At 33.5% G+C, this 57,671-nt stretch carries 51 protein-coding genes (1 of these 51 cut by a window edge); 24 read left to right on the forward strand and 27 right to left on the reverse strand.

Annotated elements, in window-relative coordinates:
* Positions 1–203: 203 nt before the first annotated feature.
* From bshA to KO515_RS17280, 12 genes are all read right to left on the reverse strand, one after another.
* Positions 204–1,340 carry an N-acetyl-alpha-D-glucosaminyl L-malate synthase BshA gene (gene bshA, locus KO515_RS17225; RefSeq protein ID WP_215937574.1) on the reverse strand — a complete coding sequence of 379 codons (1,137 nt, stop codon included), beginning with the start codon at positions 1,338–1,340 and terminating at the stop codon, positions 204–206.
* Positions 1,341–1,516: 176 nt separating this feature from the next.
* Positions 1,517–4,474: a glycoside hydrolase family 3 N-terminal domain-containing protein gene (locus KO515_RS17230; RefSeq protein ID WP_215937575.1), complete on the reverse strand. Its 2,958-nt coding sequence runs from the start codon at positions 4,472–4,474 to the stop codon at positions 1,517–1,519.
* A gap of 135 nt (positions 4,475–4,609) precedes the next feature.
* Positions 4,610–5,833 (reverse strand): phosphoserine phosphatase SerB, encoded by a 1,224-nt coding sequence (serB, locus tag KO515_RS17235; RefSeq protein WP_215937576.1) that lies wholly within the window; start codon positions 5,831–5,833, stop codon positions 4,610–4,612.
* A gap of 69 nt (positions 5,834–5,902) precedes the next feature.
* Complete coding sequence (locus KO515_RS17240) at positions 5,903–6,388, reverse strand: ABC transporter ATPase (RefSeq protein ID WP_215937577.1); 486 nt, start codon at positions 6,386–6,388, stop codon at positions 5,903–5,905.
* Between the two features lie 35 nt (positions 6,389–6,423).
* Positions 6,424–7,929, reverse strand: coding sequence for a PH domain-containing protein (locus KO515_RS17245; protein ID WP_215937578.1), 1,506 nt, complete (start codon positions 7,927–7,929; stop codon positions 6,424–6,426).
* The gene (locus KO515_RS17250; RefSeq protein WP_215937579.1) at positions 7,916–8,434 is read right to left on the reverse strand and encodes a PH domain-containing protein; all 519 of its coding nucleotides are present in this window, start codon (positions 8,432–8,434) and stop codon (positions 7,916–7,918) included. Before KO515_RS17250 ends, KO515_RS17245 begins: the two co-directional genes overlap by 14 nt.
* Positions 8,435–8,549: 115 nt before the next feature.
* The gene (locus tag KO515_RS17255) at positions 8,550–8,756 is read right to left on the reverse strand and encodes a hypothetical protein (RefSeq protein WP_215937580.1); all 207 of its coding nucleotides are present in this window, start codon (positions 8,754–8,756) and stop codon (positions 8,550–8,552) included.
* Positions 8,757–8,768: 12 nt separating this feature from the next.
* On the reverse strand, positions 8,769–9,551 hold the full coding sequence (locus tag KO515_RS17260) for a (Fe-S)-binding protein (RefSeq protein ID WP_215937581.1): 783 nt from the start codon (positions 9,549–9,551) through the stop codon (positions 8,769–8,771).
* A 65-nt stretch (positions 9,552–9,616) separates the two neighbouring features.
* On the reverse strand, positions 9,617–9,811 hold the full coding sequence (locus tag KO515_RS17265) for a hypothetical protein (protein ID WP_215937582.1): 195 nt from the start codon (positions 9,809–9,811) through the stop codon (positions 9,617–9,619).
* Positions 9,804–11,117, reverse strand: coding sequence for a (Fe-S)-binding protein (locus tag KO515_RS17270; RefSeq protein WP_215937583.1), 1,314 nt, complete (start codon positions 11,115–11,117; stop codon positions 9,804–9,806). The genes KO515_RS17265 and KO515_RS17270 overlap by 8 nt, the downstream gene beginning before the upstream one ends.
* Positions 11,118–11,129: 12 nt before the next feature.
* Complete coding sequence (locus KO515_RS17275; RefSeq protein ID WP_215937584.1) at positions 11,130–12,077, reverse strand: MlaD family protein; 948 nt, start codon at positions 12,075–12,077, stop codon at positions 11,130–11,132.
* A gap of 55 nt (positions 12,078–12,132) precedes the next feature.
* Complete coding sequence (locus KO515_RS17280; RefSeq protein WP_215937585.1) at positions 12,133–13,248, reverse strand: N-acetylmuramoyl-L-alanine amidase; 1,116 nt, start codon at positions 13,246–13,248, stop codon at positions 12,133–12,135.
* A gap of 112 nt (positions 13,249–13,360) precedes the next feature.
* Between KO515_RS17280 and KO515_RS17285 the strand changes: the two genes are divergently transcribed.
* Both KO515_RS17285 and KO515_RS17290 read left to right on the forward strand, forming a co-directional pair.
* A complete protein-coding gene (locus tag KO515_RS17285; RefSeq protein WP_215937586.1) occupies positions 13,361–16,123 on the forward strand; it encodes a putative LPS assembly protein LptD in 2,763 nt (920 codons plus the stop codon).
* Between the two features lie 205 nt (positions 16,124–16,328).
* A complete protein-coding gene (locus tag KO515_RS17290) occupies positions 16,329–16,736 on the forward strand; it encodes a Rid family detoxifying hydrolase (protein ID WP_215937587.1) in 408 nt (135 codons plus the stop codon).
* A gap of 80 nt (positions 16,737–16,816) precedes the next feature.
* Here KO515_RS17290 and KO515_RS17295 read toward each other — a convergent pair whose 3' ends face one another.
* Positions 16,817–17,275, reverse strand: coding sequence for a hypothetical protein (locus KO515_RS17295; RefSeq protein ID WP_215937588.1), 459 nt, complete (start codon positions 17,273–17,275; stop codon positions 16,817–16,819).
* A gap of 137 nt (positions 17,276–17,412) precedes the next feature.
* Positions 17,413–17,964, reverse strand: a complete 552-nt coding sequence (locus tag KO515_RS17300) for a hypothetical protein (RefSeq protein ID WP_215937589.1) — start codon at positions 17,962–17,964, stop codon at positions 17,413–17,415.
* Positions 17,965–18,088: 124 nt separating this feature from the next.
* On the opposite strand from KO515_RS17300, the gene KO515_RS17305 reads away from it, so the two are divergent.
* The 3 genes from KO515_RS17305 (at position 18,089) to KO515_RS17315 (ending at position 21,629) form a co-directional block, all read left to right on the forward strand.
* On the forward strand, positions 18,089–18,865 hold the full coding sequence (locus tag KO515_RS17305; RefSeq protein ID WP_215937680.1) for a TIGR02757 family protein: 777 nt from the start codon (positions 18,089–18,091) through the stop codon (positions 18,863–18,865).
* A gap of 117 nt (positions 18,866–18,982) precedes the next feature.
* Positions 18,983–20,023 carry a GMP reductase gene (locus KO515_RS17310; protein ID WP_215937590.1) on the forward strand — a complete coding sequence of 347 codons (1,041 nt, stop codon included), beginning with the start codon at positions 18,983–18,985 and terminating at the stop codon, positions 20,021–20,023.
* A 118-nt stretch (positions 20,024–20,141) separates the two neighbouring features.
* Positions 20,142–21,629: a S10 family peptidase gene (locus tag KO515_RS17315; protein ID WP_215937591.1), complete on the forward strand. Its 1,488-nt coding sequence runs from the start codon at positions 20,142–20,144 to the stop codon at positions 21,627–21,629.
* An 82-nt stretch (positions 21,630–21,711) separates the two neighbouring features.
* Here the strand turns inward: KO515_RS17315 and KO515_RS17320 are convergent, their stop codons facing one another.
* Positions 21,712–22,179 (reverse strand): hypothetical protein, encoded by a 468-nt coding sequence (locus KO515_RS17320; protein ID WP_215937592.1) that lies wholly within the window; start codon positions 22,177–22,179, stop codon positions 21,712–21,714.
* A 94-nt stretch (positions 22,180–22,273) separates the two neighbouring features.
* Entirely contained in the window at positions 22,274–24,103 is a 1,830-nt protein-coding gene (gene rpsA, locus KO515_RS17325) for a 30S ribosomal protein S1 (RefSeq protein ID WP_215937593.1), read from the reverse strand.
* Between the two features lie 286 nt (positions 24,104–24,389).
* Here rpsA and KO515_RS17330 point away from each other — a divergent pair, with 286 nt between their 5' ends.
* Positions 24,390–24,767 carry a LysM peptidoglycan-binding domain-containing protein gene (locus tag KO515_RS17330; protein WP_215937594.1) on the forward strand — a complete coding sequence of 126 codons (378 nt, stop codon included), beginning with the start codon at positions 24,390–24,392 and terminating at the stop codon, positions 24,765–24,767.
* Positions 24,768–24,846: 79 nt separating this feature from the next.
* On the opposite strand, the gene cmk is transcribed toward KO515_RS17330, so the two are convergent.
* The 4 genes from cmk to lon form a co-directional block, all read right to left on the reverse strand.
* Entirely contained in the window at positions 24,847–25,536 is a 690-nt protein-coding gene (gene cmk, locus KO515_RS17335) for a (d)CMP kinase (protein WP_215937595.1), read from the reverse strand.
* A gap of 16 nt (positions 25,537–25,552) precedes the next feature.
* Positions 25,553–26,584: a type IX secretion system protein PorQ gene (gene porQ / locus KO515_RS17340; RefSeq protein ID WP_215937596.1), complete on the reverse strand. Its 1,032-nt coding sequence runs from the start codon at positions 26,582–26,584 to the stop codon at positions 25,553–25,555.
* A 73-nt stretch (positions 26,585–26,657) separates the two neighbouring features.
* The gene (locus KO515_RS17345) at positions 26,658–27,242 is read right to left on the reverse strand and encodes a LysM peptidoglycan-binding domain-containing protein (RefSeq protein WP_215937597.1); all 585 of its coding nucleotides are present in this window, start codon (positions 27,240–27,242) and stop codon (positions 26,658–26,660) included.
* Positions 27,226–29,679 carry an endopeptidase La gene (gene lon, locus KO515_RS17350; RefSeq protein WP_215937598.1) on the reverse strand — a complete coding sequence of 818 codons (2,454 nt, stop codon included), beginning with the start codon at positions 29,677–29,679 and terminating at the stop codon, positions 27,226–27,228. Before lon ends, KO515_RS17345 begins: the two co-directional genes overlap by 17 nt.
* 229 nt (positions 29,680–29,908) lie before the next feature.
* Between lon and KO515_RS17355 the strand changes: the two genes are divergently transcribed.
* From KO515_RS17355 to KO515_RS17370, 4 genes are read left to right on the forward strand one after another with little or no spacing between them, the layout of a single operon-like run.
* Positions 29,909–30,460: an RNA polymerase sigma factor gene (locus KO515_RS17355; protein WP_215937599.1), complete on the forward strand. Its 552-nt coding sequence runs from the start codon at positions 29,909–29,911 to the stop codon at positions 30,458–30,460.
* A gap of 2 nt (positions 30,461–30,462) precedes the next feature.
* Positions 30,463–31,020 carry a hypothetical protein gene (locus KO515_RS17360; RefSeq protein WP_215937600.1) on the forward strand — a complete coding sequence of 186 codons (558 nt, stop codon included), beginning with the start codon at positions 30,463–30,465 and terminating at the stop codon, positions 31,018–31,020.
* Positions 31,004–32,095: a hypothetical protein gene (locus KO515_RS17365; RefSeq protein WP_215937601.1), complete on the forward strand. Its 1,092-nt coding sequence runs from the start codon at positions 31,004–31,006 to the stop codon at positions 32,093–32,095. The genes KO515_RS17360 and KO515_RS17365 overlap by 17 nt, the downstream gene beginning before the upstream one ends.
* Positions 32,096–32,138: 43 nt before the next feature.
* Positions 32,139–32,864, forward strand: coding sequence for a head GIN domain-containing protein (locus KO515_RS17370; protein WP_215937602.1), 726 nt, complete (start codon positions 32,139–32,141; stop codon positions 32,862–32,864).
* Between the two features lie 211 nt (positions 32,865–33,075).
* On the opposite strand, the gene KO515_RS17375 is transcribed toward KO515_RS17370, so the two are convergent.
* The 6 genes from KO515_RS17375 to KO515_RS17400 form a co-directional block, all read right to left on the reverse strand.
* Positions 33,076–34,365 (reverse strand): MFS transporter, encoded by a 1,290-nt coding sequence (locus KO515_RS17375; RefSeq protein ID WP_215937603.1) that lies wholly within the window; start codon positions 34,363–34,365, stop codon positions 33,076–33,078.
* Positions 34,366–34,463: 98 nt separating this feature from the next.
* Positions 34,464–35,291, reverse strand: a complete 828-nt coding sequence (locus KO515_RS17380; protein ID WP_215937604.1) for a M48 family metallopeptidase — start codon at positions 35,289–35,291, stop codon at positions 34,464–34,466.
* A gap of 73 nt (positions 35,292–35,364) precedes the next feature.
* The gene (locus KO515_RS17385) at positions 35,365–37,782 is read right to left on the reverse strand and encodes a glycoside hydrolase family 31 protein (RefSeq protein WP_215937605.1); all 2,418 of its coding nucleotides are present in this window, start codon (positions 37,780–37,782) and stop codon (positions 35,365–35,367) included.
* A gap of 228 nt (positions 37,783–38,010) precedes the next feature.
* Positions 38,011–39,984 (reverse strand): 1,4-alpha-glucan branching protein GlgB, encoded by a 1,974-nt coding sequence (gene glgB / locus KO515_RS17390; RefSeq protein WP_215937606.1) that lies wholly within the window; start codon positions 39,982–39,984, stop codon positions 38,011–38,013.
* Positions 39,985–39,987: 3 nt separating this feature from the next.
* Positions 39,988–41,253 (reverse strand): glucose-1-phosphate adenylyltransferase, encoded by a 1,266-nt coding sequence (locus KO515_RS17395; RefSeq protein ID WP_215937607.1) that lies wholly within the window; start codon positions 41,251–41,253, stop codon positions 39,988–39,990.
* A gap of 42 nt (positions 41,254–41,295) precedes the next feature.
* Positions 41,296–42,699 carry a glycogen synthase gene (locus KO515_RS17400; protein ID WP_215937608.1) on the reverse strand — a complete coding sequence of 468 codons (1,404 nt, stop codon included), beginning with the start codon at positions 42,697–42,699 and terminating at the stop codon, positions 41,296–41,298.
* Between the two features lie 158 nt (positions 42,700–42,857).
* Here KO515_RS17400 and msrB point away from each other — a divergent pair, with 158 nt between their 5' ends.
* The 11 genes from msrB to KO515_RS17455 all read left to right on the forward strand — a co-directional run bounded on the left by msrB (position 42,858) and on the right by KO515_RS17455 (position 54,122).
* Positions 42,858–43,349, forward strand: coding sequence for a peptide-methionine (R)-S-oxide reductase MsrB (gene msrB, locus KO515_RS17405; RefSeq protein WP_215937681.1), 492 nt, complete (start codon positions 42,858–42,860; stop codon positions 43,347–43,349).
* Between the two features lie 185 nt (positions 43,350–43,534).
* Positions 43,535–43,993, forward strand: a complete 459-nt coding sequence (gene smpB, locus KO515_RS17410; RefSeq protein WP_215937609.1) for an SsrA-binding protein SmpB — start codon at positions 43,535–43,537, stop codon at positions 43,991–43,993.
* 12 nt (positions 43,994–44,005) lie between these two features.
* On the forward strand, positions 44,006–44,842 hold the full coding sequence (locus KO515_RS17415; protein ID WP_215937610.1) for an SH3 domain-containing protein: 837 nt from the start codon (positions 44,006–44,008) through the stop codon (positions 44,840–44,842).
* A 241-nt stretch (positions 44,843–45,083) separates the two neighbouring features.
* Entirely contained in the window at positions 45,084–47,549 is a 2,466-nt protein-coding gene (locus KO515_RS17420; RefSeq protein ID WP_215937611.1) for a DUF5686 and carboxypeptidase regulatory-like domain-containing protein, read from the forward strand.
* Positions 47,550–47,570: 21 nt separating this feature from the next.
* Positions 47,571–48,095, forward strand: coding sequence for a DUF4348 domain-containing protein (locus KO515_RS17425; RefSeq protein ID WP_215937612.1), 525 nt, complete (start codon positions 47,571–47,573; stop codon positions 48,093–48,095).
* Positions 48,096–48,126: 31 nt separating this feature from the next.
* The gene (locus KO515_RS17430) at positions 48,127–48,645 is read left to right on the forward strand and encodes a hypothetical protein (protein WP_215937613.1); all 519 of its coding nucleotides are present in this window, start codon (positions 48,127–48,129) and stop codon (positions 48,643–48,645) included.
* Positions 48,646–48,843: 198 nt separating this feature from the next.
* Positions 48,844–49,167, forward strand: coding sequence for a hypothetical protein (locus KO515_RS17435; RefSeq protein ID WP_215937614.1), 324 nt, complete (start codon positions 48,844–48,846; stop codon positions 49,165–49,167).
* Positions 49,168–49,239: 72 nt separating this feature from the next.
* The gene (locus tag KO515_RS17440; protein ID WP_215937615.1) at positions 49,240–50,253 is read left to right on the forward strand and encodes a TQO small subunit DoxD; all 1,014 of its coding nucleotides are present in this window, start codon (positions 49,240–49,242) and stop codon (positions 50,251–50,253) included.
* A 146-nt stretch (positions 50,254–50,399) separates the two neighbouring features.
* Positions 50,400–51,674, forward strand: a complete 1,275-nt coding sequence (locus KO515_RS17445; RefSeq protein ID WP_215937616.1) for an alpha/beta hydrolase-fold protein — start codon at positions 50,400–50,402, stop codon at positions 51,672–51,674.
* Positions 51,675–51,688: 14 nt separating this feature from the next.
* Positions 51,689–53,530: a Xaa-Pro dipeptidyl-peptidase gene (locus KO515_RS17450; protein WP_215937617.1), complete on the forward strand. Its 1,842-nt coding sequence runs from the start codon at positions 51,689–51,691 to the stop codon at positions 53,528–53,530.
* Between the two features lie 55 nt (positions 53,531–53,585).
* On the forward strand, positions 53,586–54,122 hold the full coding sequence (locus KO515_RS17455; protein ID WP_215937618.1) for a hypothetical protein: 537 nt from the start codon (positions 53,586–53,588) through the stop codon (positions 54,120–54,122).
* A 136-nt stretch (positions 54,123–54,258) separates the two neighbouring features.
* On the opposite strand, the gene KO515_RS17460 is transcribed toward KO515_RS17455, so the two are convergent.
* Positions 54,259–54,900 carry a protein-L-isoaspartate(D-aspartate) O-methyltransferase gene (locus tag KO515_RS17460; protein ID WP_215937619.1) on the reverse strand — a complete coding sequence of 214 codons (642 nt, stop codon included), beginning with the start codon at positions 54,898–54,900 and terminating at the stop codon, positions 54,259–54,261.
* Positions 54,901–55,133: 233 nt separating this feature from the next.
* On the opposite strand from KO515_RS17460, the gene KO515_RS17465 reads away from it, so the two are divergent.
* The 3 genes from KO515_RS17465 to KO515_RS17475 form a co-directional block, all read left to right on the forward strand.
* On the forward strand, positions 55,134–56,093 hold the full coding sequence (locus KO515_RS17465) for a Gfo/Idh/MocA family protein (protein WP_215937620.1): 960 nt from the start codon (positions 55,134–55,136) through the stop codon (positions 56,091–56,093).
* A gap of 236 nt (positions 56,094–56,329) precedes the next feature.
* The gene (locus tag KO515_RS17470) at positions 56,330–57,220 is read left to right on the forward strand and encodes a 3-hydroxyacyl-CoA dehydrogenase family protein (RefSeq protein WP_215937621.1); all 891 of its coding nucleotides are present in this window, start codon (positions 56,330–56,332) and stop codon (positions 57,218–57,220) included.
* An 81-nt stretch (positions 57,221–57,301) separates the two neighbouring features.
* On the forward strand, positions 57,302–57,671 hold the 5' portion of the coding sequence (locus tag KO515_RS17475; RefSeq protein WP_215937622.1) for a four helix bundle protein. The gene runs 2 nt beyond the window's last position; 370 of the gene's 372 nt are visible here — the first part of the coding sequence; the start codon lies at positions 57,302–57,304; the stop codon is cut by the window's right edge — 1 of its three bases falls inside, at position 57,671.

The following is a 57,671-nucleotide window of genomic DNA, read 5'->3' on the forward strand; positions in this document are numbered from 1 at the left end:
AGATAGATAGATAGATAGAAGTTATAAAAAAATACGCAGAAATGCTTAAATTATGGTTAACAACCCAACCTAAATTACCGAACACTGAACACTGAACACTGAACACTGAACACTGAACACTGAATACTGAATACTGAACACTGAACACTGAATACTGAATACTGAATACTGAAGAAAATAAAAAAACTAGGTCTTAAAAAAACTTAATGCACTAAAAATTCTTTAAGGGTTTCCTCATATATAGCCTCGTACATTGGAACAATATTGTGCAAGTCAAATTTTTGAGACTGAACTTTTGCGTTGGCTTTAAACTGATTTAAAGTGTCAATATCTGATAGAATTTTTATAGCATTTTTAGACATATCGTTAATAGAAGCTACATCACTCAAGTATCCAGAAAAACCATCTTCGTTAACTTCCGATAATCCACCTGTATTTGTTGAAATAACGGGTACTCCACTAGCCATAGCTTCTAATGCTGCCAAACCAAAACTTTCGGTTTGGGATGGTAATAAAAACAAATCACTAAAGCATAGAATTCGGTCTATTTCATTACTATTCCCTAAGAATATCACACGATCAGAAATCCCTAATTCTTCAACCAATACCTCTGCCCCTTCTTTTTCTGGACCTTCGCCGACCAACATTAATTTTGCTGGTAATTCTTTTTGGATATTATAAAAAATCTTAATCACATCAGGAATACGTTTCACTTCCCTAAAATTACTAATGTGCGTTACAATTCGTTCTTCATCATCTGCCATCATAGCACGTTGACAATCCGTAAAACTGTACTCATGTTTTTCTAAATCTATAAAATTTGGAACCACATGAATATCTCTTTTTATATCAAACAACCGCATGGTATCTTTTTTTAAACTTTCTGATACAGAAGTAACGGCATCAGATTTATTAATACTAAATGTTACGGCAGGTTTATAAAACGGATGACTTCCCACTAAAGTAATATCTGTACCATGTAATGTTGTTACGATAGGAACAAAAATTCCTTCATCTTTAAGCATTTGCTGTGCCATGTAAGCGGCATAAGCATGTGGAATGGCGTAATGCACGTGCAACAACTCAATTCCATGCAATTTTACCATATCTACCAATTTACTCGATAGCGCTAATTCATAAGGTTGGTAATGAAATAAAGGGTATTCTGGCACATGGACTTCGTGAAAATGAACATTGCTACTCAACAATTCTAAACGTACAGGCTGACTGTATGTTATAAAATGAATCTCATGACCACGTTTTGAAAGCTCTAAGCCTAATTCTGTAGCTACGACTCCACTTCCTCCAAATGTTGGGTAACAAACGATTCCTATTTTCATGTATTTTATAAATTATAAGTGTCTAAAGTTAAAAAAAATCTGAAATTCAACTCTTGGATATAGTCGTTATTCAAACAAAGTCCTTTCTAAATTAGTTGTTTTAAATATTATCTTTAGTTCAACCGCTCAAATTCGGTCTATATAAAAATCTCTTAATTTATAACCAACCAAGCTATTTATTCAATTATAGCTTCGTAAATAAGACGTTGAATTTCTGTTCTAATATTTTCTCTTAGCAATAAATTCTTTCCAGCTTCTGGGTACGTTCTATTCGCTAAAAACACATAAACAATTTCTTCCTCTGGATCTGCCCAAGCGTAAGTCCCAGTAAAACCTGAATGTCCAAAACTTGTCATAGACAAACAACCACATGTTGGACCTTCTTCACCCAACTGAGGTTTATCAAAACCTATGCCTCGTCTATTATTATTAGCACAGTAATAACAGTAATTAAATTTATCTATGGTGTCGCTCTTAAGGTAACGCTTACCACCATAAAATCCTTTTTGTAAATACATCTGCATAATCTTAGCAACATCATTAGCATTACTAAAAACACCTGCATGTCCACCTACTCCATTTTGCATGGCAGCTCCCATATCGTGGACGTAACCATGAACTTCCTTAAAACGGTAATAATTATCTATTTCTGTAGGAACGATTTTTTTTAAGCTGAATTTTTCACGAGGATTATACGTCGTATAATTAGCCCCTAACGATTTATAAAAACGATCTTCTGTGATCTCGTTTAACGGTTTATCATAAAAGTCTTCTAAATATTTTTTAAGAATATAGTAAGGTAAATCACTGTAACGGTACCTTAAACTAGACAGCAAATCACTATCACGAATTACCTTTTGAATAGAATCTTGGTAATCATCACGCATATACAGTGTATTGGTAACCTCTACTGTAAAGCCTTCTGTAGGTTTATGCCTATAATATTTTGGACTTGGCTTTTTAGTTACTGAATCTAACGTTGCGTAATAAAATGGAATCCATGGCTTTAATCGAGCATAATGCGACAACATTTTTTTTAAGGTTACATTTCTCTTATTCGTGTTTTTATACTCAGGAATTAAGTCTCCTAATTTATCATTCAAGCCAATTGAACCTTGCTCTTCTAATTCCATTAGAACCGGAAGGGTGGCTAATATTTTTGTCAAAGACGCCACATCATAAATATCAGCAAAATCTACTTTTTGTTTTTTCGCATAGGTGTGATATCCAAAATTCTTATTGTAAATCACTTTCCCTTTTCGGGCGACTATCAATTGAATTCCAGGTGTCATTTTACCATCAACAGCGTAATTTGCAACAGAATCAATACGACTTAAAAGATGAGAATCCATACCCACACGTTCCGGCAAACCATAACTTAAACTCATTAATGAATTATAAGTTTCACCAGTACCAACAGAAAAATATTGTCCTGTACTCACTGGCAATTTCCCTTTTGCTGCAATGGCACCAAAAATAAGCTGAGCCGATTTTTCTTGCGCAATCTTACTATTTTGGTAACTCATGACAATACCGTCAATATTTTCAACAGAAAGTAAATCATTAAGGGCATAAGGTCTCGCAAAAACATCGAGAATAATAGTATTGGTTCTAGCGATTTCATATAACCAAGCCATTTCCCGTTGTGAAAACTCGAAACTTTTCCACGGATTAGCATTAGATTTATGATAACCAACTACAACTGTATTGTAATTTTGAAGCTTTGAAATTATTTCATTAAGTGTAACCCCCTTAATTTCGTGTACTTTGGTATACTTTTTAAGTTCATCTAAAAATACAGAACCATCGTCGTCACCTAAGGACACATAAGCAATTTTCTTAGTTTCTAAATCTCGAAGTGGCAATAATTCATTAGAATTTTTCACGACCGTAATCGCATTTTCCATGAGCTCTTCATAAAGCGCATCATCTTTTATTCTATTGAGATCCTCCATTAAATTGTACATCCCAATTGGAGAATAATTATTAAGCCCTACTTTATATTTAGCCATCAATATTTTCTTAACGGAATGTGCTAAACGCTCTTCAGTTATGGTTCCGTTATTATAAGCCTCAACAAATTTAGCAATGCCTTTTTCTGGATCCTCAGACATCAGCATTACATCGTTTCCTGCCAAAAATGCCATCAAATCAATTTCTCCACCTTGAACTAAACTCTTTGCTCTATTACCATCAATGCCTTTTTCAACATAATCGGCCGCACCTTTCATGGTTAAGGCATCCGTAAAAATCAACCCTTTAAACCCTAAACTATCTTTTAAAATATCTGTAACAATGTGCTTTGATAAGGATGATGGAAAATCGCGTCGTGACTCTAAACTCGGTACATTTAAATGCGCAACCATCACACTAGATAAGCCTTGCTTAATGAGCTTTCTATAAGGGTAAAGTTCAATCGAATCGATTCGTTTTGCACTAAAATTAATCGTTGGTAGTTTTAAATGAGAATCCTCTTCTGTATCACCATGACCCGGAAAGTGTTTGGCGTTAGCTAAGGTCCCGGCGCTTTGCATACCTTTCATAAAAGCTAAGCCTTTTTCCGTAACGTTATCTCTATCCTCACCAAAAGAACGATTACCAATAATGGGGTTTTTTGGATTTGTATTTATATCTACTGCTGGAGCAAAATTAAAATGCACACCTAAACGTCTGCAATGTTCTCCGATTTGTCGTCCGGCTTGTTCTACCAATTTATTATCTGTAATCGCGCCAAGTGTCATATTCCACGGAAACGCATAAGTAGAGTCTAAGCGCATACTCAATCCCCATTCCGCATCCATACCAATTAACAACGGAATTTTAGAAGCCGCTTGTAATTCATTATTTAATTTTGCTTGACGAATTGGTCCACCTTTAGAATAAATTAAACCACCAATATGCTGATTAGTAATTAAATTAGCGATTTCATTTTCATGTGCCATCCCTTTATCAGAAAACACTTGCACCATAAATAATTGCCCTATTTTTTCTTCAATAGACATGGATGTATATAAACTATCAACCCATTGCTGCTGTTGCATGCGATCACTAGATTGAAGAGGATTATTAAAAAGGTCTTGCCCAAAATTAAATTGAAAACAAGAACATAATAAAATAAGGGCAAGGTAACGCATTAGCAATCTTTTTTCGTTTATAGGTTGAACACAAAAGTTATAACGAATATTGTGCCAAATTAGCATATTTAAAAGGAAGTAAAAAGACTTTATGATAGATTTATAACCTGTTTTGTCGAGACTCCAAGTCTAAGTTTACGATAATAAATCAATCTGACGATCATGATAACCCAATAAATACAGAACACCATCTAATCCTATACTAGAAATAGAACTTTGTGCATTATCTTTTACTTTAGGTTTGGCATGAAACGCTATACCTAAACCAGCGAGGTTAAGCATTTGTAAATCATTGGCTCCATCACCAACAGCAATGGTTTGACTAATATCAATTCCCATTTCGTCTGCTAATTGCTGTAAATATTCCGCTTTTTTATTACCATCAACTATTTCACCAAGATAACCACCTGTTAAAGCCCCATCTTTAATTTCAAGTTGATTAGCAAATACATAATCGATATCTAGTTTTTTCTGAAGATAATGTCCAAAATAGGTAAATCCACCAGATAAAATAGCAGTTTTAAAACCGTAATAATGAAGTGTATCTATTAAACGTTTCGCACCTTTAGTTATTGGTAGACGTTCAGCAACCTCTTGTAAAACCGATTCACTCAATCCTTCTAAAAGTTTCATTCTTCGTTTAAAACTTTCATTAAAATCAATTTCACCTTGCATTGCAGATTCTGTAATAGCTTTAACCTGGTCACCTACTCCTGCTAATTCTGCAAGCTCATCAATGACTTCAGTTTGGATTAAGGTTGAATCCATATCAAAACAAACTAAACGTCTGTTACGTCTAAAAATATTATCTTCTTGGAAAGCGATATCAGCATCTAATTCTCGCGATATCTCCATGAATTTTTGAGTAAAATCTGTCTTATCGCCTATTTTACCACGAATTGATAATTGAATTGACGCTCTTGGGTACTCTATTTTTTTAACCAATGATAAGCGACCTGTTAAACGTTTTATAGAATCTATATTTAAGTTCTTTTCTGAAATTATTTTAGTCACTTCAGAAATCTGTTCGGCGGCTAATTTTTCACCCAAAATAGTAACAATATAGCGATCTTTACCTTGTTGATTCACCCAATTCTCGTAATCTTCTAATGAAATCGGTTTGAATTTAGCCTTAATACCAAGTTCATAGGCTTTAAACAGTAAATCTTTGAGTACAGCAGATGATTTTTTACCCGATTTAATTTCAAACATAATACCTAACGACAGCGTATCATGAATATTCGCTTGTCCGATATCTAAAATCTTAGCACCATACTCTGCTAATACACTCGTTAAGCTCGATGTTAAACCTGGTCTATCTTGTCCTGAAATATTTAGTAAAAAAATGTCTGTAGCCACTGGAAATTTGATTGTTGGATGTAAAAATGCTTATTCTATTTGAAATATGAAAGGTTTTGACGTGATGTGTTATTTAATAAAACGACTATGCCAGCTTTCACTTGCAGGAACTTCCCAATTTTCATTGAATTCCGCGATATCTGTTACGAGATTATTAAAAACAATAGTGTTTTTAGACACCGCCTTTTGTTGTGCCATTTTTTTGAAATCAACTAACGGCTTATACGCAATGAATTCACCTTGCTTGTAAGACACGTTCATTTTATCCATGAGATCCACTCCGTATTGTTGTTCTAATTGCTGAATAAATGTCACAGATGAATCTATAGAGCAACCTGTTGCACTGTTCAAACTCTGATCCATTGCAATAACAATAAAGCGTTTGTAAACTAGCTTATAACCTGCTTTAAGATCTTTTCCATGAGCTGTCCAAGCTTCAATAAAGGTATCGAGTTGTGCTTTTAATTGTTCTATTTCTTCATCTGAAAATGAACGGTTAGCTTGGTATATCCAAACGCGAGATTCTTCTGGCAACGTATTAAAATCTACTAACATAAATTAATCTTTTTTCTGACTGTAAAAATAGGGATTTACATCCAATCTCTGTCTTGAGACTCGACCTTAAATAACAAGAAGTTGTAAATTAGTATGGCTTCAGATTTTGATATATACGGAATCGTTACCGATTTTGATGCTGTTGAAATAACAATTGAGGCAATATCTCGTGGCCTTTGAAAAATAGTCTGTTTTAGCTTTATACTTTGAATTTTGTGAATTTCGAGAATATTTGTTGTTGTGTCTATCACACCACTTCCAATAGTAACAAAATTTTCCGAAATTTTATAATAGGCTTTTTTATAAGCAAAATAAACGTACAACGCTGCCAGCGGTAAAAAAGCGGCATTAATCCACAACATTTCAATTCCAAATATACCCAACGACAAACCGTTTAGTACCACTCCAAAAACCAACATTTCTAATGTTGAAATTCGCATAAAATAAGGTCTTGGTTTGGCTTTTTCACTCTCCTCTTCATTATAATTAGATATAAGCTTATTTACTAAATGATTGAGCTGCTCTTTTTCTAATGCGACAATATTGAAGTTCTTTTGCTGCTTTACATTCACCATGGCTTGTTTAACAGCTAAGGTGTGCAAACCAAAGTACTGCTTCACCCGATTTGTGGTAATCACTAAATTCTGAATACGGCTTGGTGTTAAACTCAAGGATACCTTATTAAACAAACCTTTATTAATTTCTATTGTTTTTTGATGCTCTACAACTTCAAGATTAAAATTGATAATAAACGTTTTCACAATTGAAAACAGAAATGAAATTAACACCACTCCAATAACAATAATGACATTAGTGATTATTAAATTATAAAACGTCGCTTCATTAAATTCACCGATACCTTCTAAATGCTGTTCTAGTTCTAATTCTTCTAAAAAATCTTTCAGTTCATTATACAACCCAAAAGCAAACGAAATAATCAGCAAAAAACTCTTAAAATGATTTTGAGATAAGCCTTCTAACAATAACCGTTTTGTCGTGACTTTAAAAAACACTTCAGGTTCTTCAGACCTTCCAATCGCTTCTACATTTTCATTTACTTCGCTGGTTTTATGAAATAATTTTTGCTTTAACAACAACGCTGTTGGTCTATCTAAAGCACTGATTTCAATTTCAGACTTTTTATCTCCTGCCGTTTCAATTTTTACAGAAACCACATTGATAATTTGTTGTAAAAAATTTTGCTTGATATAAACATTCTGAATTTTAGACTTTGGAATTATCGTATTATCCTTATTAATAATTCCTGTGGCTAAATGAAAATCGTCTTCACTGAGATGAAACTTAAAATTGAGATATTTTAAAATGGCAATAATGAGAATAATTAGCAAAATGCCTATTACAGCCATAAGCATCATTGTTGGTGTCACATTTCCGATAGATTTACTTCTAAGCACGGAAACCCCAAATGCAATAAAAAGTATAAAAAACTTTTTGACAAACGTAATGACATTGAATGCAAAAATTACAATAATACCTTTAATCGATTGTCTTATGGGTTGTGAGAAATCAGCTATTTCCATTAACCTCTGCACTTATAAAATCATTAATACCTTTCGCTTCTATGTGAGGAAGACCTTTTATACTGAGATCACTACCAGCTTCACCAGCTGTGAATATTTTTAGGGTTGATAGGCCAAAATGTCTTGCTAACCAACTACGCGATTCCTCCACATGCTGAATTCTAGAAATGGGAACTGTGGTTACAGAATGTACAATTAATCCTTTTGCATAAATTACATCATGACCACGAACCGCATACTTTCGTTTTTTAAAAGCCAGAACAGAAATGATAAAATTGATGATACAGATTACTAAAACTCCTAGAAATACATACCAGAAATTATCTTGAAAACCATCTTCCTTAACGAGGTGTTTTAATCCATATAACGCACCTAAAATTAAACTATACAATGCCAAACTGTTTAGCGCAATAATTTTTAAATATGATTTTGCGATGGGTTTTAACGTCACGCCTTCGACATTAGGTAAGTCTTCTACTTGTATTTGAAGGTTAGTGAAGTTCATTGAATATGGTGCTTTATTTAATCATTTTTTATAGGAATTCCACTTGATAATAAATCATAATATATGCAGACATATATTAGTGATTTAATTACAACCCCAATTTTAATACAAAGGTTTATTCTTTATTTTTAGTCACTTTATACCTAAAAGCATAACTCATTACAAGTCCGAAAAAGACACTATGCAATATAAATTTTAGTATAGAGAAAGGAACATCGGTAAAATAATCATAACCAGCCATAAGCAACGCATATAGCAAGCCACTAGTAATACCTGAAATAATTCTCTTTTTTAGTGGTAATTTTTCGATATTATTTCCCATAACCTCACAGTTTTATGCTTCTGCAATCAACTCTGCAATATCCAACACTTTAATGTCAGCTTCTTTCTCTTTGAATTTTACACCATCGGTCATCATGGTATTACAGTATGGACAACCTGTAGCAATAATTTCGGGTTGTGTTTCTAAAGCGTCTTCTGTTCTTAGTTCGTTGATTTCTTTATTTCCAGGTTCAGCATCTTTAAACATTTGCGCTCCACCAGCACCACAACACAAGGCTGTTCCTTTGTGTCGTTTCATTTCAATAAGCGTGGCATTTGTTTTTTTAAGGACATCACGAGGCGCATCGTAAACACCATTACCTCTTCCTAAATAACAAGGATCGTGGAAGGTGATGCGTTTGCCTTTATAAGTATTTCCTTCTAAGGTTAATCGACCAGAACTCATCAGTTCTTTTATAAATTGTGTGTGGTGAATAACATCGTAATTACCTCCTAAACTAGGATATTCGTTTTTAATACAATTAAAAGAGTGTGGATCGCAAGTCACAATGCGTTTTACTTCGTAAGCGTTGAGCACTTCAATATTCATAACGGCTTGCATCTGAAATAAGAATTCATTACCTGCACGTTTGGCAACATCACCAGTGTTACTTTCTTCCGTTCCTAAAACCGCAAAATTGACGTTTGCTTTATTTAAAATCTTCACAAACGCTTTAGTGATTTTCTTTGCTCTATCATCATAACTACCAGCAGAACCTACCCAAAATAAAATTTCAGGTTGTTTGCCTTCTGCCATCATTTCTGCCATGGTTGGCACTATTAGTTCTTCACTCATAATTTTTCTGTCTTAAAATAAACCCTTTCAACATCACAAGGATTAAATAAAAATTTAAAAGCAATTTATCTGCGCTTAAAAAGTGTATTAGATTTGTAACTCACTAACATAACAAAAGAAAATGCTGAGCTAAACCCACATAAAAACGACACAAACCCGCCAGATTCGTATTTATCCATAATGTAATACACCCCCAAAGCAATAAGAGCTCCTAATATTAATCTTGTTCTAGAACTTAAACGTTCAAGTAAATTACTCATCTTTCCAATTTAAACGGTCCATTTGGTTATAAGGCCAAGGTGCTCCATTGTTTTCTATATTGGTCATCATGTTATTTAATTCCATTGGTGCAGCACTTTGCTCCATAACTAAATAACGACGCATTTCTATTATAATTGATAACGGATCTATACTCACAGGGCAAGCTTCTACACACGCATTACATGTTGTGCATGCCCAGAGTTCTTCGTTAGTGATATAATCGCCTAACAATTGTTTGCCATCATCTTTAAATTCTCCGTTGTTGGCATCAATGTTTTTGCCGACTTCTTCTAAACGATCTCTCGTATCCATCATAATTTTACGAGGCGATAATTTCTTACCCGTCAGGTTTGCAGGGCACTCACTTGTACAACGTCCGCATTCCGTACACGTATAGGCATTAAGTAATTGCACTTGACTCAAGTCCATAACGTCACTTGCACCAAATTTAGCAGGCACTTCATCTTCTGCAGTTTCAGGAGGTGCAGCATAAGGATCTGCATCCGGATCCATCATTAATTTGACTTCTGCCGTAACGGCTTCAAGATTATTTAATTTTCCTTTTGGCACCACTTTTCCAAAATATACATTAGGGAATGCTAAAAGAATATGTAAGTGTTTTGAAAAGTATAAATAATTCAAGAAAATAAGAATACCTACAATATGCAACCACCAAGCCACTCTCTCAATGGTATGTAGAGTCTGTATTTCAAATCCACTAAACCAAGGTGCCATAAATTGTGAAATTACATTTCCAGAATTAGCAGTTTGAAAAACCGTATCCGTAGCATTCATCACTAGGAATAATCCCATCAATACAACTTCAAAATAAAGAATAATATTACCATCACTTTTTGGCCAACCTTTCATTTCTGTGCTGAAGAAACGCTTCACTTTAATGACATTTCTTCTAATCCAAAATATAGTGACTGATACTAACACTAAAACCGCTAAAACTTCAAAAGAACCAATTAGAAAACCATATAATGATGTTGGCAGAAGTTCTTGTCCGATACGATGTGTTCCAAAAAGTCCATCGATTATAATTTCTAAGACCTCTATATTAATTATAATAAAACCAACATATACAATAGCATGCAAAAAACCAGAAACTGGTCGTTTTACTAATTTGCTTTGGCCTAAGGCTATATTAACAACGTTTTTCCAACGTTCTGGTTTATGGTCATTGGCATCAACCTTATGACCCAATTTTATATTACGGATTAGCTTTTTTACATTACTCGCAAAATAGCCAATACTTGCAATTAAGAGAATAGCAAAAATGATATTTGGTACGTATTCCATGATTGAATGGATCTAATTATTGTTTAACTGCTCTTGTGTTGGTTCCTCGTATGGAATCTCCCTTTTGGACAAAATACGTCTGTATCTCGCAGGATGCAACTTAATATCTAAGAGTAAGAGTTGGAGTTCTTTAGATGCATTATCTAAATTATCATAAAGCGAATCATCAGTCAACAATTTACCTAAAGAGCCTTCACCTGCAGAAAGTCCGGTTACTAATTGGTTAAGCTTAGACACCATCTCATCTAAATTCTTAACCGTATTAGAAAGTTTAGCGTCGTTTAAATCCTTTATTAATATGGCCAATTCAGCACTTGTTTTATCAAAGTTTTCTAAAACAGAAGCAATCTTTTCATCATTTTTACTGAGAAGATTATCTGCTCTTACACCTACCCCTTTAAATGTTTTTAATGTGGCGTTTAATTCTGCTATCGTTTGTTTTAAGCCATCATCAGAATCATCAACAACCAACTCATTTATATTTGTTAATAAGGTATCTGAAGAACGAAGCGTTGTTCCCAAATCTTCACTAATTCCGGCAAAATTCTTTTCTAAACTAGAAATCATTCCTGGTTTTACTTCTGATTTAATAAAATCTCCTGGTTTTGCGAATTCATTATCATTTGCTTCAACAATAGATAAAGCATTGCCCCCCATTAAACCTTCTTGGTATAAACGGATTGTACTATTTTTCGAAAATTTTAACTGTGGAGTTACTGTAAATGAAATACGTGTTTTACCAGAATCGAAATCGTATTTTATCTCTTCTACTTCACCAACCTTATTACCTTTTACAGTTACCGGGGATGACGTTTTTAAAGCATTATAATCGAATTCAGTATAATAGACGTTTGACTTATCAAACAAATCTTCACCTTTAAGAAATGTAAATAGGTATATACAAAAGGTGATGCCAGCTATGACTAATATGGCTGTTTTAACTTCTCTTGAAATTTTCAATGGGCTTTACTTTAGTTTGCTAACAAAATTAGGAATAAATATACTAATAATGATTCTAATTTGATTCTGTTTTTAACGCATCTGCGACGGCAATTTTATTATTTCCTTTGTACGCTACGATAAAAGCACCAGAATATCCCGATAATTTTGCTTCGTTTTGGAGCTCTCTTGCCTTATTATAATCTGAAGTATGACCACTGTAATATTTATAAACGGCACCCGATTGTTCCCTTGAAATATCAGCTAAACCTTTAAAATTATAAGATTTTGCTTCTAGTTCTCTAGAACTGGCTGCTATTTGAACTTTGAATATTACTCCCTCAATAATTCGCGGTTCAACTTTAGTTTCAACCATGGATTCGGCATCGACATGAAGAATATGACTCCCAACATTTAGGTCGAGTTCCTTTTTATAATCCAATATGGCCGTTTTTATAGCACTAGCCATTTTAGATTGACCAGCCTTAGTATTAAGATAACTACCTTCACTATTATTGGTTAAAAATCCAACTTCAACCAATACACTTGGCATATAGGTATTTCTAATAACTAATAAACTCGCTTGTTTTAATCCCCTACTCTTACGCTTAGCCTTATTAATAAAATTGTCTTCAATTTTTCTAGCTAAAACAATACTTTGTTCTACATATACTTCTTGTTCAATCCCTATAGCAATAGTAGATTCTGGTGAGCTTGGATCAAAACCAGCATAATTCTCTTTATAATTATCCTCTAAGAAGATCACTTCATTCTCTTTCTTAGCTACTTCAAAATTACGACCTGTATTTTTTTCACCTAAAACAAAAGTTTCTGTTCCACTCGCTTGTGAGCTGTGCGCATTACAATGTATAGACACAAATAAATCGGCATCGGCTCTATTTGCAATATTGGCACGCTCATGCAGTTCCACGAAAACATCAGTTTTACGGGTATAAATCACCTTTATGTCTGGGTTTCTCTCTAACTCTTTTCCAACTTCTAAAGTAACTTTTAACGCAATGTTTTTTTCACTGTGTCCATTACCAACGTTCCCAGAATCGTGTCCACCATGTCCAGCATCCAAGACCACAACGAATTTATCCTCTTGAGCAGATAAAGTTGTAAAAGATGTTAAAGTACTTATAAATAAAAAGCTTAAAAATACTATTGTAGGTTTTAGTGTCGTTTGCATATTTAAATTTAACGGTTTATAAAGTCGGTTTATTATTTAATGCCATATTAGTATAACAGTATTTTTTAATTTCTAATTTTATTGAATTAATCACAAAAAAATAGCTGTACTTTTGGCGTTTCAAAAACCGAGCCATACTTTTACAAAAATACATTTAAAAGCATTGCATACAAAAAGCTTATACATACTTTTTATCTTGAGTTTTACAGTGTTTATCAACACGTTTAGCTTCGCTCAAGAATTACCTAAGAAGACCGGAACAATTCCAGCAGAGCAACGCAAAGACTCCACTACTATTGTGGTTGATTCCATTATTACACCTCCAATAAACTTAAAGGAAACTGATTCTACAACAAAAGATTCCGTAAAACAAAAAAGTTTATTAGAAGGTACTGTAAAATATAGAGCTACTGATTATGTGTCCTTAAGCCAGAAAAAGAAAAAAATATATCTATATAACGAAGCCGAAGTGTTATACCAAGACATGGAAATTAAGGCCGGAGTTATAGTTATAGATTATAGCAAAAATTTAGTTTATGCCGGACGTATAAAAGACTCTACAGGGTATTCTCAACGCCCTGTTTTTACTCAAGGTGAAAATGTTATAGAACCCGATTCTATTGTTTTTAATACTGAAACTAAAAAAGCATTAGTTTTTAATTCTAGAACAGAGCAACAAGGATTTAAAGTTTATTCGCCAATAACTAAAAAAGAAAACGATTCGGTATATTTTATGAAATACGGTCGATTTACAACGGCTGAAGATGAAGAAGATCCTGAATATCAATTTATAACCTCTAAAATGAAAATGGTTCCCAACAAAAAGGTTGTTGTTGGCCCAACCTATATGGAAATTTACGGAGTTCCGACTCCTATAGCTTTACCATTTGCATTTTTCCCGATGACACAAACACAAACCTCTGGTATCATTTTCCCAACTTTTGGTGAAGACAGTAATAAAGGTTATAATTTACAGAATGGAGGTTACTATTTTGCCATAAGTGATTACTTAGATTTAGCTGTTCTTGGAGATTACTACACCAATGGTAGTTATGGTTTACGAATAGAAAACAATTATGCCGTTCGTTATAAATTTAGCGGTAATATAAGTTTTAGATATGAAAACTTATTAAATCAAGAACGTGGATTTCCAGATTTTACACAAAGTACAGTTTATAATCTTAGGTGGTCGCATAGCCAAGATACCAAGGCTAGTCCTAACTCACGATTTTCAGCCTCCGTTAACTTAGGTAGTAGTTCATATTACCAAGAATCAATTAACCAATTGAACCAGTCTAATTTTTTAAATAACACCTTATCGTCTTCGGTTTCTTATTCTAAAACATTTTCTGGCGAACCACAAGTTAATCTTAGCTTAACAGCAACACATAGCCAAAATACAAATACAGGTGATATTGATTTAACCTTACCAACAATGCAAGCGTCCATGGGTAGAATTTATCCTTTCGCTCCAAAAACGGGAACTAAACAAGGCGCTATTGATAATATAAACTTTCAGATTACATCTAGGGCAGAATATAGCATAGAAACCAATGATTCTATTTTTGGTAAACCTGAAATGTTTGACGACGCTATAACTGGAATGAAACACAGCATTCCATTAACGACCAACTTTAAAGTCTTTGATTATTTTAGTGTGAGCGCAAGTGCTAATTTAGAGGAGACTTGGACACTTGAAACCATTAAAAAATATTACGACCAATCCTTAGAAGAAGAAGTTTCTATAGACCAAAGTGGTTTTGACCGCTTTTTAACGTATAATGTTGGAGCAAGTATTGGTACAACTATTTATGGTATGTACGATTTTGAGAATGAAGACAAATCAGCAAAGTTAAAAGCTATAAGGCACGTTATGAGACCCTCATTGAGTTACTCTATTAGTCCTGCCTTTGATCAATATTATGAAACCTACGATGTTATTGATGCAGACGGAACAACTTCAGATCAAGTAGAATATACAAGGTTTGAAAATTCCTTATACGGAACTCCAGGCAATAGCTACTCTAGTAGTATAGGAATGACTTTAGGTAATAATCTTGAAGCTAAAATTCAACCTAAGGATTCTACAAGTACAGAAGCTGAAAAAATAACAATATTAAATAATCTAAATTTTTCTACAGCTTATGATATTGCTGCCGATTCATTAAGGTGGAGTCCTTTGCGCGTGACTGGTGGTACACAAATCTTGAATAATAAGATGAGTATCAACTTTGGTATGACGCTCAATCCTTATGCTTTAGATAGTAATAATAGTGTCATTAATACTTTTAATATCAATAACGGAGGAAGTCTTTTTAGGTTAACCTCTGCTAACGTAAGTATGAGTTACACGCTATCTAACGAGAGTTTTTCAGGTGAAGAATCTGCAGAAAAGGAAGCATCCGCAAAAGAATCTGCACGTTCAGGAGGGCGAACCGATGACCTATTTGGAAGGTCAGAAGACTACGCAGACAAACGGCTATCCGATAGAGAGGAAGGTGATGAGAAAGAAGAAAATAATGAATTTTATAACTACAAAATGCCGTGGAGTTTAAAATTAGCCTATTCTGCAAATTATACAAACACGAAACGTGATAATACCATATCTTCAAATTCGCTAATGTTTTCTGGTGATGTGGATATCTCACCAAAATGGAGTGTTGGAGCATCCTCTGGTTACGATTTCTTAAATCAAGGATTTACTTATACACAATTACGATTTGAACGCGACTTATTAAGTTGGCGTATGAATTTTTCTTGGATACCATTTAGCGATCGTTCATCTTGGAATTTCTTTATAGGTATAAAATCAAACTTACTTAAAGATTTAAAGTACGACAAGAGAAAACAAGCGGATCAAAGTGTCGGTAATTAAAGTAGCCTAAATGGCTTAAATTAAGCTAATAAAGCCCTTATTTGAAAGTATATTGACTTTGTCATTTTATTACATTCCCTATATAAATCAAGTTCTTTATTTTGTTAACAACGCATCTTTTAGAACTTGTTGAAGTGAAATTGTATTACTAAATTTGTCTTCTGTTTAACTAATTAACAACTTCCATTTTGATGGAAATATTAAGATGAAAAAAATAATAAACACAACCAATGCACCCGCTCCGATAGGACCATACAATCAAGCCGTTTTATCAGGAAATACATTATATACTTCAGGACAAATCGCGTTACATCCCGAAACTATGGAGCTCGTTATAGACGATATAAAAACGGAAACGAAACAAGTAATGGAAAATATGAAAGCGGTTTTAAAAGCTGCTGACATGACGTTTGAAAATGTTGTTAAATCATCTATTTTTATTAGTGACATGAATAATTTTAAGCAGATCAACGATGTTTACGGAACGTATTTTTACGAGTCTATTGCACCTGCTAGAGAAACTGTTGAAGTGGCAAACTTACCTAAATTTGTGAATGTTGAAATTAGTATGATTGCTGTAAAATCAGAACAAAAAACATTATATAAAAAATAGTATAGAGCTTATTTTTAATTAATTAGAATTGAGTAATCAGTTCTAATTAATTAGAAATAATACTTATCGTTTATCTCACTTCAGTATGATTTTTCTTTTTTCAAACGACCTGTAGGTAGGTAAAATTTCCAAACTCCAACTTTCTTCCCATTTGAATACTGACCTTCTTTTCTTAAATAATATTTACATAATTTAAAATCATAACTATAATTATTAAAGTAAACATCAAAGGTCATATGGTTTTTAGAATCCAAAAAAACGTCTAAGTTAGACGCATTCGTTTCTATTTTAGTAGTTAATTGTTCCATTACTAAATGTCCTTTTGCATCATAATAAGTATTCGATAAATTTGTTCCCCAATCATCATAAATTGATATCGTTTTTGAGCCACTTTTGTAAAAACGTGTATGTTTCCCTACATTCATTTCATAATAGAATTCCCCATGTTTATAAATTTTTGTAAGGCCACATAGTTTAGGTTTCCCATCTTTATAACATTCGTTTATCTGAATGGAATCTATCAAGATTAAATGATTCATTAATTTTAAATAGTTTTTACCGTGTTGACAAAAACCAATTTGAAATACGCAAATAAGGAAAGTTGTGAAAACTAATTTCATGCCGAATCTAATTTTATATTGTTATACTATTGGACTAGCCTGATTGTTTAAACATTTTATTCAAATTGAATATCTCCTTCTTCATTTAAAATTGGTTTAAACCACTTCATATAATAAAACACACGTTTCCTTATATAGACCATCAAGTATATTCCTAATGCAAGAATCAAACCATATATCATAACGAATATGAAAGCAGCCTTATAATCAACATCGGTATTAAAGACTGAATTTAATTCGCTAAACGATCGTATAATTGTTACAGAGAACCATAATATTCCTGGCAAAAAAAAGCGTCCATTAAATTTCCAAATATTTAGTGTGATATAAATAGAAAGTAAAAGTGAAATGAGTTGAATAACATTAAATGCATTCATTAATTCAAATATGCCGATTAATTCAAACAAGAGATAAAACCCCCAAATTAAAGACAATACTACATGACTATTTTTAAATTCTTTCCAAAGTTCATAAGAAGGGCGAGATGCTAAAATATTTCTAAGATTTTCATCATCTATTTTGTCTTTGTACTGATTATATAGCACTGACTTTACAGCTCCTTCGCTAATTTCTTTTGTGATTAGTTTCCTAATGTCTTTTTCGTTCATAAAGGTCTTAAAGGGTATTTTCCGACTTACTTAAAAACGAAGTTAACATTTTAATAGTAAACATCATTTACTCTTATTAATCCCGATTTATAAAGAAGCTGTATTTTTACATTCAAATTATTCCATAAAATTGAAACTTAAAACATCAGAACTTAAAAATTTCTTAGACGAAAAGGTTAACCTCTACAATAATCCAAAATTTATTGAAAGCGACCCTATTCAAATTCCACATCAATTCTCTAAAAAAGAGGATATTGAGATTGCTGCCTTTTTAGCGGCTACCATTGCATGGGGAAATAGAAAGAGTATTATTAAAAATGCCAATAGAATGATGGAGTTGTTAGACCACTCCCCTTTTGAGTTTATAATGCAGCACCAAGCATCTGATTTAGAAAAACTAAGCTCATTTGTACATCGTACGTTTAATGGAAATGATTTTATGCAGTTCGTTGAAAGTTTACAACACCTCTACAAAAACCATAATGGCTTAGAAGCTGTATTTTTTAAATATGCTGAAAAGGATTCTCTTCAAAAAAGTATTCACGAGTTTAAAAAGGTATTTTTTGAAATTCCGCATTTAGAGCGTACACAAAAGCACGTAAGTGATCCACTTAAAAATTCTGCTGCGAAGCGGATTAATATGTTTTTACGTTGGATGATACGAAACGATAATAATGGTGTCGATTTTGGCATATGGAAATCATTATCACCTGCCCAATTAAGTTGTCCTTTGGATGTGCATTCTGGAAATGTAGCCCGTAAATTAGGTTTACTAAACCGAAAACAAAATGACGGTAAAGCTTTAGCCGAATTAGATAAAGCCTTAAGAAAACTAGATCCTACTGATCCTGTTAAATATGACTTTGCTTTATTTGGGCTTGGAGTTTTTGAAGACTTCTAAATTACTATCAATCATGCTATAACCAATTGTTAATAAAACATGGTAATTCAAATACCATTGTAAACATCCTTTTTTAAAGAACTTGTATTTTTGGATAACACCAAACTCACTCCAAAGATGCATATAGAACACGAAATAAAATTAGGCTTTAAAGATGTCATGATTCGTCCAAAACGGTCGACACTAAAAAGCAGATCTCAAGTGACTTTAGAACGTAATTTTACGTTTTTAAATAGTACAGCAACTTGGACAGGTATTCCAATAATGGCTGCCAATATGGATACTGTTGGCACTTTTGAAATGGCGTTAGTTTTAGCTGAACAAAATCTATTTACAGCCATCCATAAGCATTATACAGCAGATCAATGGGACGCATTTTTAAATTCAGCTCCCAAAGACATTATAAACTATATAGCAATAAGTACAGGAACGGGTAAGGAAGATTCTAAAAAGCTTAAAACTGTTTTTAAAAGTCATCCTGAATTAAAATTCATTTGTATAGATGTTGCCAATGGATATTCTGAACATTTTGTAGAATTCTTACAACAAACACGAGCACAATATCCAGATAAGGTTATCATCGCCGGCAATGTGGTTACAGGCGAAATGGTTGAACAGTTACTACTTTCTGGAGCAGACATTGTCAAAGTTGGCATTGGTCCGGGTAGTGTTTGCACCACTCGCGTCAAAACTGGTGTTGGCTATCCGCAATTGTCGGCTATTATAGAATGTGCTGATGCGGCTCACGGCTTAGGTGGCCAAATTATAAGTGATGGTGGCTGCTCTACTCCTGGTGATGTTGCTAAAGCATTTGGTGCAGGTGCTGACTTTGTAATGCTTGGTGGTATGTTTGCTGGACATACTGAAAGTGGTGGAGAACTTATAACTCGAGACGGAGAACAATACAAACAATTTTACGGCATGAGTTCTACTACAGCTATGGATAAATATGTTGGTGGTGTTGCAGAATACAGAGCTAGTGAAGGCAAAACGGTTGAAGTGCCATACAAAGGTGACGTAAAAAACACGCTACAAGATATTTTAGGAGGTTTACGAAGTACATGTACCTATGTTGGAGCCGCTCGCCTGAAAGAATTAACTAAGCGCACCACATTTATTCGTGTGGCTGAACAAGAAAATCAGGTTTACAATCATTAATTATTTTTATCGAAATCATTATCACCGAAATAAACTAATGATTTACAGTGTTTTAAACGCAGTTGAATTAAATATTCATTTTAGTATCTTTAAGCTTTTCAAATAAAATCCAACGCTTATGAAATTTCGTCTTATTATCCTTTTGTGTATTAGTTCTACCTTTTGCTTTTCGCAAGATTTAAAAATTCCTGTGGATACAGCTTACGTTACCAATCATACTGTAACTATTAAAGGCAAACAAATCAATTACGAAGCGGAAACTGGATTTCAACCGGTTTGGGATACGGATGGTAAAATGATTGCCTCGCTTTATTATACCTATTACAAACGTACTAACGACACAAAAAACAGTAACAGGCCAATTGTATATTCTTTTAATGGTGGACCAGGTTCTGCATCGCTTTGGATGCATATTGCTTACACAGGGCCAAAGATTCTAAATATTGATGACGAAGGTTATCCCATTCAACCCTATGGTGTAGAGGACAATCCTAATTCTATTTTAGATGTAGCGGATATTGTATTTATAAATCCTGTAAATACAGGGTATTCTAGAAAAGTAGCTGATAAAGACGGAAAAATGCCAGATAATAAATTATTCTTTGGTATTAATGCAGATATAAAATATCTCGCAAGCTGGATGAACACCTTTACAACAAGACATAATAAATGGCAATCACCTAAATATATAATTGGAGAAAGTTATGGAGGCACACGCGTTATGGGTCTATCTCTAGAGCTTCAAAATAGCCAATGGATGTATCTTAATGGTGTTATTATGGTATCACCTGCAGACTATAAAGTTTTGCGCGTTGGTGGCCCATTATCTTCAAGTTTGAATTTACCATATTACACAGCTGCTGCTTGGTATCACAAAGCATTACCTCCTGCACTTCAAGACAAAGATTTATTAGACATCTTGCCAGAAGTAGAACACTTTGCAATAAACGATGTAATGCCTGCGATTGCTAAAGGTGGTTTTATTCTAGAGGCTGAAAAAAATGCAATTGCTAAGCAAATGAGTTATTACTCTGGTTTGTCTGAAAAAGTCATTTTACAACAAAACCTTGATGTGCCAACACGCTTTTTCTGGAAAGAATTATTACGTGATAAAACCGGAGAAACGATTGGACGATTAGATTCAAGATACATCGGTATAGACAAAGTTGAAACGGGAACAAGTCCTGATTATAGTGCAGAACTCACCTCTTGGTTACATTCCTTTACTCCGGCAATTAATTATTATATTCAAAATGAATTAGGCTTTAAAACAGATGTAAAATACAATGTTTTTGGCAACACTGGTCGTTGGGATGATTCTAATGATACAACCAGAGACGATTTACGTCAAGCAATGGCACAAAATCCGTATTTAAAAGTATTGACACAATCTGGTTATTACGATGGGGCAACCACTTACTTCGCTGCTAAATATTCGCAATGGCAAGTAGATCCTAGTGGAAAAATGAAAGATCGTTTTTCATTTAAAGGTTACCGCAGTGGACACATGATGTACCTAAGAAATGAAGACTTAATTAAAGCGAACGATGACTTACGTGAATTTATCGCGAATTCATTGTCTAATGGTAAATCCGCTAAGTATTAAATAAAGGCGTCTATACGTCACTTTTAAATGAATCGCTAATTAATTAGATTTAAATGGGCACTATCAATAATTTTGATAGGTGTTACGCTGTCTTCTTTTTTAGACAGAATATTAAAATACTTATCAAAGTACCGAATAGAAAACCGGAAAACAGATAATATTCAAAGTGAAACTTATTAATTGAGTAGTTCGGTTTTATACCATCTGAAACATCAAAATTAGATATAGACGCTAATGTATCAGAGATATAAAGCACCCTAAACCCCCAAAATAGCATTCCAAAACCAACTATAAAAAGTAATGTATAAATCCCTTCCGTTAATAGTGGAAGTTTTTTGATACGCTGAATAATTAAATAAAGAACAGGAATAAACCCAATAGCAAGTGCAAATATTAAATGAGAATTAAATTGCCCTGCACTACTACGGCTATATAATTGTATCGTTTCGTTATTGACCATAGACAATAACAGGCTCAAAAATGGTTTATAGATTACAAACCCAATCATTATACATATAATTATAGCTATAAAAGTATATACTGTTTTCATAAAATCAAATATATAAATAAAAAAGCCTCCCGAAAATCGAGAGGCTTTATAATATAGATTAATGAGATTCCTACTTTCGCAGGAATAAAGGAAATTATTTTTTCCCGTCCATTTTATCTTTAAGAGCTTGTAATGCATCATTGGCATCACCTAAAGTCGGCTTAGCTTCTGCCGCTTGAGCTTCCTGTTTTCTAACAGCTTGCTTAACGATTTTAGCTTCTTCTTCTCTAAATACTGCTGTATGAGATGCTACAACACGTTTGAATTCTTTATTAAATTCAATGATTTTGAATTCTACTTCTTCACCTTTAGCTACTTTAGAACCATCTTCTTTTTCTAAGTGACGTGCTGGTACAAAGGCAACGATATCTTCGTTAAAGTCAATTGTTGCTCCTTTATCTACCATTTCTGTAATAGCAGCTTTATGAACTGTATCTAAAGCGAATTCAGTTTCATATTTGTCCCAAGGATTTTCAGTAGTTTGTTTATGACCTAAAGATAATTTACGTCCTTCAACATCTAATTCTAATACTACAACATCTAAAGTATCACCTACGTTACAGAACTCAGATGGATGCTTAATTTTCTTAGTCCAAGATAAATCTGAGATATAAATTAATCCGTCGATTCCTTCTTCTAATTCAACAAAAACACCAAAGTTTGTAAAGTTACGTACAATACCTGAATGCTTAGAACCTACAGGATACTTCGTTGTAATATCTGTCCATGGATCTGGCGTTAATTGCTTAATACCAAGAGACATTTTACGATCTTCTCTATCTAAAGTTAAGATAACAGCATCGATTTCATCTCCTACAGATACGAAATCTTGAGCTGAACGTAAATGCGTTGACCAAGACATTTCACTTACGTGAACTAAGCCTTCTACACCTTCTTCTACTTCAACAAAAGCACCGTAATCAGCGATAACTACTACTTTACCTTTTACTTTATCTCCAACTTTTACGTTTTCACCTAAAGCTTCCCAAGGGTGCTTAGATAATTGCTTAAGACCTAATTGGATTCTTGATTTGTTTTCATCAAAATCAAGGATTACAACATTTAATTTCTGATCTAACTCAACAATCTCATTTGGATGGTTGATACGTGACCAAGATAAATCTGTAATGTGAACTAAACCATCTACACCACCTAAATCGATAAACACACCATAAGACGTAATGTTTTTCACAATACCTTCTAATACTTGTCCTTTTTCTAGTTGACCAATGATTTCTTTCTTTTGCTCTTCAATATCAGCTTCAATTAAAGCTTTATGAGACACAACTATGTTTTTGAATTCGTGGTTGATTTTCACAACTTTAAACTCCATAGTTTTATTTACATACTGATCGTAATCTCTAATAGGCTTCACATCGATTTGAGAACCTGGTAAGAACGCTTCTATACCAAATACATCTACGATCATACCACCTTTAGTTCTACATTTTACAAAACCGTTAACGATTTCACCAGTATCGTGTGCATTGTTTACACGATCCCATGCTTTGATTACTCTTGCTTTTCTGTGAGATAATACTAATTGACCAGTTGCATCTTCACGCACATCAATTAATACTTCTACTTTGTCACCAACAGCTAAGTTAGGATTGTAACGGAACTCATTAAGAGAAATTACACCTTCAGACTTTGCGTTAATGTCAATGATTGCATCACGATCTGTGATTGTAATAACAGTACCTTCTACTACTTCGTCATCTAAAGTGTCAACGAAATTTTCTGATACTAATTTTTCAAACTCTTCTAATTTAGTGTCCGCAACTTGCTCAATTCCTTCTTCGTAATTGTGCCAATCGAACTCTTTTAAGAATTTTTCTGGGTTTGCTTGAGCTTCAGAGATTACTGGAGCTTGAACTGCTTCAGTTGCTTCAACCTCAGCTTGATTTGTTTCTTTTTCAGACATGTGCTGAATTAAAATTTGTATTCTGTATACTTTGAAAGATTAGCGAAAATCTACAGAAGTTATTATTAAATTTGTTTTGTTCCCTTTCCTTACTTTCTTAACATCGCTAAAAAGGAGTGCAAAAGTACTATATATTATTCTGATTTCCAAACACTAAATCATGTGACTTTATATTTATTTTGGTGTCTTATATAATAGGGTAACAATTTGATGCTTTGAGTCATAACCAATAGTACATTATTTGGTATCTTTACATTAAACTATTAACAATTTAAAACATACAATTATGGTAAAAGCAAAATATCAAGATGTTCTTGACTTAGGAGAACAATTAAACATTCAGAATGGTGAAGTAAGTGAAAAAGATGGAGTGCTACAAGTAAAAGGTACTGCAGCTACACAATATGAAAAAAACCTAATCTGGGATAAGATTAAAGAAGCAGGTGGTGAGTCACCTTCTGATATTATGGCAGACATTAAAGTAGCAGACGAATCTGTGTATGCAAGACATACTGTAGCTTCTGGTGAAACTTTAGGAAAAATTGCTAAGCAGTATTATGGTGATGCTATGAAGTATAAAGAAATCTTTGCTGCTAATACAGATATCCTTAAGAATCCGGATGTTATTCACCCAGATCAAGAATTAATTATCCCAAATCTTTAATTTTTATTTCGTATATTTATACCACTATATAGTATAAAAGACTTCTAAATTAGCGATAAGCCTTGTGTTTATCGCTTTTTTATTTTTCAATAATTTCTTGAGCCAAACCAACAATCGTCTCCAACTGCTCTTCAATGGTTAAATCCGAATTATCAATTTCAATAGCATCCACTGCTTTTACTAAAGGAGAATCTTCGCGTGTAGAATCTATACGATCTCGTGTGGTTACATTTTCTAAGACATCCTCATAACTCAGCTCATGACCTCTATCTAACAATTCTTTATAACGACGTTTAGCTCTCGTTTCTGCAGAAGCCGTCATAAATATTTTTAATTCAGCATCAGGAAAAACAACAGTTCCAATATCACGACCATCCATAACAATACCTTTGTCTTTTCCCATGAGTTGTTGTTGCTCAACTAATTTTCGGCGTACGGCTGACAAGGTAGCCACAGGACTTACAAATTTAGACACCCTAAGGGTTCTAATAGCCGATTCAATATTGTTTCCATTTAAATAGACTTCAGCAAAACCAGCTTCTTTATTAAACTTGAAAGTAATACTAATCTCTCCAAGTCTACGGACTAAGGCATCTTCATCAAAGAAATCTTTACCAATTAAATCGTTTTCTAGCGCAAAATAAGTCACGGCTCTGTACATCGCCCCTGTATCAACATATATATAATTCAGGTTTTTAGCCAGTAATTTTGCAACTGTACTTTTTCCTGTGGATGAAAATCCGTCTATGGCAATGATTATTTTATTCAATATTATGTCGTTTAATTTATCGTCTTCGACCGTCTAAGTCTATCTGAATTCCGAAAAAACTAGTATTAGAAGCTCCTGTATATCTCGCATGCGTATAATTAAAACGCATCTTATTTAATTTAATTCCAACACCAACAGAGAGTCCTGAAAAGTTTCTTTGATCCTCTATTCTTAATTCTTCGGCGCGTCTAAAATTATAACCAAACCGCACATTAAAGCCTCCTTCAGGAAATAACTCTGCACCTAAAATTAAATGACGTAAGCCTTTATTAAAAAAACTAACTTTTTCTTCAGTTTGATTACCATCTAAATCAGTCGTCGCTCGCGCTGGATTAGAAACACCAATGGGCCATTGTTGTAAATTCTCTAAGGTAACGTGCCATCGTAAAGGCACATTTTCTAGTGTTTGAGACATTCCAAAATTAACTTCGAGAGGTAATGGTTCTTTTTGTCCGGCATATGTTGAAAACTGAGTTCCTACATTTCTGATGGTTAACGCCGCATGAAAATCTAGTTTTTCATTAATGTACATCGCACCAAAATCTAATGCTCCACCAATAGAATTATATTGCTCTAATGCTGATGTAATCACTTTAACATTCGCACCAACATAAAAATCAGTATATGGAATATTATAATTATAACCCGCTGATATGGCTGTTTCATTACCTGTAAAAGATCCTGTAGAGTTCCCACTTAAATCATAACCATCAAAGGAACCATAATTTATATAAGTGACACCGAAATGAAAGGTTTGCACATGTCTATCCCAAGTATAAGCATAAGCAGCAGTTCCATAGCTAATACCTCCTAAATAGTTTGAATAATTTACAGCGAGCTGATTGCCCATTTTGTAATTAATAGACGCAGGATTATAAAGTGCTTCCGTCACATCATGATCAAAGTTGGTAATTATTTTCCCTCCTAAAGCAGCTTGTCTTGGAGACGATACTAAATTTAAAAACTGATAGGTCGCTTCACCACCCAATTGCGCAAACATTGACAGTGTTGAAAGCATTAAAAATAATGTCGTAATCCTCTTAATCATAGATTTTGCAAAATAACTAAATCTATCTTAAAACGAGGATAAGATTTTTTTATTTTTTGAGTGTTGTTATTTTCTATTTCAATTGTAACCTTTGACCAATTTTAATGACATCACTATTTAAACCGTTAAGACGCTTAAGTTCTTTAACTGTTGTGCCGTTTTCTAGAGCAATTCTATACAAATTATCACCTTTTTTAACCACCCAAATTAAAGATTTTTCATCTTCGTTGACTTTATCAAAGTTTCGTATTCTTAACTTCTGTCCTTCTCTTATAAGTGTAGTCTCTAAATTATTGGCTTCTTGTAATTGCCCTAAACTCGTCTTATATTTGACGGATAATTTAAATAGATTATCTCCTTCTTTTACAATATGAAAATCAGAATCATTATCTAAATTAACAGCTTCAGACGTATTTGAAGCATCATTAACATTTGAATCTGTTACCAATTTCGGTGTTATGTCAACCGAATCTATTTTGGTTTCAACTACTTCAGTTTCTAATTCAACAAAGGTAATTTCACCAGTAACACTATTTAATTTTGCAGGCTTACCATCTAGTATAACATCTTTAAATTTTACTTCGTCTTGAGCATAACTACTCAATAACGAAGTAAAACTTATTAAAAATGTCAATATTAGTTTAAAGCTGTTTTGCATTATTTACTTTTTGCTTTGTAAGCGCTAGTTTTAAAACATCGCTCATATCTTTTACGTAGTGGAACGTTAACCCTTTTAAATATTCTGGTTTAATTTCCTCGATATCTCTTCGGTTATCTTCACAAAGTAAAATCTCTTTAATACGCGCACGTTTGGCCGCTAAGATTTTTTCTTTGATACCACCCACAGGCAATACTTTACCTCTTAAGGTAATTTCACCTGTCATCGCTAAGCTCTTTTTAACTTTACGCTGTGTAAACAAAGATACTAAAGAAGTTAACATTGTAACACCTGCGCTTGGACCATCTTTAGGAGTCGCACCTTCCGGCACGTGGATGTGTACATTATACTTCTCAAAAACTTCAGTACTAATCCCAAATTCATCTGCATTTGCCTTAATGTATTCCATAGCAATAGTAGCAGATTCCTTCATTACCTTACCTAAGTTTCCTGTAATAGATAAGTTTCCTTTTCCTTTAGATAAAATAGATTCAATAAACAAAATATCTCCTCCAACACTCGTCCAAGCCAAACCTGTAACGACTCCAGCAACATCATTATTTTCGTATTTATCGCGTTCTAGTCTTGGGCTTCCTAGAATTTCAATCACATCGTCATTAGAAACTTTAATATTATAGTCTTCTTCCATTGCAATATTTTTGGCTGCATAACGTACCATTTTTGCAATTTGTTTTTCTAAGCCTCTAACTCCAGATTCACGCGTATACCCTTCTACAATTTTCTCTAATTGTGGTTTGGCAATTTTCAAAGCTTTATCGTCTAAACCATGTTCTTTTAATTGCTTTGGTAATAAGTGTCTTTTTGCGATTTCTACTTTTTCTTCTATCGTATAACCAGTCACATTAATAATTTCCATACGGTCTCTTAATGCTGGCTGAATGGTATTCATACTATTAGACGTTGCAATAAACATCACTTTAGATAAGTCGTATCCCATTTCTAGGAAGTTATCATAAAACTCATTGTTTTGTTCAGGATCTAAAACCTCTAACATTGCCGAAGACGGATCACCTTGACTTCCCGTAGATAATTTATCAATCTCATCTAAGACAAACACCGGATTTGATGTCTGAGCCTTTTTTAAACTCTGAATGATTCGGCCTGGCATCGCACCAATATAGGTTTTTCTATGACCACGTATTTCAGCTTCATCACGCAATCCACCAAGTGAGATTCTAACATACTCTCTTCCTAATGCCTCAGCTATAGATTTTCCCAATGATGTTTTACCAACTCCAGGAGGTCCATAAAGACATAAAATTGGTGACTTCATATCATTTCTCAGTTTTAACACTGCTAAATATTCAATGATTCTCTTCTTTACATCTTCTAAACCAAAATGATCGCGATCTAAAATTTTCTGAGCGCGTTTTAAATCGAATTTATCCTTACTAAACTCATTCCATGGTAAATCTAAAAACAGATCTAAATAGTTACGTTGAATAGAATACTCTGCCACCTGAGGATTCATACGTTGCATTTTCGCTAATTCTTTCTCAAAATGCTCTTTTACTTTATCGTCCCATTTCTTTTTCTTAGCACGCGCTTTCATATCCTCTATCTCTTCACCAGAAGAAACACCTCCACCCAATTCTTCTTGAATGGTTTTCATTTGTTGGTGTAAGAAATACTCACGCTGCTGTTGGTTCATATCACTTTGAACCTTATTCTGAATATCATTTTTAAGCTCCAATTTTTGAAACTCAAGATTCATAAATTTCAAGGTTTGAAGCGCGCGTTCTTTTAAATCGTTAATCTTTAACAATTCTTGCTTCTCCTCTACTCTAAGATTCATGTTAGAGGACACAAAATTGACTAAAAACGAATCACTTTCAATATTTTTAATAGCAAAGCTTGCTTCAGACGGAATGTTTGGACTTTCCTTAATGATGTCTAAAGACAAATCTTTAATAGAATCTATAATTGCTCTAAACTCTTCGTTTTCCTTTGCTGGTTTCGCTTCAGGAATATCAGAAATGGTAGCCGTTAAATACGGTTTTTCAGATATTACTTCGTTTATAGCAAAACGCTTTTTACCTTGAATAATAACCGTAGTGTTACCATCTGGCATTTTAAGCACTTTTAAGATACGTGCAACCGTACCTGTTTTATAGATATCTTTAGCCGTTGGGTTTTCTACCGCTTCATCCTTCTGAGAAACCACACCAATTACTTTTCCGCCCTTGTTAGCATCATTAATTAGTTTAATAGAAGCATCTCTTCCTGCTGTAATCGGAATAACAACTCCAGGAAACAATACCGTGTTACGCAACGGTAAAATTGGTAACGATTCTGGTAAAGATTCATTGTTTATTAATTCTTCATCTTCTGGTGTCATTAATGGAATTAATTCTGAATTCTCATCAAAATCCTGAAATGACAGATTGTCTAGGTTTAAAAAATTTGATTTCGCCATATATATTTTTGAGCCATTCTGTCATTATCATAAACAGAATAACGATGTTTTAAATGTATTAATAATTAACTACATACTGAATACCATAACATTAGAAGATATTCAAAGTTATTCACACTACAGTAATTTCAATTGTTATGCCATTACCTTTATCACAACATAATTTTTTTTTAAATAAACTGTAACACTTTAAAAAAGTAGCACTCTATAAGTAAAAGCAATTGTTTTTTTGACATCAACCAATCAAAATATCGAACAGTTATTACAACTTTGTTTGTCTGGAAACCAACGTGCACAGTTGGAGATTTATAACAGATATCATAAAGCCATGTATAACACAGCCCTAAGAATTGTAAAAGATTCTTTTAAGGCTGAGGACATAATGCAAGAGTCTTTTTTAACGGCATTTACAAAATTGAATACGTTACAAGACACCACTGTATTTGGCTCATGGTTAAAACGCATTGTAGTAAATAATAGTATTGCTTATTATAACAAAGCGGTGAAGCAAAATGAAGTGCCTCTAGATCATGTGATCTACAAAGTTGAAGACCACCATGACGGCATTGACGAAAATGAGCAGAATGGTGAAAACGTGAAATTAATTTTAGACACGATGAAAACCTTAAAACCTAATTATAATCTAAGCTTGTCATTACATCTTATTGAAGGTTATAATTACGAAGAAATTGGTGAAATTATGAATCTGTCTTACGCGAATTGCAGAACGTTAATATCAAGAGCAAAAGAGAGTTTACGCAAAAAATTAGTATTGAAGTAATTATGAAAAAAGATAGTTTAGATAGCCTTTTTGACAATTTGAAGGATCAATTTGATATTGAAACCCCACAACATAATCATGAGCAACGCTTTTTAGAGAAGTTGAAAGCAAATGATACCACTTCAACCGAAATTAAAAAGCAACCTGGTTTTAACTGGAAACCTTTTTTAGCAATAGCCGCTTCTATCGTGATTTGTTTCGGGTTGTTTACTACATTACAGCAACAGCCAAAAGAATATGATTTAGCAAGCGTATCGCCCGAAATGTCAGAAACACAAGACTTTTTCACTATTACTATTGAAAATGAATTAAAAAAACTGAATAAAGAACGTTCGCCTTTAACAGATCAAATTATTAATGATGCATTAGTCCAAATTCAACAATTAGAAACCGATTACCAAAAATTAAAAACAGATTTAACCGAAAGCGGAAAAAACCAACGTGTTATTTATGCCATGATTTCCAACTTTCAAACACGAATAGATATTTTAAATACGGTTTTAGAACAAATCGAAATTGTAAAACAATTTAAATCCAACTCCAATGAGAACATTATATAAACTCTGCTTTTTTCTAATATTGATGCCAACACTTTTATTAGCATCAAACGAGACACCTAAAGCGGCAAAACACGAAAAACAGAAAACCTTAAAAAAATCTTTCAACGTAAATGCTGATGCTACATTTAATATTACCAGCAGATATGGAAATATTGATATTATTACATGGGACAAAAATCGTATTGATGTCCAAGTCACCATTAAAGTAAATGGTAATAATGAAAACAAGGTTAATGAAAGATTGAACGAATTAGATGTTGCCTGGCAATCTGCACCTCATAAAGTCTCAGCAATTTCATCAATTGGCGGCAACAGTTATGATACATCTTGGTGGAACAAAAAATTAGGTAATAATGTAAAGATAGAAATAAACTATTTAGTTAAAATGCCTATAACAAACAATTTAAAGATCTTTAACGATTATGGCTACATTAATCTAGACAAGCTTGAAGGTAACGCTTATTTAAAATGTGATTATGGCAAAGTTACCACCAAAGAACTCATGGGAAGATCTAACACCATACGATTAGATTACACAAAAAATAGTTATTTTGAATTTATAAATAACGGCACCATTGAAGCCGATTATAGCGAATTTACGGTTGCAAAAGTTAAAGACTTAAATCTTGAAGCCGATTACACCACCTCAATCATTGAAATCGCTGAAAATGTCGTTTATGAATGTGATTATGGTTCACTTAAAATTGATAATATCAACAATTTAGATGGAGAAGGCGATTATTTAGCGCTACGACTAGGCACTATCTTTAAAACTGCTCATATCAGTTCCGATTATGGCTCCATAAAAATTGATCGTTTGGTATCAAAAACTAAGACTATAGATATAAATTCTGAATTCACTGGAATAACAATTGGGTTTGATACTGATTGTAAATTCAATTTTAATATTGGAATTGAATTTGGATCTTTTAGAGAACCGGAAGGCTTTATATATAAAGAAAAAAACGTTAACAACATCGGAAAGCAATTTATTGGATATTATGGTGAGCAAAACTCTGAGAACTTAGTCCTCATCAATTCTGAATACGGTAGTATAACTTTTAAAAACAATTAAGAAAAAATTCAAATATTAAATCAATCAATTAAAATCAAAAAACATGAAACTATTAAATTCAATTACCACAGTACTTTTTCTGTTAAGCACAACATTAGTATCTGCACAATGGGGAAAATCTAAAAAAATTAAAGGTGATGGTAATATTACAACGACAACCATCTCTACAACAGATTACGACGCAATAAGTACTGCTGGCTCTATGGACTTTAGACTTGTTAAAGGTAACGAAGGAGACATTTCTATTAAAGGAGATTCTAATCTAATGCCTTACATAGTTGCCGAAGTAAACGACCATACCTTAATAGTTAAAATAAAAAAAGGGTACAATTTAAAGCCTACGCAAACCATTGTTATAACGATTCCTTATGAATCTATAAACGCTGTATCACTTGCAGGATCCGGTGACGTTGAAAACTCTGGAGTTATAAAGGCTAACCATTTTAAAGTCGCGTTGGCAGGCTCTGGAGATATGGATCTACAAATTGATTCTCAATCAACAGAGAGCACAATAGCAGGCTCTGGTGATATTGAATTAAAAGGTAACACCACAAATTTAAAAACAACAATCGCAGGCTCTGGTGATTTTGATGGTGATGACTTAGACAGTACTAATGTCGATGCTACAATTTCTGGCTCAGGAGATATTAGTGTGCATTGTAACGGTGAACTAAAAGTACGAATTTCAGGATCTGGAGATGTTAAATACTCAGGAAAACCAACTTATAAAGACACTAAGATTTCAGGATCTGGAAGTGTTAGTAATTAAATCTTACAATTACATATATCTAAGAAAAGGACAAGCAATTTGCTTGTCCTTTTTTTATAATTCATTCTTATAAATGATCTAATGACTTCCTATCTGGGGTGACTTAAATTAATATTCTAGTCTTATGTCATAAAAACAAGATACATAATATGGTTGTAAATTGAAATGATATATAAGCATAACACACCAAACGATTGAAGACAAACACCACCTATTCTTCTTTTGGCACTCTAAAGAGAAGGATAATACCTATTAAAAAGAAAACAAATAAGAATAAAATAGCATAGCGCATTGAGGAATATTCAGAAACAAAAGCAAAAATGAACATACCGATAACAATGCCTATTTTTTCTGCTACATCATAAAAACTAAAATACGATGTTGTATCTTCTGTTTCAGGCAAATATTTGGAATAGGTAGAACGTCCCAAAGACTGAACGCCTCCCATGACTAAACCAACTAAACCAGCGGCTATATAAAATTGTATTGGTGAGACCATAAAATAAGCATAAACACAAAGACACATCCACATAAAATTAATTACAATAAGTGTACTTATATTACCGAATTTTGAAGCTGCACGAGATGTTAAAATAGCACCAAGTATGGCAACCAACTGAATAACTAAAATACTAACAATAAGTCCAATAGTTTTTTCACCATCCGAAGCCCAATTAATTTCTTTTTCTCCAAAATAAACTGCCATTAACATAATGGTTTGCACAGCCATGCTAAACACAAAAAAGGCATTTAAGTAGCGTTTTAATCTTAAATTTTGCTTCAACTGAACCCACACAGCCTTTAATTCTTTAAATCCATTAAAGACAACATCTTTTGTGACTTTATGCCCCGAAGACACGCCATTTGGTAGTATTCTAAATGTGTATTGACTAAATAATGCCCACCATACTCCTACAGTAATAAACGAATACCGCATCATTTCAATCTTATCAGCATCTTCTTCTTGAGTCATTACCATAATTAAATTTGCAATTAACAAAAGCACACTTCCTATATATCCCATTGAAAACCCTTTGGCACTAATACTGTCTTGTTGATCTTCAAAAGCAATATCTGGAAGGTAAGAATTATAAAAAACTAAACTTCCCCAATAACCTATCAGCCCCATAAAATAGAACAATAAACTGAAGTGAATAAAACTTAGATTAAACCAATATAATCCAATACAGCCAATTGATCCTACATAACAAAAGAACTTCATGAAATTCTTTTTGTTACCCACATAATCTGCAATACCAGAAAGAATTGGAGATAATACTGCAACCACCAAAAACGTAAAAGCTGTAACAATTGTAATTAATGTTTCTTGTTTCATTGTAAATCCAAAGGCCGATACTAATGTCTCTTTAGAATCGAATAATGACGAATAAAACAGCGGAAATATGGACGAAGCAATCGTTAAGGTATACACTGAATTTGCCCAATCATAAAATGCCCATGCGTTGAGAAGTTTTTTACTTCCTTTTTTAAATTCACTCATAAATGCAGGTTAATTATCTTGTATAAATATCAAAAAAATTCATAAAAAAAGCTGCTCTAATTGAGCAGCTTCTAAAGTAAACAAATATATTTATAATCTTAGTTTATTGGTCTAAATGATGTTACTCCAAACTTTTTCGCTTCAGCTTTTGCTTCTGGTGCCATCTCTTGTAAATTTTTAATTCTAGTATCATTAGCAGGGTGAGAACTTAAAAATTCTGGTGTAGACTGTCCACCACTATTCGCTTCCATACGTTTCCATAATTCGGCTGCCTCATCAGGATTATAACCTGCTATTGCCATTATAATTATACCAACTTTATCTGCTTCAGTCTCATGCGCTCTACTAAATGGTAACATTCCAACAACATTAGAAGCAATACCAAATGATTGATTAAAAATTCCTAAGGATTGTTCATCATTAGCCAAAGCCACATTACCTACAACGGCTAATCCTTGTTGCACATAAGCTGCACTCATACGCTGTTGCCCATGATTAGCTAAAGCATGAACCACTTCATGTCCCATAATTGCTGCTATAGCCGTTTCATTTTCTGCAATTGGTAAAATTCCTGTGTAAAACGCAATTTTACCACCTGGCATACACCATGCATTCACTTGTTCTGACTCTATAAGGTTATATTCCCATTTGTAATCATCTAAATAGCCATGATGACCATTAGCCACTAACCAACGCTCAGCCGCAACTGATATACGTTCTCCAACACGCTTAATCATTTCGGCATCAGATGTACCAGTAACTACTTTACTTTCTGCTAATACTTGATCATACTGTGCAAATGCCGATGGAAATAATTGATCATTACCAACGAAAGCCATTGTTTTTTTTCCTGTAAATGGATTAGTTGCACATGATACTATCACTACAACAATTAAAAAACTCACCACTACTTTATTAAATTTCATACTTAATTGTTTAAATTAAAATACATACATCAGTCTATACTAATAATAAGACACGAAAATAACGAAATAGTCACTATGCATTTGACTTGATACCTTTTATATGTAACTCAGAAAAATTCTTATCCACTACAATAGACTCTATTTCGTTAACTCTTAAACTCTTATGAGCTATCTTTTCATTGTCTAATTGAACCTCAACAATATCGAAAGGTAGTCCATGAAATTGAATATTAAAGGTTTCGTAAGGAGTTGTGAACTTTCCTTCTTTATGTTGATTAATAATTAATTCATTTGTCTTCCCTGTAAGTTTAAAATTTCTTAAACTATAACGCCCTTTTGTATAATCAAAACCATCATTAGCATCACTATACAATTCACTTTCTTCTTTACCATCTTTATAATAAACATCTAAGGTGATTTCTGTAATGTCCTTTTCGCCAACATATTGTTGAATTGGGTATTTAGGAATAATGGCACCTTCTTTTACGAAAAATGGTACACTATCAATATCAGCATCTACCCACATTTCTTTACCACCTTTTACAACCTCATCGGTCCAGAAGTTATACCAATTCCCTTGAGGAATATACATTCTACGTCCTTTAGCATTTGGCTCTAAAACAGGGCAAGCTAAAATTTGTTCTCCAAAAACAAATTCGTCGGTTCTGTAATGGGTTTGTACATCTGCTTGATCATATAACACTAAAGATTTTAATAACGGTGTTCCATGATCTGCATAATTCCAAAATGCCGTATATAAGTACGGTAATAATTGATATCTAATTTCTATAAATTTCTTTACAATTGCCGTAACATCTTCATCAAATGCCCAAGGTTCTTGATCACCATGATCACCCGAAGAATGCACTCTAAAAAATGGGTGAAAAATTCCTAATTGAATCCAACGTGTAAATAATTCTCCTTGTGGTTGCTCTGCAAAGCCACCAATATCACTACCAGCAAAAGAGAAACCAGACATTGCCATACGTTGTGCTTGGATGTTTGCTATCCATAAGTGCTCCCAAGTTGCTACATTATCCCCCGTCCAAGTAGACGTATAACGTTGCGTGCCAGAATACGCAGCCCTTGTAATAACAAAAGGACGTTTTGGGTATGAATATTTCTTCAATCCTTGGTACGTTGCTCTTGCCATTTGCATGCCATATATATTGTGTGCTTTTCTATGACTACAAGGATGACCATCATAATCATGACGTACATCGTCTGGGAATGTTTTATTTGGCACCTCCATAACGGCTGGCTCATTCATATCATTCCAAACTCCCTTAATACCGATATCTTCAATGAGTTCTTGAAATAATCCAGACCACCAATCTCTAACTTCAGGGTTTGTAAAATCTGGAAAATAACACTCCCCAGGCCATACTTTACCTTTCATATAATCACCATCTGCACGCTTACAGAAGTAATCCTTTTCTAAAGCTTCTTTAAATACGGAATACTCTTTATCTATTTTAATCCCCGGATCTATAATGGCAACAGTTTTAAAACCATCATCTAATAATTCCTTCACCATTCGTTTTGGATCTGGAAAGTACTCTTTATTCCATGTGAAACAACGAAACCCTTCCATGTAATCGATGTCTAAATAAATAGCATCACAAGGAATCTGAAGTTTTCTAAAGGTCGAGGTAATCTCTTTTACTTTACTTTCTGGGTAATAACTCCATTTACATTGGTGAAACCCTAGAGCCCAAAGTGGTGGTAGATGATGTGGCTTTCCTGTTAAATCGGTGTAACTTTCTACGACATCATTCATTTTAGGTCCGTAAAAGAAGTAATAATTCATTTCACCTCCTTGTGACCAAAAACTAGTGACATTTCTACGTTCGTGTGCAAAATCAAAAGATGATCTAAAAGTATTGTCAAAGAAAATACCATAGGCTTTACCATGGTGCAAACCTGTGTAAAATGGAATAGTTTTATAAATAGGATCGGTGTCTTTTCCGTAGGCATAAGAGTCGGTCACCCAATTATTATAGCGCTTTCCTTTAAGGTTAAGATGATTTGGCTTATCACCAAGTCCATAGTAACTTTCTCCATCGTTAGAGACTTTACTCATCTTTACGATGTTTCCACCATGTTCATAGCTTTCTTCCCAATGAAAACCACCTTCATCTTGATTTATAAGCATTCCATCAACGGCATCATAGATTGATATTCTCATATCTTCCTTAGAAATCTTACAAATCAATTTGGTTGTAGTAACTTCATAATACGCTTCTGTATCTTCTATTTCTAGTTTATTGTAACCAATACTCGCGTATTTGGTTATCGCATAAGAAAAATCATTATCAAAATTTCCTACGGTAGTATATCTAAAACGCAGTAAACTATCTCTAACAACCGTTAACTCTAAAATCACATCGTTGTCTGCAGTAAAATACAGTTTGTCAACATCTTTTTTAAAGTCTATTATTTTTGAAGGAAATAAATTCCCTTTATTTTCTAATTCAGTATTTATAATCATAAGTTAATTTTTAAGCAAAAATTACCCACAAAAAAACGGAAAAAATTAAACTTTTGAAAGGCTTAGTAATGGATAATGATAATTGTTGCCAACTATAACGTTTTCGAGGTTAGATTTTACAGTTTTAGTAGTAATAGACGGATATTTAAGTTTTTATGTAATCAAAAAAAAGACCTCTCAAGCTATTAAAACATGAAAGGTCTAATTATTAACAATAAAGCTTCCAACTTATTTCGTTTTTGCTTTAGGCTTTGCTTTTTTAATCGTCTTGGTTTTTGATTTAGGTTTTACTTGATTTTGATACCTAAAGGCAACCATTCCTAAAGGAGGAATATTAATTTCTATTGAATGGTCTCTATAATGCCAAGCTTCGGCTTTACTCGTTTTTAATTTATTCTTGTAGTCTCCTGTTCCATAGTATTTCTTTAAATCACTATTGAAAACTTCTTTAAGTTTCCCTTTTCTTGGGACTCCTAATTTGTAGTTTTCTTTAGGAACTGGCGTCATATTACAAGCAATAATGAGATCATCCTTCTCGTCATTTCCTTTTCGAATATACGTAAAAACAGAATTCTGAGAGTCACCGTAATCTATCCACTCAAAACCCTCAGCTTCAAATTGTTTTTGATATAAGGCAGGTTCATTTTTATAAAGTGTATTCAAATCTTTAACTAATTCTTGTACTCCTTTATGTGGGTCGTATTGCAATAAATGCCAATCGAGACTGGTTTTAAAATTCCACTCACTACTTTGTCCAAATTCCGAACCTTGAAATAATAAATTAGTCCCGGGATGCGTAAACATGTAACCGTATAACAATCTTAAATTGGCAAAACGTTGCCATTCATCACCAGGCATTTTTCCTAATATAGAGGCTTTACCGTAAACCACTTCATCATGACTCAGCGGCAACATAAAATTCTCTGTAAACGCATAAGTCATTGAGAACGTTAAATCATTTTGGTGATATTGCCTATACACCGTTTCTTTACTAAAGTAATCTAGTGTATCATGCATCCACCCCATCATCCATTTCATTCCAAATCCTAAACCTCCCATAAATACAGGTTTAGACACCAAAGGAAATGCTGTTGATTCCTCTGCAATAGTCTGTACATCTGGAAAAGCCGCATACACAGCTTCATTCATTTCTCTTAAAAAAGACATCGCTTCCAGATTTTCTCGCCCTCCAAACATGTTGGGTTCCCATTCACCATCTTCTCTACTGTAATCTAAAAATAGCATGGATGCTACAGCATCGACTCTAAAGCCATCAGCATGGTATTGATCTAACCAAAAAAGAGCGTTACTAATTAGAAATGATTTGACTTCATTCCGTCCATAATTAAATATCAAACTCTTCCAATCTTGATGGTAGCCTTTTCGTCGGTCTGGATGCTCGTAAAGCGCTGAGCCATCAAAATAGCCGAGTCCATGTGCATCTTCTGGAAAATGAGATGGCACCCAATCGAGAATAATCCCAATATCGTTTTGGTGTAATTTATCGACTAATAATTTGAATTCTTCAGGGTAACCAAATCGCGATGTTGGTGCAAAGTAACCCGTTACCTGATAACCCCAAGAAGGATCATATGGGTATTCCATTACAGGCATTAATTCTACATGCGTAAAGTTCATCTCTTTGACGTAGTTGACTAATTCATCAGCCAATTCGACATAAGACATAAAACGATTCTCTTCAACTTGCTTTTTCCAAGAGCCTAAATGAACTTCATAAACAGAAAACGGAGCGTCCAAAGCATTGTTCTTTTTACGCTTTTTCATCCAGTTTGCATCTTTCCATTTGTAATTGTCATCCCAAACAATGGATGCTGTACTAGGATTATGTTCTGCACGTCTGGCGTAAGGATCTGCTTTTTCTGTTTTTATATCGTTATGACTACTAAGAATCTTGTATTTATATTTGGTTCCTTTACCTGCACCGGGAATAAACCCTTCCCAAATACCGCTTGAATCCCAGCGAACATTCAATTTATGTTCACCTTCTGTCCAATAATTAAAGTCTCCAATCACAGATACCATTTTAGCACTTGGTGCCCAAACAGCAAAATAAACACCTTCTACTCCATTTAACGTAGTCACATGAGATCCAAATTTCTCATATAAACGATAGTGCTTTCCAGATTTAAATAGGTCTACATCAAAATCTGTAAAACGACTATGTGCTATTACTTCTGCCATATATTAAAGTACAAATCCTTTAGGAATTATAGCATCTTTCTTTATCACAACGATGCCTTCTTTCACGACGTATTCATTTGTTTCTGTATCAGCCAAATGTGCTCCTCCATTAATTCTAACATCATCACCTATTCGCACATTCTTATCTATAATGGTGTTTTTAATATAGCAGCGTTCTCCAATCCCTAAAAGTATTTCGGTGTGTTGATTATTAATATCATCTAAACTTTCATAATCATCATTACCCATCATATAGGTATTAATGATTGTTGAATCCTTTCCGATTCTGGAACGAATACCAATCACAGATTTTTCAATCTTAGCGGCACTAATTATACAACCCTCTGCAACCACAGCTCGATCTAATGCTGTTCCTGAAATTTTTGAAGTCGGAAGTATGCGCGCATTGGTGTAGGTACGTTGCTTAGAATCGTATAAATTAAATTGAGGTAAATCGTCTGTAAATCCAAGATTAGCTTCAAAAAATGAGTCTATATTTCCGATGTCTGTCCAATACCCTTCATATTGATAACTTAATGTTTTATGGTTTTCAATAGATTGTGGAATAATCTCTTTCCCAAAATCATTCGTTTCAGGGTTATTCATTAAATCAATTAACAATTGTCTATTAAAAATATAAATACCCATAGAAGCTAGGTGATTCCTACCCAGTGCTTTCATGTCGTTACTCGTCTCCGAAGTCCAGTCAGGTAATAATTCTTTTCCTGGTTTTTCAATAAATGAAGTAACTACATTATCCTTATCTGTCTTTAGAATACCAAAAGACGTCGCATCTTTCTCATTAACTGGTATTGTAGCAATAGAAATTTCAGCTTTAGCATCGATATGTGCTTGAATCATTTCATTAAAATCCATTTGGTATAATTGATCACCAGATAATATTAAAGCATACTCAAAATCGTGTGCTTTAATATGCTGCATACTTTGTCTTACAGCATCTGCTGTGCCTTGAAACCATGATTTACTTTCTGGAGTTTGTTCTGCAGCTAATACATCAACAAACGCAGAACTGAAAAAACTAAAATGATACGTATTTTTAATATGCCTATTTAAAGAAGCCGAATTAAATTGAGTTAACACATACATGCGCTTAATATCAGAATTTATACAATTTGAAATCGGAATATCCACCAATCTGTATTTACCAGCTATTGGTACGGCTGGCTTGGATCGTTTTTCAGTTAGTGGATATAAGCGAGACCCTTGGCCTCCTCCCAGTATAATTGACAATACTTTATCGTTTATCATAGCTTTTATTTAGTTTAGATTAGCTTCGTTTTATTTAGTTATTTAGTTTATTGAATTATATAAATCGATATAGGCTTTAGCAGAGACTTTCCAAGAGTGATCTATACTCATTATACGCTTTCTATTAGCCTTAAATTCCTTCTGCTGTTTGTAAAACTCTTTTCCTCTGTTTATGGAATACACAATATCTTGTATGGAGACCTCATTATGACAAATACCAAAACCGTGATCACCTATATCTACAACAGTATCTTTTAAACCACCAATGCGTCTTACAACAGGCACTGTACCGTATCTTAGAGAATACATTTGGTTTAATCCACAAGGTTCCACGCGCGATGGCATTAATAGAAAGTCCGCACCTGCATAAATAATGTGTGAAAGTTTTTCGTCATAGCCAATGTACGCGTTGTAATTCCCACTATGTCGTGCTATTAAATCAAATAATTGGTGTTCTGTATCTTTTGACCCAGAACCTAACACAATTACTGATATCTCCTTAGAACGCAATGCGTAATCTAAGGCGTAAGGTAAAAGTTCAGCACCTTTCTCGCCCACTAAACGACCAATAAAAGCAAATAGAGGCTTACTTTCGTCGAGGTTAAACTGAGAACACAGCCAATGTTTATTTCCTTTTTTACCAGATTCTACAGTAGATTTTTTATAGGTCTTTATAATATACTTATCGGTTTCCGGATTCCAAACTTCCGAATCTATACCATTTAAAATACCTACAGCTTTAAAATTTTCATGAGACAACAAGGACTCAAGTCCATTAGCGCTATATTTTAATTCTTCCATATAACTAGGAGAAACTGTAGTTACTCGCCAAGCACACTTTATGGCTGCGGCTAAAGGATTAATTGTGCCATCCCACATTATTAATCCTACTTTTTCAATATTAAATCTTGGTATTTTGTACAAATTATCATAAGCCATCCATCCTTGATATTGCGCATTATGAATGGTGGTAATAATTGGAATTTTATTTAAAGATTCATACTTATAACTTTCCTGCGCCATAAAAGGAATTAAACCTGTGTGATGATCATGGCAATGGATATAGTTCGGTTTTTCTTCCAAAGTTAATATCCAATCTAAAGCAGCTATTTGAAATGCTAAAAAGCGATCGGTATCAAAATCTGTATATACACTTTCTGTGTAAAGTAATTCTCCAATATGAACAAAGAAAATATCAAAATCTAAAACCTGATCTTCAATTTTTAATATGTTGAAATTTAGCTGATGATTCCCTAAACTGACCTCAGCCTCAAAAATTGACGTGAATTTGTGCGACTGGGTAAATTTATTGTTATAAAATGGCATTATTACAGCACTATAGGCACCAATTTCATTTTGATATTTTGGTAAAGCTCCTACGACATCAGCTAACCCACCTACTTTAGCTATTGGATAACATTCTGCACTTATATGAATTATTTTCATTGGTAATTATAAACTAATAGTTGTTGCTGTTAAATTTAACGATAATTAAAATAAATTCAAGCATTATTTTGAAGGTAATTTAAAAATAACATTGACAAAACATTGTAATGAATAACACATCATATCGACTAAAGTCAGAAAGAACAATTTTAAAAATTATGATTTTGAAAAATATAGCATTAGTAACACTTATTAGTTTGTTTTTTAGTTGCAACAGTTCAGCTCAAAAAACAGAAACTAAAACCAAAGAAACCTTTGAAATTACAAAAACTGAAGCGGAATGGAAAGCCCAACTCACAGCAGAACAATATCATGTTTTAAGAGAAGCGGGAACAGAACGACCATTTTCTAGTCCATTAAATAAAAATTACGAGAAAGGTGTTTACCATTGTGCTGCCTGTAATACACCTTTATTTAAAAGTGAACATAAATTTGATTCTGGTACGGGTTGGCCAAGTTTTGATCGTGTAATTGAGGGTAATGTTGCCTTTGGTACAGATACCAAAATTGGTTATACTAGAGACGAAGAACATTGTGCAACTTGTGGAGGTCATTTAGGCCATGTATTCAATGATGGTCCTAAAGAAACCACAGGGAAGCGGCATTGTATTAATGGAGACGCTTTAAAGTTTGTCCCTTCTGAAGGCTAAAATCCATTAAAGAAATTCTGTTTATTTTAGTAATTAAATGTTTCGTTATATAAGTATGGCCTTTTCTCAAAACGGTCTCTGTATAATGGAACATAAAATCATTGTATTCTATTTCTTTCATCTTCTAACTTTTTTGTGTAGTTCTACCTTCAAATTTCTATCTTACTTTGTTATCTTTGACACCCATGCAAAAAACGATTAACATATTAAATAAGAAAGCCAAATTTCAGTACGAGATATCAGATAAATATACGGCTGGAATTGTACTTACCGGAACTGAGATTAAATCCATAAGATCTAGCAAAGCTTCTATTGCTGAAAGTTTTTGTGAATTTAATGACAAAGGGGAATTGTTTGTTATTAATATGACGGTTGAAGAGTACAAATACGGCACCTATTACAACCACAGACCAAAAGCGGAACGTAAACTTTTACTTAACAAAAAAGAGCTTAAAAAGTTGAAAAAAGAAATGGATGTAAAGGGTAATGCTATCATTCCTCTAAAATTATTTCTTAACGACAGAGGTTTGGCTAAACTTATTATTGGATTAGGGAAAGGTAAAAAACTCTACGACAAACGCGAGACCATTAAAGATCGTGATAATAAACGTAATTTAGATCGTATCAAAAAAGATTTCCGATAGTACATATTAGAAATGAACAGGTTTATAATTGTATTTGTTTTAGCGTTAAACTTCAGCTTCGCTCAAGACAGCAACCATTTAGAAATTAATCAAGAGTTTAAAACAGACCAGATTGTTTATTTATTTGGTGATAACGTAAAATTAAGACAATCTCCATCTGTTGACTCTGATGTTGTTAAATTTTTAACCATAGGAGAACCGCTAAGAATTATTGAAAAGAGTTCTGAATCGTTTGTGTATAACGGCATAAACTCGCCATGGTATAAAGTAGAACACAACAACCAACACGGTTATGTTGTAGGTGGTTTAATTTCAATAGTAGAAAAGAAAGCTGATAATGTTCGATTTCTATTTGCTACAGAAATAGTTGAAGAGAAACTATATATTATTACAAGGGCACTTATTAATTCTAAGACTGAATATTTTGAAAACAAATCAGAATTTCTTGGAAGCAATTACGGTTTTAAGATAAACCTCTATAATAATCGCGGTGTTAATAGCATTGATAATATTCTATTTATTAATTACCTCCCAGAATCTTGCGGAGCAAATTCTGGCGGCTACTACCTTTTTCTAGACAGTAACAACCTATACAAAGTCATTGACGTTTTTTCAAGTGCAGATATTGGATTTTGGGAATCAGAGAATTTAATTTTCCCTAATGATCCTAAAGGAGAACAAGACAAAATAATTTATTTTCAGGAACATGGACAATATTCAGAAATGGATAATCTTGAAAATGAACCTACTTGGGAGAAGTCTAGTATAACTAAAGTGAATTTAAAATGGGTTAACAACACGCTTCAACCCAATCCTAAAACCATTACCGAAAATCTCAACAAAGAATAGTCTTCAGCAACACTTTGTGTCTATATCATATCGTTTTTTTGTGATTTTATTTAGTCAAAAACGATAATTTTAAGATTCCTATAACTTTTACATTCTATTTTTAGTCTAAGTTTGATGCAACCTTTTGCAATTTATTTACGTCTTTTATAATAAGTAACACAAGATTTTTTCAACTTTAGGCACAAAATTTGTGAATTGAAGTGAAATTCGATTCAAACATTATTTTCATCAATCACTCTCTATGACTAAAACACTACTCAGCGCCTTCCTTATTTGTATAACTACATTAGTGTCCGCGCAAATCACCGGCAACATTACAGACCATAACAACGAACCACTTCCCTTTGTAAATATCTTAATTGAGAATACGTACAAAGGCACAACAAGTAATGATGATGGTTATTACGAACTTAATATTACCGCGCCACAAACCTATACTATTGTGTATAGCTATTTGGGTTATAAAACGGTAAAAAAGACAGTTACAATCCATAAATTTCCATATCAGTTAGATGTAACGTTAACAGAAGAATCTGTTTCGTTAAACGAAGTACTTATTGATGCAGAAAATGATCCCGCCAATGCTATTATGCGTCAAGCCATTGCACAACGTAAAGCTAATCTTGATAAAATAAACTCTTTTAAAGCCGATTTCTATTCTAGAGGCTTAATTAAAATAAAGGATGCTCCCGAAAAAATAATGGGTCAAGATGTTGGTGATTTAGGTGGTGGCTTAGATTCTACACGAAGTGGAATCATCTATTTATCGGAAACCATTTCTAAAATTCAGTTTCTGAATCCTGATAAGCTTAAAGAAAAAATTACAGCATCAAAAATTAGTGGAGATAGCAACGGCTTTAGCTTTAATAGTGCTTTAGATGTGGACTTTAACTTTTATAATAACACCATTAGTTTTGGCAATGAAATCGTTTCACCTATTGCTAATAATGCTTTTAGTTATTACCGCTACAAGCTTGAAGGTATTTTTTACGACGACAGAGGAAACCTCATAAACAAAGTAAAAGTTTTACCAAAACGAAAAAATGACCCTGTATTTTCTGGCTTCATTTACATTGTAGAAGATCAGTGGGATATTTTTGCTATTGAATTAGATATTACTGGTGTTCAAGCACGAATTCCTATGGTAGATGTCATTGCACTACAGCAGAGCTTTTCGTATTCTGAAGCTGATGATATTTGGGCTCAAATTTCGCAAAGTATTGATTTTAAATATGCCTTATTTGGCATTAAGGGTGAAGGTCGATTTACGGCAGTTTACAGTAATTATGAATTTAATACTGGCCTTACCAGAAAAGATTTTAGTCGCGAAATTGTGGCTTATGAAAAAGAAGCCAACAAGAAAGATTCTATATTTTGGAACGCCATTAGACCCGTGCCTTTAACTGCTGAAGAACGTACCGATTATATAAAAAAAGATAGTATTCAAATTCTACGCGAGTCTAAACCATACTTAGATTCTATAGATGCTGTAAGAAACAAATTTAAACTCAGTAGTATCTTAGGCTATACCTATCAGAATTCTCATAAAGATTATCGCTTAGGTTATGACATTCCATTGCTAGGAGTGCAATTCAATACCGTTCAAGGTTATACGGCTAATGCCAATGTGTTTTACACAAAAAATTATGACGATTTTAAACGCTTTTTTAGAGCTAGTGGAAATATTCAATATGGATTTTCTGATGAACGTTTGCGTGCAACAGGTGCGTTATTGTATAAATTCAACAGTATTAGTAATTCCTTTTTAAGGTTGTCTGGTGGAGTTTCTGCAGAACAGTTTAATCCATCCAATCCTATTTCTCCATTAATCAATTCCGTAAGCACACTCTTTTTTGAAGATAATTACATGAAGCTATATGACAAGAGTTATGTTGCTTTAAATTATTCTGAAGAGCTATTCAACGGCTTCAGATTATATGCAGGTGTAAGTTATGAAAGACGAAAAGCACTTTTCAACACCACAGACCAAACATTCATTAATGAAGAGAACGATGTATATACGAGCAACAATCCAATAGATGAAACTGCTTTTGGCATTGCGCCTTTTCAAACCCATAATATTATAAAAGCGAATATTGATGCCAGAATCAATTTTGGACAAGAATACTTAAGCTATCCTGATGCTAAATACAATGTTGGTAATGACGATTACCCAACCTTGTACTTAGGTTACGAAAAAGGATTTGGCGCCACCAATAGCGATTATAATTTTGATCAAATAAAAGCAAGTCTCATACAATCATTTAACGTAAAAGACAAAGGTCGATTGATGTATAATCTAAAAGCCGGCACCTTTTTTAATGCTGATGATATGGCCTTTATGGATTACCAACATTTTAACGGTAACCAAACGCACATTAGTACTGAAGGGAATTATACCAATGTGTTTAACAATCTAGATTATTATACGGCGAGCACCAATGAGTCGTATTTTGAAGCACATGTAGAACACGATTTTAATGGCTTTTTACTCGGAAAAATGCCATTATTAAATAAGTTGAATTTTAACTTAGTCATTGGCGCACATGTATTAGCCACACCAGATTTTAAACCGTATCAGGAATATTCCGTTGGTGTTGATAATATTGGTTGGGGAAAATGGAGATTCTTAAGAGTTGATTATTTACGTTCGTACCAAAACGGATTTCAGAGCGATGCTATTGTATTTGGTTTGAAATTCTTTTAACTTTATAAGAAATAAAATGCGATGAAAAAATCCCTATTTCTAATTTTTGTTATTTGTATATTTAATTGCGAATCTAAAACAACTAATGAAAGGACTAATTTAAATCACACAATAGATAGTCTTAAAGTAGAACTTTTAAACGCTAATAATATTATAAATTCACTTAAAGGAGAAGCTAACAAAATAATAGAACCTAAATACAATAATGAAAATTTTGATTCTTTCTTTTGGAGTTTTATGACTGACTCCACTTTTCAAATGAACCGAATAAAGTTTCCACTCACTTATATAACATGGAAAGGTGATTTAGGTGGACCTATTGATACTCTATCATTACCTAAAAACAAATGGAAATACAATTCATTTTATATAAATACAGCTAGTGAAAGAACCCAAATATATGATAACTTTGATTTAATTTTACGACCGACAAATGAACGTGTTATTCATTGGTATGGAGTTGAGACAGGAGGTGATTCCAAATACTATTTTGAAGGCAAAAACGGAAAATGGTATTTAGTACAAAAAGAGCAACTTGGTGACTAAACTTATAAATAAGCCAATCTAAAAAATTAATATGAAAACAAAAACCACACTACTTTTATTTCTTATCACAGTAAGTATTTCAGCTCAAGAAAAGATAGATTATTCTAGTAAAGTCGCCACCATAGACAGTACCATAGCGACCTTATACTCCGTAATTTCTGGGAACAAAGGAGAAGCGCGAAATTGGGATCTATTTAAGCATTTATTCAGAGAAGACGCTAAACTTATTCCAATAGGAAAAAAAGATAAAAAAACAACCGTGCGTTACATGTCTACAGAAGATTATATTAAAACTTCCGGCCAATGGTTAGTCGAGAATGGATTTCATGAAATTGAAATAAAACGAGAAACACAAACTTTTGAAGACTTTGCACACGTTTTTAGTACTTACGAATCTTATAAAAGCAAAGACGACGAACAACCGTTTATGCGTGGTATTAATAGTATTCAATTATTTTATGATGGCACGCGTTGGTGGATTATTAATTTATATTGGAAGCAAGAATCTAAAGAAGTTCCTATTCCTAAAGCTTATTTACCTCAACCATAGTTTAAATAGTTTCTTATGTTAGTTCGAGTGAATTTCAAGAGGTACGAATGAAATTTGTATCGAGAACCTTGATACCCTTTTCCCAACAATTAACATATTTTTTAAAATTTCTAAAATTGTAAATAGCATATTTGTGAAGTGAGAATTTCAAACCACATAAAACAGCGAACTTCTATCCTATCCATAATTGGGTTGGTTGTGCTATTGATTTTTTCACCTTGTAAAGTCCGAAATTCTATTCAAGAGGTTTTTAAAACTCCCAAAACAGAAGTTTCAAACAAAAGCATATCGTCTCTAAAAAATGGCAGTTGTGATATTTCTACAGATACAGAAACGATAATTTCAACAGCTAATCAGAGCCTTCAACTTTCGCAAGCTATTTTAATAAAGTACAAGCAATTTAATATTAAAACGGCTTCACTTGCTGATAGACCTATAACACAATATTACAATGCTAGAGCCGAAATTCCGCCTTTAGCTCCTTACTATATTCTCTTTCAAAATAATAAAGCATATCTATAACTAATTTTCTTCACACCTAAGTCTAGCATTCTAGCTAGTAGAAAATTATTACTCACATTATAGATATACAACATGAATTTACATATTAAAAACGATTCGGGTTTCTTAGCCCTTGCAGTCAGAATGGTCATCGGTTGGACGTATTTTTCTGCATTTTTTAGACGCACCATTTTAGTCAACAAATTAGATCCAGAATTACCTGGTTATATTGGAGAAAAATTTAACCACTTCCTCCCCAACGCTTTAGGCATAAAACCTATTATTCAATATTTGGTAGAAAATCCTGATATACTCTATTACAATATGGTAGCATTTACCATCATTGAAGGCATCGTTGGCTTATTCATTATATTCGGATTATTCACCAGATTAATGAGTATTGGAGTCTTTGGCTTGGCCATGGGCATCCTTTTAGGTTCGGGTTGGATTGGCACCACCTGCTTAGATGAATGGCAGATTGGAGTGCTTGGTATTGCTACAGGTTTTGTTTTATTCTTAACAGGAAGCGGACGATTTTCTTTAGATAATTATTTAATGAATAAGAATATCGCTTTCACTAAAAAGAAATGGTTTGCTTGGTTAGGTTCTGGCTTACATCCTATTAAGAATAGCCTATTTGGTAAAGTTGTAATTGTAGGTTCATTTTTTATATTAGGACTAACCCTCTATACTAATCAAGTGTTTCATGGTGGACTTTGGGGAACTTTGCACAACAAATCTGTAAAACCTAAACTTGAAATTACAGAAGGAAAATTGGATAAAAACGGACTTTCTTTTGATGTTTTTAGAGTTGAAGGTGTTGATGTTTATGGAGCTTGGATTATCGGCATAGAACTTAAAGATAAGAACGGCAATGTGGTTACAAACTATACTCAAAATCAGTTGGCCAACTTACCTGAACATGTTATAGAAAATTATTATATAGCAAAAATAAAACCTGGCAAACACAGTTTAATCACACCTTTGGGTGCCAAAGCCAAATTGAAATTCAACACTTCCGAACTTCAGAATTTACCAAGTGGTAATTACACCATAAAAATGACAGATATTAGTGGAGCTAGTTGGGAACACCAAATAACCAAATAGCACAGTTATGAAAACAACTCCTAAAATTATGGCTTTTCGCTATTCGTTTTAGGAGTTTTATTTTCAAAAAACAAATCTCAGATTTAAGTGATGTTTATTTTTAAGTGTTTATTTTTATGGCAATCACTAAATGACACCAAGCTTCCATGCCGAAATTTAAAAATCAAATCCTTATTATCTTAGTTTTGGCTAGTGTTTCATGTATACAACATAAAAAGAAAGATATATTAGAAAAATCATCTACGACTTCAAACTCTGGACTTCAACTAGGTATTATAGATACAATATATTCCAAAATGCTCAACCAAGAGCGAGAACTTATTATCTATATTCCGGAGAGCGCAAAAGACCCTAACAGGAAAAGAAAACAGTATCCCGTAGTTTATTTGTTGGATGGTCGCTATAATTTTGTTCCGTTTGTGGGAATGCTGAAACAGTATAGTGAAATGCATGATACTAAAATCCTACCTGAAATGATTGTAGTAGGCATATCTAATATTAATAATGAAAGCCGAATGATGGATTTCTCTCCAACTACAGCCCGAAAACCAAAACAGTTTGGAGGAGGATCTCAGTTTCTAGAATTTATAAAAACTGAACTATTTCCGTATATAGAGCAAAATTATTCAGGTGCTCAACACCGAACAATTATTGGACACTCATTTGGAGGTTTAGTCGTTATGCATGCGCTAACCAAGCATCCCGAAATGTTTGATAATTATTTATTGATAGATGGCAGTCTTTATTTTGACAATAACCTTTTTCTAAACAATCCAACTTATAGTTTAACGGGAAAGCAACTTCAAAATAAAAATCTTTATATCGCCATTGCGAATACGGCCACTTATGGAAGTCATCTAGAAAGTATAAAAAAAGACACCATTACCGCTAATAAATATGTGCGTCACTCCTTAGACCTTGTGGACCAAATAAATTATTCTGATACGAACTTGAATACGAGTTGGAAATATTATAATAACGATACTCATGGAAGTACGGCATATTTAGCTCAACTAGACGGTTTACGGTTTTTTTATTCTTGGTTTGAATTTAAGGAAGAGCACAAATATCGTAGTAAATTTTTTGTACCCAAAACTAGTGACGACCACTTTGCTAGTTTAACAAAAAAGCATTTTAATAAGGTATCACAAAAATTAGGTTATACGTTTAAACCTGATAAAAATTGGGTTAGTAGTAATGCTAGTATGCTGCTTAACTATCATAAATTACCAAAACAAGCACTTGAAAATTATGAACTAAATATTGGATATTATCCCAATAGACCGGGCGTTTTTAAAGATTTAGCTGACTTTTACTTATTACAAAACGATACTGTTCTTGCAAAAAAATACTATACTAAAACTCTTGAATTGGAAAATAATCCTAATATTCAGAGTATCTTAACAGCACTAGAAAATTAAAAATCCATTGAATTATGATCATCTCACCAAAATCCATTTCAACTTTAATTATTGCGTTGTCAATTTCAATCCTAAGTTGCGCCCAAAACACCACAGAAAAAGCAACACCTATTTTCAAAGATGGAGAAGCTCAAATTGTTGAAGGTTTTAGTGATACTAATAAATGGATTCGACACGATTTATGGGTCGAAACCGAATTTGACACTGATGGTGATGGTAAACCAGACCGCATGCATGTGGCAGTCACACGACCTGAACAAACAGAAACCGAAGGTTTAAAACTACCTATAATCTATGTGACAAGTCCATATTTCGCTGGAGTCGCTGGCGATTTACCAGGAGTCATGTGGGATGTTGAAATAGAATTAGGAGACACAGCAAAAGAACGTGTTCACCCTGAAGTGACCAGAAGAGGGCAACGTCCAATTATTTCCAATTCGCACTTAAGAAAATGGGTCCCTAGAGGTTATATCGTAGTGCATTCTTCATCACCAGGAACAGGTCTTTCTGACGGAGCACCAACTATTGGTGGGCAAAATGAATCCTTAGCTCCAAAAGCAGTTATCGATTGGTTGTGTGGCAGATCAAAAGGCTACACCGAACGAGAAGGAACCGAAGAAGTAGAAGCTTATTGGTCCACAGGAAAAGTGGGAATGACTGGCACATCCTATAACGGAACTTTACCTTTAGCAGCCGCAACCACAGGAGTTGAAGGTTTAGAAGCCATTATTCCTATTGCACCAAACACTTCTTATTATCATTATTACCGTTCTAACGGTTTGGTACGTTCACCAGGTGGTTATTTGGGTGAAGATATCGATGTCCTTTATGATTTTGTACATAGTGGGAAAGAAGAAAACAGGCCATACAATAACGAAACCATTAGAGATACCGAAATGAAAAACGGTATGGATAGAGAAACTGGCGATTATAACGAATTTTGGGAAGGAAGAGATTACCTTAATCAAATGGATAACATGAAAGCTGCTTTATTAATGTCTCATGGTTTTAACGATTGGAATGTCATGCCAGAACACAGCTACCGCATTTATAAAGCCGCAAAAGAAAAGGGACTACCAACTCAGATTTACTATCACCAAAATGGCCATGGTGGACCACCTCCAATGTCTATGATGAATAAATGGTTTACAAAGTATCTTCATGGTATTGACAATGGTGTGGAAAAAGCTGAAAACAATGCTTACATTGTTAGAGAATATGATAACCCACAAGAACCAACAGCTTATAAAGATTATCCAAATCCAGAGGCTTCAGATGTAACCCTTAATCTCACAGCAGGAGGAGTTATGTCTGGAGGATTAACACTTAACAAGGTTACGGCTGCAGGTGAAATGCTTATAGATGACGCCACTATTTCGGGAAGTGAACTTGCTAAAATAGCTTACTCAAAAAACAGATTACTCTATGTGACTGCTAAATTGAAAGAAGACCTTCACATTTCTGGTGTTCCACAAGTCACTATTGCATTAGCCAGCAGTAAACCAGCAGCCAATTTATCGGTTTGGTTGGTCTCGTTACCTTGGCAAGAAGGGAAAGATGTAAAGATTACGGATAACATTATTACACGTGGTTGGGCTGATCCAAAAAACCACAAATCATTAACTAAAGAAGAAGATTTAGTAATTGGAAAAGATTATACGATAACCTTTGATTTACAACCTGATGATCAAATTATAAAAGCAGGACAACAAATTGGCTTAATGATATTTTCAAGCGACAAAGAATTTACATTACATCCAAAGCCAGGGACAGAACTGATGATACATTTAGGAAGTACTAAATTAACATTGCCAATAGTTGGAGGAAAAGATGCTTTTACGAAGGCAACGCATTAGTCTAATTTAAATTTTTAAAAGAGGATTGAGATTTAATAATTATAGCATATATAAAATGAAGAATCACTTAGCCATTTTGCTACTATTAATTTTAGCATTCAGTTGCTCTAAAAATGATTTTGAAGACACTAAACTGTATATAGAATTTGACAAAGAGACATATCAATCCAATGATAACTTTGAATTAACAGTCCGTATTGTACCAATCGAAGCGGAAAAAACCATTAGGCTCTATAAAAATCTAAATAATTTCGAAATTTCATTTTTATCAAAAGCTGAACATCTTGGGTTAACTCAGGAAATAAAAAAACGTTTTATTGAAGGACCTAGTTTAACCGGAGATGATAGTGAATATGTAGATAACTATACCATATCAAAGGAAAAGCCATTTGAAAAAAAAATTTTAGGTACCATTTCTGAAACGGAAAATAAAATAGTGATTGATATACCAGAATTGAAAATAAAGAATAAAATAGACAAAAAATATCTGCTCGATAATCCTAGTATATTAATTATGGGAAACTGCAGAACAGTTTACGGGATTGAAGGTAACCCTTTTGAATCAACAGAAATAAAAATAAAAGTGGAATAGAAAACGTATTACAACATCGTAATGTCTATAACTTTAATTTTTCAACTTTTAAACCGACTTTCAAATCAAGTCTTAATTCTTAATTTTTGATTCTTTATTCTAAAGGCTAAGCACACTAAATTCTTAAAATAAAAACCTAATTCTTATCCTCTAACATTGGTACAAATCTGAAATCACCAAACTCGTGCTTTTCAAATTCTTTTGGACCTTTTCTGATAAACATAGTCATGACCTGCACATCATCTCCAACAGGAATTACGAGACGTCCTCCAATAGCTAATTGACTCAATAAAGGGTTAGGTACATAAGGTGCTCCTGCAGTTACAATAATACTTTGAAATGGTGCTTCATCTGGTAAACCTTTATAACCATCACCAAAAATAAGGCTCTTTGCTCTATATCCAATTTTAGGTAAAAACTTCGAAGTTTTCTTAAAGAGTTCTTGTTGACGCTCAATACTATAAACTTTCGCTCCAAGTTCCAAAAGGACTGCGGTTTGATAACCACTACCAGTTCCAATTTCTAAAACTTTATCACCAGGTTTTACTTGTAATAATTCAGATTGAAAAGCCACGGTATAAGGTTGAGAAATCGTTTGATCTGCAGCAATAGGAAACGCTTTATCTTGGTAAGCATGATCTATAAAACTAGAATCCATAAAGAAATGTCTAGGAATTTTACCAATGGCTTTTAAGACACCTTTATCTTTAATGTCTTTTTTAATCAGTGTATCAACAAGTTTTAGACGCATCCCTTGATGCTTAAATGTATCTTTCAAAGCGTAGTTTAGTTTCCGTAAAAATAGCTCAAAGAAAAGCAAAATCCAACCTCAAAAAGTTCAAATTCTTAAAACAAAATTTCAAATTCTAGTTTATATCTAAGAAACAATCTTTTAAGGGATCAGTATCTGTTTTCCTTCTGAAATATTCACTTATCAATTTCGCAGTATTTTATATTTTCTTTTTTCAATTTCTGAGCGAAAACGACTATTTTTGTTAAAAACAGAAAAACATGCTAAAAGCGGGAGTTCTCGGTGCTGGTCACCTTGGTAAAATTCATTTAAGATTACTTAATCAATCCAATAAATATGACCTGGTCGGTTTTTACGATGCAGATGCTGAAAATGCAAAACGTGTTGTGGAAGAATTTGGCTATACCTATTTTGATTCCATAGATGATTTAATCGATGCTGTAGATATTGTTGATATTGTCACTCCTACCCTTTCCCATTATGATTGTGCGAAACAAGCCATTAAAAAAGGGAAACATATCTTTATAGAAAAGCCAATTACAAATACCGTTGAGGAAGCCGAAACTATTAGAACTTTGGTGGCAGAACACGGAGTAAAAGGTCAGGTTGGGCATGTAGAGCGTTTTAACCCTGCTTTTATTGGAGTGAAAGATCAGATTAAAAACCCGATGTTTATTGAATGTCACAGACTTGCTGAATTTAATCCTCGTGGTACAGATGTGCCAGTGGTTTTAGATTTAATGATTCATGATATAGATATTATTCTTTCGGTGGTTCAATCACCTGTAAAACATATTTCTGCAAGTGGAGTTTCAGTCGTAAGTGAAACACCAGATATTGCGAATGCACGTATAGAATTTAAAAATGGTTGTGTAGCGAATTTAACCGCCAGTAGAATTTCGTTAAAGAATATGCGTAAAACACGTTTCTTTCAAAGAGATGCGTACATCTCAGTCGATTTTTTAGAAAAGAAATGTGAAGTGGTTAAAATGAAAGATGCTCCAGAACAACCTGGTGATTTTGATATGATTCTTCAAAATGCAGAAGGCGTTAAAAAACAAATCTATTTCGACAATCCAGACATTGCCAACAATAATGCTATTCTAGATGAACTCGAAACGTTTGCTGATGCCATCACTAATAACACAAAACCGATTGTAACGTTACATGATGGTACTGAGGCCTTACGTGTAGCCAACATGATTATTAATCAGTTTTAAAATCCAAAAGAGGCCCTTCCCTATCCCTTCCCAGAAGGAAGGAGATACTCGTACGAATCACTCAAACCCTAAAAAGAAATAGTAAATTAGACATAAATTAACATAACATTTTCCTTTCGTAGCCTGTGCTAAGCGTAGTCGAAGTAGAAAGGATTAAGGATAGTAAACAAAATTCTTATTATGCCCGAGTAAGAATTCCTTCCCTTTGGGAAGGTTAGGATGGGCTATTTAAAATTATGAAAAACATAGCAGTTATAGGTGCAGGAACCATGGGAAATGGTATTGCGCATACCTTTGCACAATCCGGATTTAACGTTCAACTTATTGATATTAGTGAAGCTTCTCTAAAACGAGGGATGGATACCATTTCTCGAAATTTAGACAGAATGGTCGCTAAAGAAAAAATAAGCGAGGATGATAAATCGACTACTTTAGGAAACATTACAACATTCACAAGTACTGAAGACGGTGTAAAAAATGCTGATTTAGTGGTTGAAGCAGCTACGGAAAACATCGATTTAAAACTGAAAATTTTCAAACAGCTCGACGAGGTTTGTGATGAAAACACCATTTTAGCAACTAATACCTCTTCAATTTCCATTACTCAAATTGCAGCTGTAACATCACGTCCGGAAAAAGTGATAGGTATGCACTTTATGAATCCTGTGCCCATTATGAAATTGGTAGAAATTATCAGAGGTTATAACACAAGTGATGAGGTTACGACAACGATTATGGATTTATCTAAAACATTAGGTAAAGTACCAACAGAAGTGAACGATTATCCTGGTTTTGTGGCTAATCGTATTTTAATGCCAATGATTAACGAATCTATTGAAACACTTTACAACGGAGTTGCTGGTGTTGAAGAAATTGATACCGTTATGAAATTAGGAATGGCACATCCTATGGGTCCGTTACAACTCGCTGATTTTATAGGTTTAGATGTGTGTTTATCTATTCTTAATGTGATGTATGATGGCTTTAAAAACCCTAAATATGCACCTTGCCCTTTATTAGTTAACATGGTTATGGCAGGTAAATTAGGTGTTAAATCTGGTGAAGGTTTTTATAATTATTCTGAAAGTCGGAAGGCTGAGACGGTTGCTGGGCAGTTTTTGAAGTAAAAAGTGTCAAGTGTGAAGTGTGAAGTGTGAAGTGTGAAGTGTGAAGTGTGAAGTAAGATTACTCAATTAATACAGTAATTAATGAAAGTACAAGATTTATTAGCTTATAAAAAAGGTTTTAAATTAGCAATGGACATATTTCAGCTATCAAAGGAATTTCCTAAAGAAGAAACTTATTCATTAACTGATCAAATAAGAAGATCGTCGAGAAGTGTTTGCGCTAATTTATCTGAAGCCTATAGAAAGCGACGATATCCTAAACATTTTATTAGTAAACTAACAGATTGTGATGCTGAAAATGGAGAAACACAAACTTGGCTAGAATTTGCTTTAGCTTGTGATTATATTTCAAATGAGACCTATAACAACTTACTGAAAGAATCACAAGACATAGCTAATCTCATAAATTATATGATATTGAATCCTAATAAATTCGGTTCAAAAGAATCTT

It is taken from the genome of Winogradskyella psychrotolerans (assembly GCF_018860545.1).
Taxonomy (GTDB): Bacteria; Bacteroidota; Bacteroidia; order Flavobacteriales; family Flavobacteriaceae; genus Winogradskyella; species Winogradskyella psychrotolerans_A.

Excerpts from the sequence above, each read along its gene's own strand:
- KO515_RS17310 (WP_215937590.1), top strand. The coding sequence starts at position 18,983 with ATGCATATAGAACACGAAATAAAATTAGGCTTTAAAGATGTCATGATT.
- KO515_RS17255 (WP_215937580.1), bottom strand. The coding sequence starts at position 8,756 with ATGGGAAATAATATCGAAAAATTACCACTAAAAAAGAGAATTATTTCA.
- glgB (WP_215937606.1), bottom strand. The coding sequence starts at position 39,984 with ATGGCAGAAGTAATAGCACATAGTCGTTTTACAGATTTTGATGTAGAC.
- KO515_RS17245 (WP_215937578.1), bottom strand. The coding sequence starts at position 7,929 with ATGGAAATAGCTGATTTCTCACAACCCATAAGACAATCGATTAAAGGT.
- KO515_RS17420 (WP_215937611.1), top strand. The coding sequence starts at position 45,084 with ATGACTAAAACACTACTCAGCGCCTTCCTTATTTGTATAACTACATTA.
- KO515_RS17430 (WP_215937613.1), top strand. The coding sequence starts at position 48,127 with ATGAAAACAAAAACCACACTACTTTTATTTCTTATCACAGTAAGTATT.
- msrB (WP_215937681.1), top strand. The coding sequence starts at position 42,858 with ATGATTTTGAAAAATATAGCATTAGTAACACTTATTAGTTTGTTTTTT.
- KO515_RS17450 (WP_215937617.1), top strand. The coding sequence starts at position 51,689 with ATGATCATCTCACCAAAATCCATTTCAACTTTAATTATTGCGTTGTCA.
- KO515_RS17365 (WP_215937601.1), top strand. The coding sequence starts at position 31,004 with ATGAGAACATTATATAAACTCTGCTTTTTTCTAATATTGATGCCAACA.
- KO515_RS17330 (WP_215937594.1), top strand. The coding sequence starts at position 24,390 with ATGGTAAAAGCAAAATATCAAGATGTTCTTGACTTAGGAGAACAATTA.
- KO515_RS17300 (WP_215937589.1), bottom strand. The coding sequence starts at position 17,964 with ATGAACGAAAAAGACATTAGGAAACTAATCACAAAAGAAATTAGCGAA.
- KO515_RS17260 (WP_215937581.1), bottom strand. The coding sequence starts at position 9,551 with ATGAGTGAAGAACTAATAGTGCCAACCATGGCAGAAATGATGGCAGAA.
- KO515_RS17320 (WP_215937592.1), bottom strand. The coding sequence starts at position 22,179 with ATGAAAACAGTATATACTTTTATAGCTATAATTATATGTATAATGATT.
- KO515_RS17425 (WP_215937612.1), top strand. The coding sequence starts at position 47,571 with ATGAAAAAATCCCTATTTCTAATTTTTGTTATTTGTATATTTAATTGC.
- KO515_RS17445 (WP_215937616.1), top strand. The coding sequence starts at position 50,400 with ATGCCGAAATTTAAAAATCAAATCCTTATTATCTTAGTTTTGGCTAGT.
- KO515_RS17250 (WP_215937579.1), bottom strand. The coding sequence starts at position 8,434 with ATGAACTTCACTAACCTTCAAATACAAGTAGAAGACTTACCTAATGTC.
- smpB (WP_215937609.1), top strand. The coding sequence starts at position 43,535 with ATGCAAAAAACGATTAACATATTAAATAAGAAAGCCAAATTTCAGTAC.
- KO515_RS17385 (WP_215937605.1), bottom strand. The coding sequence starts at position 37,782 with ATGATTATAAATACTGAATTAGAAAATAAAGGGAATTTATTTCCTTCA.
- porQ (WP_215937596.1), bottom strand. The coding sequence starts at position 26,584 with ATGATTAAGAGGATTACGACATTATTTTTAATGCTTTCAACACTGTCA.
- lon (WP_215937598.1), bottom strand. The coding sequence starts at position 29,679 with ATGGCGAAATCAAATTTTTTAAACCTAGACAATCTGTCATTTCAGGAT.
- KO515_RS17465 (WP_215937620.1), top strand. The coding sequence starts at position 55,134 with ATGCTAAAAGCGGGAGTTCTCGGTGCTGGTCACCTTGGTAAAATTCAT.
- KO515_RS17415 (WP_215937610.1), top strand. The coding sequence starts at position 44,006 with ATGAACAGGTTTATAATTGTATTTGTTTTAGCGTTAAACTTCAGCTTC.
- KO515_RS17455 (WP_215937618.1), top strand. The coding sequence starts at position 53,586 with ATGAAGAATCACTTAGCCATTTTGCTACTATTAATTTTAGCATTCAGT.
- KO515_RS17395 (WP_215937607.1), bottom strand. The coding sequence starts at position 41,253 with ATGATAAACGATAAAGTATTGTCAATTATACTGGGAGGAGGCCAAGGG.
- KO515_RS17240 (WP_215937577.1), bottom strand. The coding sequence starts at position 6,388 with ATGTTAGTAGATTTTAATACGTTGCCAGAAGAATCTCGCGTTTGGATA.
- KO515_RS17230 (WP_215937575.1), bottom strand. The coding sequence starts at position 4,474 with ATGCGTTACCTTGCCCTTATTTTATTATGTTCTTGTTTTCAATTTAAT.
- rpsA (WP_215937593.1), bottom strand. The coding sequence starts at position 24,103 with ATGTCTGAAAAAGAAACAAATCAAGCTGAGGTTGAAGCAACTGAAGCA.
- KO515_RS17270 (WP_215937583.1), bottom strand. The coding sequence starts at position 11,117 with ATGGAATACGTACCAAATATCATTTTTGCTATTCTCTTAATTGCAAGT.
- KO515_RS17470 (WP_215937621.1), top strand. The coding sequence starts at position 56,330 with ATGAAAAACATAGCAGTTATAGGTGCAGGAACCATGGGAAATGGTATT.
- KO515_RS17370 (WP_215937602.1), top strand. The coding sequence starts at position 32,139 with ATGAAACTATTAAATTCAATTACCACAGTACTTTTTCTGTTAAGCACA.
- KO515_RS17400 (WP_215937608.1), bottom strand. The coding sequence starts at position 42,699 with ATGAAAATAATTCATATAAGTGCAGAATGTTATCCAATAGCTAAAGTA.
- KO515_RS17295 (WP_215937588.1), bottom strand. The coding sequence starts at position 17,275 with ATGAATCATTTAATCTTGATAGATTCCATTCAGATAAACGAATGTTAT.
- bshA (WP_215937574.1), bottom strand. The coding sequence starts at position 1,340 with ATGAAAATAGGAATCGTTTGTTACCCAACATTTGGAGGAAGTGGAGTC.
- KO515_RS17380 (WP_215937604.1), bottom strand. The coding sequence starts at position 35,291 with ATGAAATTTAATAAAGTAGTGGTGAGTTTTTTAATTGTTGTAGTGATA.
- KO515_RS17440 (WP_215937615.1), top strand. The coding sequence starts at position 49,240 with ATGAATTTACATATTAAAAACGATTCGGGTTTCTTAGCCCTTGCAGTC.
- KO515_RS17360 (WP_215937600.1), top strand. The coding sequence starts at position 30,463 with ATGAAAAAAGATAGTTTAGATAGCCTTTTTGACAATTTGAAGGATCAA.
- KO515_RS17290 (WP_215937587.1), top strand. The coding sequence starts at position 16,329 with ATGAAAAAAATAATAAACACAACCAATGCACCCGCTCCGATAGGACCA.
- KO515_RS17265 (WP_215937582.1), bottom strand. The coding sequence starts at position 9,811 with ATGAGTAATTTACTTGAACGTTTAAGTTCTAGAACAAGATTAATATTA.
- KO515_RS17280 (WP_215937585.1), bottom strand. The coding sequence starts at position 13,248 with ATGCAAACGACACTAAAACCTACAATAGTATTTTTAAGCTTTTTATTT.
- KO515_RS17375 (WP_215937603.1), bottom strand. The coding sequence starts at position 34,365 with ATGAGTGAATTTAAAAAAGGAAGTAAAAAACTTCTCAACGCATGGGCA.
- KO515_RS17315 (WP_215937591.1), top strand. The coding sequence starts at position 20,142 with ATGAAATTTCGTCTTATTATCCTTTTGTGTATTAGTTCTACCTTTTGC.
- KO515_RS17345 (WP_215937597.1), bottom strand. The coding sequence starts at position 27,242 with ATGCAAAACAGCTTTAAACTAATATTGACATTTTTAATAAGTTTTACT.